We start from the raw sequence: 57,671 nt of genomic DNA on the forward strand, positions 1-57,671 counted from the left end.
TCATTTCTATTATATAGCGCTTACAAGGCGGATATAGATGCCGGGGTTTTTAGTGATGAAAAAGATTATACAATTGACAACAGATCTTTGACGACCGGCGTAGGATTTTCTTATAAAAAAAGTGTAATTGCGCTAAATGGTACTTATCAGTACAGTAATCAAAAAAGAAATTATTTTAATGACAGCCTTTACCGGACAAGTATCATTTTTGAAGATAACAGGTACAATGGTAAAACTGATTTTACAGAATTATACGCAAGCATAAAACTTAATAATGCAGCTACATTACTGGCAGGTGCCGATTACCGGTTTTCATCTTACAATCAATTCTATTCGTCGGTCTCTACTTATGGCCCTTATACTGCACCACCTTTTGACTCATCTTTGCATCAAAAGGCTGTTTATGCTTCATTAAATGTAAGCGCACTAAAAAACAAACTCAACATAGAATTGGGAGGAAGAGTAAACAAACATTCGAGATATGGAACAAACGGTACTTACACTTTTAATCCTTCGTATACCATCACAAAAAATGTAAGAATGTTTGGAAGCATAGCAAGCGGATTTAAAGCTCCCACATTATACCAATTAAGTATTAATGAAGCTTTGCAGCCTGAAAAATCGGTAAACTATGAAGCGGGAATTCAATTTAGCAACAAGATTTTTACTAGTCGTGTAATCTATTTTTACCGGAAAATTGATAACGGTATCGACTATAATTATATCACTTTTCAATATTTTAATTATGTGAAACAAATAGTTAACGGTATTGAGATGGAAGCGACTGTAAAGCCTGTTAAGCAATTAACCATCACAAGTAACTACACGTGGATTGCTTCACAGGAAACGACGCAGAACCGTGCAACCAATAAAGACACTGTTACTTATGCATATTCTTTAAGGCGGCCCAAACACAGCCTTAATTTAAATGTTGGATGGCAACCAACCGGGCATGTATATTTCTCAGTGACAGGAAAATATGTAAGTAGCCGGTTTGATGTTGGAGGTTATCAAATGCCGGATGTTTTATTAAAAGATTATTTTATAGTCGGAGCACACGGAGAACTTACTGCAAATTCTCATGTTAGGTTCTTTGCAGATGCTCAAAATCTTTTCAACCAAAAGTTTTTCGATATAAGAGGCTATAATTCTATTCCGGCATTATTCAACGGGGGAGTAGTGTTGAACTGGTAAAATATTTTAGTTACACAAGTAAGATAGGAGCAGAATGGCAATAGCTTAACATGCTGTTACTATTCTTTCGCAACGGTAGAGATGCTTTTAAATTATTCAGGATAATTTTAAAACTAACACAGTTTGGAGAATTAAATATGCAATAAAAAAGCTCACCGGTAAGATGAGCTTTTAAACAAAAAAATTACTTATTTAATAACTGTAAATCAGTTCATAATATTCATCAGCCATACGGTTACTGTCAAACTTGAACCGTACATCTCTCATACCATTCTTCGTGATTTGTCTCCAGGTATCTCTTTTGTCGTAATATATCGGTAAAATCTGATTTTGTAGAATCTCGTACAATTGGTTTAAATCGTATTCATCCTGCTCCAATACGTGCAGCTTATGGTAATCTGCCTGCGGAACAACAAATCCGTTGTTGCCGTGATTAATAAATTCTGGAATCCATCCATCATCGGTACTAAAGTTAACTGCTCCGTTCATGCAGGCCGTCATGCCACTTGTTCCTGATGCTTCTCTGGGAACCCTGGGGTTGTTGAGCCATACATCTGCCGCCTGTTTAAGGCGTTTACTTAAACCAAGTTCATACCCGATCAGTACTGCTACATTTTTATATCCTTTGCTTAAATGCACGAGGTTATTAAAATCAGAAATTGCAGGATAATCAAGTGGGTAAGGTTTGCCGGCCCATATTATCTGTACCGGGTATTTTGTATTGCTGGTTAACTTTTTAAATCTTTCAAGATCTCTTGTTATAAGATCTGCTCTTTTATAACCTGCAAAACGACGTGCCCAAACAATGGTAAGAACATTAGGGTCAAATAGTTTTCCGGTTTGATCAGCAACAATTTCAAATGCTCTTCTTTTCAGGTGTTTTTTCCTGTCATCAAAAAGCACATCATTGCCCTGCTCCATATAGTTATACAATTGCTTATCGGCCCAATACTTCCAGTTCTGAGCATTTGTAATAGATATAATGGGACAAATATTTTCGTAGTGTTTCCACATAGCGCGGCTCACGTGCCCGTGAAGTTCAGAAACTCCGTTTGCTATTTTTGCCAATCGCAAAGCTACCAGCGAATGGTTAAAAGTCTCATCTGTTATACCTGTTACTCTTCGTACTTCATCAAGGCTTAAACCGCAGAAGTAACTCATATTGTTGCACAGGTAAATATCATGTTTCTCATTACCTGCTTCTTCAGGAGTATGAGTGGTAAAGACCAGGTGTTCTCTAACTTTTTCTACGCTTTTAAACTTATTAAGGAGGTAGAAAGCTGCAGATACTCCATGTGCTTCATTTAAATGGTATTTGCTTGGGTTGAAATTAAGTTCATCTATCAATTTTGCACCGCCAACACCAAGCAAAATAAATTGCGCAAGTTTTGTCGATACATTTCCATCATACAGCCTATGACAAATTGTTTGAGAAATATAGTCGTTTTCAGGAAGGTCGGTAGATAATAGGAATAGGGGAGCACTGTTAAAGACAGTAGGGGGAAGATAATAAGCTTTAACCCATACCGGTGCATCATGAATTAAAATCTGGTATTTTATTCCGGTGTCTTCCAGGTAGCTGTTTATTTTTTCCATCCATGTTACCTGCAGTGTCTGGTCCTGGTTGCGGGCCTGGTCATAGTATCCATATTTCCATAAGATCCCGATTCCAATGAGATTTTGACGTAACTCATAAGCACTGCGTAAATGTGAGCCGGCTAAAAAGCCAAGACCACCACTGTATATTTTTAATGGCTGATGAATCGCAAACTCCATTGAAAAGTAAGCTACACGTTTTGCATAGCGTTCATCAACCTGGTAAGGAACAGAGTAATTTCTAAAGTTCATAATGTTTTTTTTCTTTCAGAAAAGTGTGCAATATTAACGGAAAATATTTAAGTTTATTTTTTCACTATTTTCAACAATATTTATGCAAGATCTAAAGAGGTGTAATAATTGAAATGATTTTGGAGGGAAAATACTTAAAATAATTACGTCGATAAGTAGAATCTCATTGCCTGTTGTTTTATAAACAGACGTAATTATATAAAAAAAGTTGCTTTTAATTATTTCTTTTTTACCGATGTTTTTGGCTCTTTCTTTTTTATATAAGTATCATTAAAAAAACACTTTATTCCTCGATAGTTGCCACAACTACCGTTTTCTTTCACTTTTACTTCATTGCTTTTAAATGTAAAACTAAGAGCACAAGGATCTCCACTTCCGCTGTATGCCGCTTCTTTTTCAGACACCATATGTAAAGAGCCTTTCAATTCGCCTCCACAGGGTTCATCTTTACTTTCACCTTCAAAATGAACAAAAAACAGGTATTCACCTGCCACTTTACCGTCTCTTATAAATAATACATTTTTCTTGCCTTTCGTGTAGTCACCGCTATATTTGTATTTTTTTGGAAAGGTGTCCAAAGGGTTTATAACTCCACCTTTTTCTGTGCGGTCTTCATTTGTTTCGGTAAGAACTGTAGTAAAAACGCCGGCATTGTTATAAGCGTAAATTGTTCTTTTATAAAAAATATCGTTTTTTAATGTCCATTCTTTATTTATAACCACCGATAGTTTTTTGTCTATAGATGCGGTGTTAAGAATATCATCTTTGTTACTGATAACCAGAGGAATGGATGCGGTAAACTTTTTCTTATCGTACACAAATAAGTACACTACAGACTGATTTTTATCTTTCACAAACGTGGCGAAATAAGTTTCCTTTCCTTTCTGCCCTATTTTACCAATAGGGTAAATAGATAGTTTACGGCTTTTGCCGAATGGATTATTAAAAATGGTATCCGGAACAAATTGGGTGAAAAGGGCGTAGCCAATGGTGTCAGTTTTTGCTAAATCAGTCATATTAGTATCCGTAACTGAAAAGGGTAATTTTAGTTCTTTAAAAGCATTAATGAATTGGCTAGAATCAGAACCTGTCTCCACTTTATTAACCTTATCAACGTTACTGCTTTTGTTGTTTTTGCAAGCAGCAACACCTATTAATATGATTACCGTTACCAGGTACTTCCTCATTTAATTTTATTTTAAGAAAAAATAAAATTAATCATTAATAAAATAAATGAACAAACGAAATTAATTGGCGAAAGAATAAATATTCTAAAAATAGTTTTTAGATTTGCCTAAAAATAAATTTAAACGCTGATGAATTTCTCAACAAGTGAGGAAAATTATATTAAAGCAATTTATCACCTTCAACAGGCAAATAATTTAGTTACTACTAATGAATTGGCGACTGAGCTAAACACCAAGGCGGCTTCTGTTACAGATATGTTGAAAAAACTTAAAACAAAAAAAATGCTTCATTATGAGCCCTACCAGGGCTTTACATTAAGTAATGAAGGAAAAAAAGTTGCTTTAGGTATTGTGCGCAAGCACCGCCTGTGGGAATATTTTCTTGTAAACAAACTCGAATTTGGCTGGGACGAGGTACACTCAATAGCAGAAGAACTGGAACATATACATAGCCCTGTGCTCATAGAAAAGCTAGACGCCTATTTAAGTTATCCAAAATTTGACCCGCATGGAGACCCAATACCTGACATAAATGGTAAAATGGAAACAACAAAGCAGATAAATCTTACCGACCTGGAACTTAACGCTAAGGCAGAAGTGAGCGCCGTAGGCAGTCAGTCAAGTGAGCTACTTGAATTGTTAAGGCATAAAAATATAGGTATCGGAACGGTACTGGAAGTAATCAGGAAATTTACTTTCGATAATTCTATTGAGATTGTGATTAAAAAAAATCCTCCGTTTTCTATCAGTCACCAATTGGCACAAACTTTATTTGTAAAACCTTTATATGTATCAGCAACAGACGGAAGCATCACTAAGTGAAGTTCACGAAAGTATAGATGTAACAAAAGAAAAAAAAGGGTGGAAAAGATTATTAGCATATTTGGGTCCGGCTTACCTGGTTAGTGTGGGCTATATGGATCCGGGAAATTGGGCGACAGATTTAGCAGGCGGGGCACAATTTGGCTATACCCTTATATGGGTTTTGCTGATGAGCAATCTTATGGCACTGCTATTACAAGGTCTCAGTGCACGTTTGGGCATCGTAAGACGAATGGATCTTGCACAGGCCAACCGCGAAGTGTATCCGTCGTTTATAAATTTTGCTTTGTACCTTTTGGCTGAACTCGCTATTGCGGCATGTGATCTCGCAGAAGTTCTCGGTATGGCTATAGGCATACAATTACTTACCGGCTTACCTCTGATCTGGGGTGTTTCTATAACTGTTCTCGATACTTTTCTGCTTTTTTATTTACAAAAGCTAGGTATGCGTAAGATGGAGGGATTCATAATTGGCCTTGTAGCAATTATAGCCTTTTCATTTCTAGTTCAAATGGTGTTCGCAAAGCCACAATTGGGTGAACTCATTCACGGTTTTATCCCCTCAATACCTAATAGCGAAGCATTATACATTGCAATTGGAATTATTGGTGCTACCGTTATGCCTCACAATCTGTATCTGCATTCCGCATTGGTGCAAACCAGAAAAATAGCCAATACAAAGGCTGCGATAAAACAGGCACTTAAGTTCAATAGGGTTGATAGCGCGATTGCGCTTAATGCTGCTTTTTTTGTAAACGCTGCCATTCTTATTCTTGCGGCTTCTGTTTTTTTTAAATCCGGTAACACACAGGTTGCAGAACTTAAGGAAGCACACCGGCTTTTATCACCATTGTTAGGAAACAGCCTTGCTCCCGCCTTATTTGCCATAGCGTTGATAGCTGCAGGCCAAAGCTCTACAATTACTGGTACATTGGCAGGCCAAATAGTTATGGAAGGTTACCTTAACCTTCGTATAAATCCTTTAGTAAGAAGATTAATAACACGTGCACTTGCTATTATTCCTGCAGTTTTATGCATTCTTATATTGGGCGAAGACAAGGTTGATAGGTTGTTGGTTTTAAGCCAGGTAGTTTTGAGCTTGCAATTAGGTTTTGCAATTATTCCGCTTATCCATTTTGTGAGTGACAAAAAGACCATGGGTGAATTTGTAATAAAATGGCCAATAAAACTCCTTTCGTGGTTGATAGCCGGCGTTCTTATCTACCTAAATGTCAGAATGGTGGTAAACGAGATCAATAAAGCTTTTTCTTCTGATATTAATATTGGTTGGCTAATGCTGATAATAGTATCAGTAGTGTTTTTTATAGCATTGTTTTTATTAATGACAGCTTTGCCATTAATAAAAACAAGAAGAAAAACAGAAACGGCAAGACTGCATGCAAACGCTGCTGTTTTACAAAAGTTTACTATTCCGCAAGTGAATTGTATCGCAGTGGCTCTTGATTTCAGTAAAAATGACGAAAAGCTTATCGCTCATGCTTTGTCTCAAGGCGATAAAAATACAAAGTATGTGCTACTGCATATTGTTGAAAGCGCTTCCGCAAGAGCGTTGGGAGAGGTTTCTGATGATTTCGAAACGAGAAATGATAAGCAGCATTTGCAGTCGTATGTTCATCAGTTGCAGACAAAAGGTTATACAGTGGAAGGCAAGTTAGGATACCGTAGCAGAACAAAGGAAATTGTAAGAATTGTAAAGGCAGCAAATGCAGATATGCTGGTGATGGGAGCCCACATGCATACAGGAATAATGGATTTTTTATACGGAGAAACAGTTGATAAAGTGCGTCATCAGTTACGGATACCAGTATTAATAGTAAATTAAAGAATGAACATTTTTGAGAAGCTTTTAGAATTTTACTAATCGCACTTTCACTTACAGTAATTCTAATAAGTAATTAAAATCATCAATAATCCCATATTATGTAATAGAAACTATTGATTTCCATTCATAATCACCCTTTTACGTGATTGTAACAGGCTGTTAGCAATAGTAAATTTGCACCACCAAAACAACAGCTATGAAACCCACTCTCGACTTCGCTTATCATTATTTGATTTTTTTCAGTATGTTTTTTTTGCTTACACCTCCAAAATCTATTCGTTTTACTGAAAGGATGAATGAAATTAAAATTGAAAAAAAACAAGATATTTCTATTGCAAGGGAAAATACAGAAGAAATATTACACAGTGAACTATTGTTTAAATTTTAATAATATTTACCAGATATAAACGGGCCGAAACTTCAGCCCGTTTTTTTATTTGCAGCATGTATTAAGGGACTTACATGCAAATGATTTTTGACATAAAAACCTTGTCTATAATTAATAATTGTTTTATAAACACTTTAAAATCAATAACTAACTGAGGTCACTTATTCTTATAAAATGTACATTTCTCTCTAAATAATCACCCGTTTATGCTATTGATACCGCTTGAGAAGGAATGTATTTTTACATTATCAAACTAACTATCATGAAACTGAGCTTTATATCTATATTCCATTACATCATCTTCTTTGGCTTAGTACTTTTGCTTACCGTACCCAAAAGTGTACGCGATCTGCAAAGTAGCAGCATATTTGAGAAAAAGATTTCATTAAATCGCGATCAAATTAGCGAGTCTCCTGTTGCGATAGAGAACACAACAGATATCCTTCATAGCGAATTATTGTTCAGGTATAACTAATTATCCTGACATGATATAAACAAAAACGGCCTGCTGATATCGGGCCGTTTTCATTTTTTACTATTGCTTGTACGTTCTCCCGAGCCTCTTTTTTTGCACTCAAATATTTAATTACGCTATTTTATTGTTTCCTAATAACATAATTTCTTTCTTTACCCGTTTCTTCAAATATAATTTCTGCAAAATGTCTCTCTGCCGGTTGTTGTATTGGTAACCATCCTCTTCCAATTGTGGTTACAATAAATAACCCATGTTCATCTCCCATAACTGAAAAAACTGGTAGCCTTGGCCCTTTTTTAAAATAAGGCACTTCAAATTCTTCATTGATATTTTTGCATGCATCTGTAACATCCTCTACGGGAACGCCTATTTCACAAATACCTATGATGGAGGAAGATGTAAAGGATTGATTTGATGCATTAGGAAGGTCGTGGTGGGCAATACATTCAAGTATATTATTCTGGTTGTCATGAAAATAAAAAGCATGGGCGTTCCAGTTGCTAAAATCTGCAATGGTTGTTTCAGAATTGTAGGGAAGAATATTTGTTCGTTGAGCAATGTACGACTGAGCCTCAGCAATTTTATTGGAAGGAATACTAAAAGCAAAATGATAATTCGGATTCTCATTTTTGACCAATTTAAAGGATAAAATGGTATGTCCGATAGAAAAAGATATGCGGTCTGCTGATTTATGTAAAAGGGGAAATTCAAGTTTTTTCGTGTAAAATTCTTCAGAGGCATCCAGATGGTTTGTACATAATGTTAGTTCTTTAATTATCATCAGTTCCCGTTTTCTTAAAGCTACGAAACATGGACATTATGATTCAAAGAAAATAGTAAAATTAGTTTTACCTGCTTCAATTGTATGTAAAGAAAATTTATAATGATGATTAATAAGAATTTCCCTGGTAAGCATAAGCCCCACGCCCTGACCATCTTTTTTCGTACTAAAAAAAGGAGAAAATATTTGCTCTTTTAACGAGGAATCAATGCCTTTTCCGGTATCTGAAATAATTAGTTGCATTGGATGATCTGTAGTTGTAAATGTTACCGTTCCTTTGTGTTCGATAGCTTCAATTGCATTTTTAACAATGTTTATCAGTGCCTGTTCCATTTGCTGTTCGTCTGCGAATATGGTCAAAGGTTCACCTGATAAATTGTAGTGAAACTTAATTTCTTTTTCTCCTGCCTTTAAAGACATTAAAGTAGAAACATTTGAAATCAATTTGTATATATCGATCTTCTTTTTGTTTGGGGGCGGCAGGCGAACAATATCTGCAAAATTTCTCATAAAAACGTTGAGGTTATGATTTCGTTCTACGGCCACGTGTAGTGCATTTTTTAATGTAGCATTTTGTTCATTTAGTAATTGTCCGTTTTTTAATGTTGATTCAAGAATACTGTTAACAGGGCCTATTGTATTGTTCACTTCATGCGCCATCATTCTTATCACTTTTCCATAAGCTTTCTTTTCCGCCTCAAGAATTTCCGCAGTAAGTTCTTCCATCATTACAAAAACCCTTGGAAATCCCCTGTCTATAAAATGTGATTTTTGTAGCTTATATGTTGTTAATCCGTTTAAAGAAATTGTTTTTGATTCTCCTGATTGCAGTTCACTTATTTGCATCATAACAGGGTGCGGTATTTCTGTAACCTGTTTATTAATGATTGATTTTGCATCTATACCTAAAAATTCGATTGCTTTTGCGTTGAGTTGATGTACTTTATTATCATAATCTAAAATAATAATTCCGGTAGGGGAGGTTTGAATAAGCTTTTCAAGAAAGAAATGTTGTTGCTCCTGTTTTGTTCTTTCGGCTCTCAGAACATCGATCATTTGGTTATAAACTGAGATGAGTTCATCCATTTCGTGTTTGCCTGTTGTAACAAACTTTGTTGTGAAATCTCTCTCTTTAATCGCTTCAACTCCCGTCATTAAAGTTTTTAATGGCTTTATTAACTCCCGGTATAACTGCAACGCAAGCAGAGCGGAGAGAAGAATTAATACTTCTGAGCCAATAAATAAAAGTTTATTATCCTTGAATATAAAATACGAAAGCACCAGCGTTAGAAGGTGCAGTGTAATAACAAACAGAAGATACTTAGTCCGCAGTCTCATCGTAAGGAATGTTGAATTTCTCGAGCCTTCGGTATAATGAGCTGCGTGTAATACCAAGCGCCGAAGCAGCTTTTGATACTTTATTCTTATGAAAATCCATAGCTTTTTTTATCATTTGCATTTCCAGTTCGTCTAGAGTTATTGTTCCTACCTGCGGCAAGTGCATTGAACCTTTTTTACCCGGGGACTGTTCGAGTTGAGATTTGAAGTCTTCCACTTCCAGTACATCCTTTCTGCTGACCAAAACAGACCTTTCCACAATGTTTTTTAATTGGCGAATATTTCCCGGCAGTGGCAATTGTTGCATCCATTTCATCGCATCACGACTAACTTTTAGATTAGGACGATTATAAATCTCTTTGAGGTTATTAATAAAAAATTCAATTAATAATGGAATATCCTTTGGTCTTTCTCTTAAAGCCGGTAATCTTACTGTTATGAGGTTAATACGGTATAACAAATCTTCCCTGAAGGTTCCCATAGATACCATTTCTTCAAGGTTTCTGTTTGTTGCACAAACCACTCTTACGTCTACATTTTTTGTTCGGCTGCTGCCTAAAACTTCGTACGTTCGGTCTTGCAATACACGCAATAGCTTTACCTGGCTTCCAGCATCGAGGTCGCCGATTTCGTCTAAAAATATAGTTCCTTTATTTGCTAATTCAAACCGGCCGACTCTGTCAAAACGAGCATCAGTAAAAGCGCCCCTGACATGGCCAAACATTTCGCTTTCAAATAACGATGTTGAAATGCCGCCAAGATTTACTTTTATAAAAGGCTTGTTTGCCCGTTGGCTGTTGTGGTGTATCGCTTCTGCTATCAACTCTTTCCCGGTACCGCTTTCACCCATTATTAAGACTGGGGCATCAGTCGAAGAAACCCTGCCAATAGTTTCAAGTATATCAAGCATGTTATCATCTTCACCAATTATCTGGTGAAATTTGTACAGGCTATCCAACTGCTTGCGGCTGTTTTTCTGTTTCTTTTTTTCCTGTAAATCCAGTAATGTTTTAACAGATTGCAGCACATAATCATTGCTCCAGGGTTTATTGAGAAAGTCATTTGCTCCAAGCTTCATTCCCTGTACTGCAAGCTCTATTGAACCCCATCCCGTTATTAAAATTATTGGAATTGTTTCGTTAATCTTTTTTATCTGTTGCAATAAATTCATTCCTTCTTTTCCTGAAGTATCGATGGAGAAATTAAGGTCGAGAATAATAAGTTCAGGAGTATTTGTTTTGAGAAAAGCAAGCGCCCGTACCGGGCCGTCAGCAGTAGAAGTCTGGTAGCTTTCGTTTTCGAGAAGCAGCTGAAGTGAAGTTCTTACCGCAATATCGTCATCTATTATTAATATCATTGTTGAAGTGAAATATAGTTCAATTTACAATTTATTTTGCTCCTGCAGATAGTCTCCCAAGGGAAGACAGCCTTTGCCGAATTTGATCTTTTTGCGGACCTTTTTCATTGCTGCAAGATGAACAAAAGTACAGGAGACCGACGCAAAAATCTTGAAAGTCGGTCTTAACCTGCTACCAAAAAAGCTCATTTTTCGACACTTATCACTATTCATCATCACTTCCCTTACTCCTCGTGCAAGGCAACAGCAGGATAAATAGCGGCAGCCTGTTTTCCGGGATAAAAAGCACACAAAGTAACAAGTGCGTAAATAAAAATAATGGATAATGCAATCGCTGCCAGGTAAATGCCTGCCGACAGATCGAACACATTTAAAAGCGGGAACTGAAATGCGAAAAAACAACCAATAACTAAAGAAATTGTTGATAGTACCAGTACTTCGCCGACCAATTGTTTTGAAACCGAATCTCCTGTTGCGCCAACCGCTCTACGCAAACCAATTTCCCCTCTGCGCTTATTGATGTTGTACCAAAGCACGCCAAAAAGACCAAGGGCAACATTTATAATGAGGAAACCTGCAACAACAAATGCAATAATCATTGGAACCAACATTACCTTGTTTTTACTTACCAGCTTTTTATCCAGATGCTCGATTTCTATATTGGTGCCTATAGCATTTGAAAGTGTTTTAAACAGCTTGCTTTCAAATGCTGCGTCTGTGCCCGGTTTTACTTTTAAGATCATGGTGCCTGACCATCGAGCCCATCCGGAGTCCATTTTTATATACATTCCATTTTCAATGGCCTGGTAACTGCCTTTATCTTTTACATTCTCTGTTACTCCCATAACTCTAAACCTGTTCTCTGCTGTTCCTTTTTCAATAATTTGTTCGCCAAGCACCTTGCCTACAGCATTCTCACTACCAAATAATTCTTCTTTAAGCTTTCTGTTTATAACAACAGGAGTATACTTAGATGCGTCGTCGGCTTTTGTAAACCATCTTCCTTCGATCATTTGCATCTTCATTACTTTGTTGAAAGTTTCTTCTGCCTGGTACATATTAGCCATGACATTTTTATGGCTGCCGTAATTGATGCTGCTATTAGAAGTACTCATAGAAAACGGCACATTATTTCCTGTAAAGCTTATTTCCTCTATTTGACGCATAGCTAACATTGTCTTTTTTAATTCATCATGAAACATGGAAACAGAATCATTTCTGGTAATATTTTCAGGAGGAAAAAAATTAATCACCCACACATTGTTATAATCAAAGCCCATTGGTTGCTTATAATTATTATATGAAAAAACAACGAGTGTAAAAACTGCAAACATGACGATGAAAGAAATGAACATTTCTATGATAAGCAGGGCGTTTTGCTTTTTTTTGTTCCAGATTAGTTTAAATAAATGGCTAAACATATAATGAGTTTTGAAAAATGATAATTATTGTGCTTTTAATGCTGTTACAACCTGCAATCTCGACATTCGCCATGCGGGGTAAACACCGGAAAGCAGACCGAAAACAACACAGGCAACAAGACTAAAAAACAATACGGTAAGGTTGACGGTAAGATGCATGTTAGCAATAAGGTTGCTGTTGTTAAGTACCTGTAAAATGAGAAATGAAAGGGCAATACCTATAATGCAGCCAAAAAAAGTAAGGATAATATTTTCAACTATAAACTGCCCAACTAAAGTCATTCCCGAGGCACCAAATGCTTTTCGAACGCCGATTTCTGAAGACCTCTCCATTATTCTGCTGATATTGATATTTATTAAATTAAGCGTTGGCAGTAGCATAAAAAGGAGCACGAAAATGCTACCAATAAAAATGAGTTTGCTAATTCCGCCATTCCGAGAATCGCCTAATGGTGTAGCTCTTAAAAAGCTTCCAAGATATGGGTCAGCACCACTTACAAAGACATCAAAACCGCCATCGGGCTTTATTTTAGAAACAACGCTTGCATATTCGGCTTTTATTTTTGGCAAATCTTCTTTTGAGTTTCCCAGTAAGATAGCAGTATAATTGCCCATTAATGATTTGTGTTTGTAATCAGTTTTTGAAACGGTATAAGGCACATATAAATCAGCATAAGAGACAAACATGGTGGCGGGCACACTTTTTACCACACCGGCTACACGATATTGCACGTTATCAGCTTCAATGTATTTGCCTACCACGTTTGGCACATCTCCAAAATAATTTTTCTTGGTATCTTCAGAAATGACTGCAATCCGTTCTCCATTATTAATTTGTTGCAAAGTGTAAGGTTTGCCTTCAATGAATTTGTATTCCATCACATCCCAATAAGCATCGTTGGTATACTTTAGATTGATCACCAGTTTCTTATTGTTAATATAAGTATTGGTAGGCGAAAAAAGAGATGAAATGGCAACTTTGGCCGGGGTTTTTAAAGTGCGGACATAATGGTCGAGATAATAAAAACTGGCAGGACCATTTTGCTGGCTAAAATATTTTACATTCTTTTGTTGAAGTGTGGTAATGTATAATGAACGTTCCCTGTTAACTTCGGGGTAATTGGCACCTGTAATATTATCGACAAACGCAGTCATAACAATTAAAATGGTAAGCGTAAAGCTTATACCAAACAAACTGATGAAGGTGAAGAACTTTCTTCGCTTCAATACAGCGATTGCTATTTTAAAATAATTTTTAAGCATTGTTTTTAAGTTATAAGTTCTAGTTTTTAAATTGCGAGTGAGTTGATTTTGGATGCTGACATTTGTTCTTTGCTCAGCATCGTTGTGTCACTCACTTGTACAGAAGATTTTGTTGCGACGGTTGCAAGGGAATAGCACATTCCTCTTAATATAGCGATAATATTTGCCGTTCCTTCAAACAATAACAATGGTTCTATTGCACTTGTGTTCCATCGAATAGTCTCACTAACCGGTGTGTTTTACGAGCCATATTTTCATCGTGTGTAACCATTACTATGGTCGTTCCATCTCTTTCGTTTAATTGAAGCAGTATGTCCATGATTTCGCTCCCCATTGCACTGTCCAGGTTGCCTGTCGGCTCGTCTGCAAGTATAATTTCGGGTTGACCCACAATTGCTCTTGCAATAGCTACACGCTGCTTTTGTCCACCTGATAATTGTGTTGGAAAGTGTTTCATACGGTTGCTTAATCCAACTTTTTCCAATGCTTCTATTGACAGTTGTCTTCTTTCTTTAGCTGATGAGTTCCTATACAGTAAGGGTAGCTCAACATTATCCAAAACCTGTAAATCGTTTATCAAATGATAGCTTTGAAAGATGAAACCCAGCTTGCGGTTTCTGAAAGCAGCAAGTTTTTTATCATTAAGTTGTGTTGTATCGTGTTTATCTATTGAAACTTCGCCCCTGGTAGGAGCATCGAGTAATCCCATTATATTAAGTAAAGTACTTTTGCCGCAACCGGAAGGCCCCATGATTGACAGGAATTCACCCTTATTTATATTTAATGAAATATTATTTAAAGCGAGGGTTTCAACTGTATCTGTTCGATATACTTTCTCTATATTTTTTAAGCTGATCATTACATTTTGATGATTGATGATGTGGCTATTTTGTAAAACATTTTCTGAAGTTTCTGCAGGTATCATAAGCGTTGTTTTAATTTTAATTATAAATAATTTTTTGTTTTTTCTCAAAGTCGTAAAGACTTAAGTATCTAAGTTGGTAGTAAGCGCTCCAGAAGTCTCTAAGTCCCAGGACAAAGTCTCTTTTTGCCTGGTCATTCTCTTGAAAAGCAATACTAAGGTCTGTAATGCTTAAGTTCCCAAGCACATATCTTTCTTTTGCAATCTGGTATTTTTCTGACGCAATGCTGTCCGCTTTGGCATTCAGCACTAGCTGTTCTTTCATCATTTGATACAGCGTAACCTGCGTGTATATTTCCTGCGTAAATGTTTGTTTATCCTGCTCAACAGCGTATTCTGTAAATTGCTTGTTTGCTTCTGCTGTTTTTAATCTCGATTTTGAACGTCCCCAGTCTAAAATGGGAATATCAAACTCCAACTGCACCAGTTGCTGACTTCTTGGCGCCTGGTACACTTTACTGATATTAGACGCGCTTTTAGAATAGCCTAATCTTGCCGTTAACGTTGCATTTATACCATTATCTCCCTTTGCTTTAGCCACGTCTCTTTTGGCTTCGGCAATACGGCGCATGAAGGCAATTGCATCTGAACGGTTTTCCAGGGCTTCTGATAAAATTTTCTCAGCATTTATATCCGTTGATCTTGTTTCTTTTGGTAATATCAACGATATTTTCTCAGTATTGGTAAGACCTGTATATGTTTTTAGATTTAGTGCAGATATTTCCATATCACGTTTTGCTATACCCACAGCTTTTTGCGATTTAAGTTGTTCCAGTTCCAGTTGCAAAATTTCATTTCTTGATACTTTACCGAGATCAAATTTTTCTTTTGCAATACGAAGAATATTTTTTGTGTTGTCATAATTTGTTTCAGCAATTTGTAAATTGACCTGTGCAAGCAGTAAATCGAAAAAGTAGCCGGTAGCCTTTATTGCAATTTGTTCCATTGACTCGATATAAGCTTGTTTGCTTTCGTTGAATTTTAGAGGTTCGATCTTTTGATCCCATTTCAGTTGATTGAACCTTGCCAAAGGCTGGCTATAACCAATGCCATATGGAACTCCATTATACAATTTATACTTTCTGTCAAAGTCGTCATACCGTTGCAATTGCGTTGTTCCGAAAATCGTTCCGCCTGTTTGCGCTATGCTTTGACTCAACGCAAGATTTAAAGATGAATTGTTATATTTTACCGGTTGAAACTCTATAGTTCCATCTGGCTGTACAACTTCCTGGAAGGAGTTGATGTAAGCAGGTAACGTGCCGTTTAAAGATAATTGCGGCTGGTAATTGCTTTTGAAGGTGCGCCATTGCCAATATTTATTTTCTTTTAATGTAACAGCTTGCTTTGCTGCTATTGACTTGCCTTTAGCCATTTCAACTACCTGTTGCAGTGTCAGTCTTAAGGTATCATCTGTCGTTTGACATTCAACTTTTAGCCAAAAGAGCAGGAGCGTGGGTATTGTAATCAGCAGTTTTGGTTGCATTGCTCTTTAGTTATTAATAGTTATTTCTTGTGAATTTTTATAATCGCTCATATCCGATGTAATGACTACATCTCCTGGTTTTACCTGGTCTTTTATCTCTACATAATCAAAGTTGCTTAAACCTATATTTGCTGTTCTTCGCTGCGCCTTACCGTTAGATACTACAAAAATGTCCTGGACATTGCTTCCTTTAAATGCAGGTCCATTTGCCACCCGCATTGCATCGTTTTTGCTGCTTGTTACTACAAAAACATCTACTTTCATGTTGGGCCGGTACAGTTTGCTATATCGTTCATCTAACTGCACATCAAATGAAACGATACCGTTTTGAATGGTAGGATGGATGTTGGTAACCTTACCCCTGACAGAAGAATCATTTATACGAATTATTGCGGGAAGACCAGTTCGAAGGTCATTTAGGTAACTATCAGAAATAGTCCCGGAAACTTTATAACTCCCAAGATCAGCAATTCGTGCAAGTATTTCACCTTCCTGTACTGTTGCTCCAATGTTTTTATTTACCCAGGTAACTACGCCTGCACGATTTGCTATTATGTTAGCTTGTTGCAGTTTTCTTTGAAGTTCTGTAAGATCTGTTTGTTGTATTTGTGCAGCGATTTCAGATTCCCTGATATCCACTTTCATTGTCTGCTGCTTGCTCTTTATTTCGTTTTCAAGTTGTTTCTTTTCCAGCATTGCCACTTTTAAATCGAGCTCTGCCTGTTCAATTGCTTCTCTCGTGCCGCCGCCGGCTTTATATAACCGCTTGGCATTGTCAACGGCAGCTTGCAAACTGTTTATCTTCAACTCTTTTATATTGTTGTTAGATTGTATGTCATAAAAGCTTTTGTTCAATTCCAGTTTTAGCTTTTGTATACTGTTCTTTTTGGCTTCCAATTGAAATTTTAGTTTTTCATATTCCATCTCTGTTGTTTGCTTGTCGAGAGATAAAATTGATTGTCCGGTTTTTACTGAACTTCCGGCATCCATTGCTACACTTTTTATGGAAGCATTTATGGGGCTTGTAATTACCTGCTCAAATTCCGGAAGTATTTCACCCGAAGCTGAAATGGTGTTTTCGATATTGCCAATTTCAACGACCGCTGTTGTTATGTTTTGTCTTTTTATCGTTGATGAAAAGGAAGCGCGTAGCATTAGAACCGAAGCAACCAGCACTACAATAATTACAAGAACAATTAAAGAGCTTTTTCTTTTCTTTTTTTTGATAACTTCCTGTGTAATGTTCTTATCCATTTGTTCTTATTTGGTATTATTAATTCCAAGCGAGATGCCAAACGTAAGTAATTGAATGACATCCAATTAGGTGAAATTTGATTTTAAAAAGTGTTCGATTTCGGACAAGAAGTTTGAAAGCGGAAAATTTAATGGAATAGTTTTTAAGCCTGTATTTGGAAAACGATTTTTTATATCAAAAGAGATTGTAAATTAGTATTTACTGTTACTGATTGTTGTACCACTTATAAATAAAATTTTACTTACATAAAATTCAAAACGTACCATGGATAATATTCATATTCGTTGCCCTAAATGCAAATGGGAACCTGACGGACAACCTTATTGGCAATGCAGTTGTGGATGCGTTTGGGATACATTTAGCACCGGGGGACGGTGTCCTGATTGCGGTAAAGTTTGGGAGGAGACGCAATGTATTGCATATGCAGGGGGGTGTGATAAAACAAGTCCTCACCTTGATTGGTACGAGGGCCTGGATGATATTATTAATAAATTGAAGGAAGAAATTAAAGAACGTTGGCAAGTGAAGGAGTATGCCTGAGTAAGATCTAAAAAGAAGAGGTTATCTCAAATCTCTGAGATAACCTCTGTTTATTAGTATCCCTGTTGTTACAGGTACGTTATTTTAAATTCCTTGAAGGCTTTATAAGTTTATTGCTGTAAAAATTAAATCAGTTTTAATTAGTTCATCATGTGCCTTGAAAGAAGGGTAGGAGGCAACGGACTGATGCAGATAAATAATTATCATTGCCGCAACGAAAAGGCAAATAAATATGAGCAGTCTCTTAAAAAGAATTTGTGCTATATTTTCTGGAATTACCTGGTACATAAAGATTAATTTTTTCTACATGTATAATTCCAATCGAAATGCCAAAGTATAATGTACTGACTACTAATAAGTTGTGTCTGTTTTGATGAAGTAAAAGTGTTCGAAAACGAACAGTGTGTTTTAAATTTGATACAGAACGGGGAGGGGGATAAAAGAATGTAAACTGAAATTAAAGAAAATTAAAAATTAAAAAAGTTCTTGCTCAAATTTTAATTCCACGGTTAATGCCCTGCATAATAATCATAACCTCTTTCAGCCCAATAATCAGCAGGTTTATTATTACTGAAAAACATAGTGCCGATACGTTTTAGATGTTTGATACCATATTTGACAGGTATAATCAGGCGAAGAGGAAAACCCTGGTTAACAGGCAAAGGTTTCCCATTCATTTCATAACACAACAGGGTTTGTGGGTGCAGAGCGCTTGGCATGTCTATTCCTACATAATAACCTTTGTCCGGTGTTACTAAACCTAGGTAATTCATTTTTGATTGCTTGTCGAGATGATAATGTTCCATAAAAGTTTTTAAAGGAACGCCACCCCAATGTGTAACCTGGTCCCAACCTTCTATGCATTTAAAATCAAAAACAATATCTTTTTTTGGTAATTGTTTAATATCGTTTAACGTTAGTTGCAAAGTGTCTCCTGCAGCTCTCACAACTTTCAGGCGCCAGCTTGCTTCATTTACGCTATCTCTTAATCCGTCCATTCCGTTTACCCGTACACGTTTTACTGCCTGGCTTACAGGGTATTCTTTTACAAGATGATTGGCATTGAAAATTCCCGAAAAAACTTTTTCATTAAAGTCAAGAGTCTTCCTTAATGGTTTTAAAGCGCCTGCTTCCTGTGGCTGCATATTTATCCATTTAAATGTACTCCAGCCAACTATCATTAGCGCACCAAATACCAAAAAAGCAATAAAAGTTTTTGCTACAAATCCTTTATTAGAAATGGACTCTTCGGGTAAAGAAGATGAAGACCTACTCATGAGACGCTTTTTGTACTGTTGGTTTAATTATTTCAAAACCAGTGATCATTGCCTGAAAATTGTTCCAGCCAGTTTTTATAACCTGCACTATATGAATGAGAAAAAAGAGAACATAGCCGATAGTAAGTATAAAATGCTCTGCCCTTGCTGCTGCATACCCGCCGCAGAGCCATGCTATACGACTGAATTGAACAGGTTTATATATAGCCAATCCGGTAAGTAATGAACCGATTCCCATGATGACAATAGCCGTGTAGGCAATTCGTTGCGCAGCGTTGTATTTCAGTTGTGGAGGAGTATATTTTGAAAGATGCAGATCATGAAGAAGAACCATCCAGGCTTCTCTGAATGATTTTTTATTTGGAAGCAAAAATCTCCATTGACCCGAAAAAATAGTAAATAAAATATAGAGCAACCCGTTAATTGCAAACAGCCACATAAAAGCAAAATGCCAGCTCATACCTTCAGCCAAATGATACGGAATATGCAGGGCTTTATAAAAATCTTCGGGAAAAAATTTAATTAAGGTTTTATTATTCCAACCAATCTTGTACACGTCATTGGCCCAGTAGATTAGTAAACCACTCCAGATCATACAGGTCAAAACGGGGAAGTTGAACCAATGAAACCACCTGATCGCAAGCGGATGTTTATGAACAATTTTCTTCATAACTAAAACGTAAGCAATTGGTTTTGTAATAAATTATTTTCAATTCTTAACAAACTGCAGTGAAGCAGAGTTCATACAATATCTTAAACCCGTTGGTTTTGGCCCATCTTCAAACACATGTCCTAAATGGCTTCCGCACCGGCTGCAATGTACTTCCCGTCTTACCATTCCAAAAGCACGGTCGGTTTTTTCTTCTACAGCTTTATTGTTCGCGGGTTTGTAGAAACTGGGCCACCCAGTACCACTCTCAAATTTTGTATCGCTTGTAAATAATAGTTGGCTGCAGCCAATACATCTATAGACACCTTTTTCATGATTGTTGCAAAATGCATTATTAAAAGGCGGTTCAGTTCCTTCCTTACGCGTAACATAGTATTGCTCGTCAGTAAGTTGTTTTTTCCATTCTGCATCAGTTTTTGTTACAGCAAATTTTTTAGCCTGTTCCTGAGCCTGTGAGCACGAAGCCATTACTATTGCAAGCAGGCAGGAATAAAAAACACTTTTCATTGAAAGATAATTTATTGCATTTACGCCGCATTTGCTTTGACAGATTTTTTAAACTTCGAAAGTTTGTATAATCAACTGTTAAATTACTTAATTTTTTCTAACATAGTAGAAGTCGTTTTGTTAAGCTTATTTAGGAACTTAATTGAGTATTATTAGAACTTTTTTGTATAACTGTGGCAATAGGGGGTGCCGCCACCTTTAGTATAATACTGCTGGTGATAATTTTCCGCTTTGTAAAAGGGCCCTGCCTTTGTAATCTCGGTTACAACCGTATGACCCTTGGCTTTCAATTGTTCAGTTATTTTTTCCGCTATTTCTTTTTGTTCGTCATTTTGGTAAAAAATGGCGGAACGATACTGTGTGCCGATATCAGGACCTTGTCTGTTCATTTGGCCGGGATCGTGTGTTTCATAAAACAACTTCACAAGATTTTCGTAAGATGTCTCTGAAGGATCGTAAGTGATCTCAGTGGCCTCAGCATGACCGGTTTTTCCTGTACAAACTTCTTGATACGTTGGATTTTCTTTAGTTCCACCAATATACCCAACTGTAGTTGAAATTACTCCCGGTGCTTTTTGAAAATAAAACTGTGTTCCCCAAAAACATCCTGAAGCAAATATTGCCGTCTCTGTATTCATCTATACTTATTTATTTGAAGGAATAAATTTCATCGAAATTGAATTGACGCAATGTCTTGTATTTTTCTTTGTAAAACGTTCACCTATAAAAACGTGGCCAAGATGAGCATCGCAGTTAGCACAAACAATTTCTGTGCGCGAACCATCTGCATCGGCCAAGTGTTTTACTGCACCTGGTATTTCATCGTCGAAGCTTGGCCACCCACAGTGAGAATCAAACTTATCTTCTGATCGATATAATGGCGCGTTGCATCGTCTGCAAACATAAGTGCCGCTTTCCTTATTGTTGTTATATTCGCCTGTGTATGGTCTTTCAGTTCCTTTGTAAACAATTACTCTTTCTTCTTCAGGCGTTAATTTATTATATTCCATTTTTATTAATTAAATTTTTAGTATTAAAAACACTAACAGCAATTTTTTTTCTTATAACATAACGCTAAAAACTACTTATTGTTTTTATATTCTTGGACGATGAGGCAAAGTTATCAATAGTAATCTTATTTACTTTAAACGTTGGAAAATGAATTGGCCAAAGAATATTATTTTAAGGAGTATTATTTCTCACCCATATTAAAAGTTATTTTTTCCTATAATTAATATTATGTTAAGTAACCGTAATCGAAGAATAGAGCGTCTTGTGGAATGTTATCCCCTTACTATTTTTGAAGTCATCCTCTTGGTGGCGGTAAAATGATTATGCAAAAAGTCCCAATTAATTAAGCGGGACTTCAGCATCCATTTTAAAAAGCTTTGAATTTATAATTATGATGGAGTAACAGCATTATCAGAAACTTTTGATTTAACTGGAGGGTTGCTCTTCAGCAAGCCAGCGGGCACTTTTAATTCACCTGTTTCTGCGTCAATTAAGCCGTTTCTTTCATCCTCAATATTTGTCGCTTGCGTGTATACATCACCTGCTATGGGACGTTTCCGCAATTCTTCCTTAAAAATTTTTATCTGTTCTGCACGTTCTTCGTCGTCTTTTGGTCCACCATATTCGATGAATCCAAAACCGCCCCACTCACTTACTACCAGTGGCACTTGCCGACGGTAAAAAAATGGATCACCTACAACAAGTGGGAAAGCAGCAACGCCTACCAATTCTCCTGCTACCAGTTGGTCGAGCATGTGTCGCCAACGCTGTATGTCTGGCGTATAAAGATGTGCAGTTAATATATCAGATTTAAGGCGTCCCTCAAACGATATGTGTTGCCACCCGTCATTATCTACAACTAAAAATTGAGGATGCGCCAGTTGCATATAATGATAGGTATCCATGATGTACTTGCGAGTTTCTTCACTCGTAGCTATATCCTGCGCCCCCCAGTCTTCGTTATACAAGCTCCATATAACTACAGATGGGTGTGTTCCGATAAGGGCAAGCATTCGAAGTAACTCATCACGATGGTTTTGGCGGCTTTTATAATTTGAGCGATGAGGACTTGGTACCTCTACCCACAGCAACATGCCTATTTTATCTGCTAGGTTGTAAATACGAGGATCAACTCCTGCAATATGTATTCGCACAAGATTGCACCCAAGTTCTTTCATAGCAAGCATATGAAGTTTAATTTCTTCATACGTAGCTGCGCCGGGTTGATAAAGAACCCCATCGAGATAAACAGATTTATTATTAAGATAAATACAGCAACCACGTGCTTCAATTTTGCGCAGTCCAAACTGCGTTTCAATTTCAGAAACATGTTCGTTAGCATCTATTAGTTGAGCAACAAGTTTATACAAATATGGATCTTCTGGCGACCACAATCTTGCATCTGGCACTTCGATTACCAAACGCTGCTGCTTTTGACCTTCTTTTAAATCTAAAGGAAAATCAGAAACGGCAATAGGTTCATCTCCTTCCTGTTTTTTGTTATAAACCTTCAACCTTATTGTATAAAGACCAGGGTCATGAATACGTGTAGTAAAGTTAAACCGAACCATGTTGTCTTCTACTATAGAAACTACACCTACCCGCGATCTGAGCCTGTTTCTTTCAACCGGTTCTATCCAAATACTGCGAACGGCACCTGTATAGGTCTGATACCAGATTCCACCGCGCTTGTACACATGAGATTCCTGCTTGCCACGTGGAATATCGGCATCCATCGTATCAGCAATACGTACAGTAAGACGATTAACAGGCTTTAAAGCTTCTTCAGGAAATTCATAAGAAAAAGATGTATACTCGCCAACATGCACTTCCTCCCCCTCTATAGTTTTCAAGAGAACTCCATTAACCCATACCATCGTTTCATATCCACAAGCTCCAAAGGTTAGTTGCAAAAGTGAATGTGAAGAACCGTTTCCGTTAACCCTCTCTGGCAGTGGAAACTCCCGCTCGTACCATGCAACTATTTTATCTTGCCAAGCAGCAGGAACTTGTTGGCCTTTGGCCTCAGCCATATGTTCCTCTATAGCCCCGGGCCAGTGCGCCGTGTCATCATATTTGTGACCTAAATACCAATTTTCCTGCACTCCCCTGTCTTCGTTGTCTATTGCAAATTTCCAATCTCCATCTAATAATATCGGAGAATTTGACCTTATAACTGCCCGTGGCAAGGGATTTATAAAATTGTCTTCAGCAAATACCTCTTCTTTACTTTTAGAAGTGCTGTAATTGGGATGTTGTAGTACCATAAATCATTGATCAGTTAATCAAAATGTTTATCAAGGTTAAGCCAAATAGTCTTCCAGTAGTTTTATTATCTTTTCTACCCAGGTAGCAATATCTTGTTATGAAAAATAGAACCAAGCGAAAGACGCTTTTGAAGATGCAATATTGATTCCATCTTTTATATCGATATATTTCCTTTTGTTAAAAATACCATCAGTAAAGGCATCATGCTTTGCTAACATTTATTGAACCCGTAATCCAATCTTTCTTTTTGTAAACGCAATTATCGTATTGTTATTTGAAAAAACGGAATTAATAAAAATATTGTTTTCAACCCCTCCAGCCAATTATAGTGAAAAATTGAAAATTTAAGCACTAAAAGAAAGAATTACCGATACAGATCATATATCTATTCTAACCGCTTAAATATTAAAAACTCTTATATTATTTTTTATAACTACCTTTCATTAGTAGTAATTCAGGCAAATAAATATAGACTTAATTAGAGATAAATATTTGCCAAAACCAAAAAAACAACCTACCTTAATCTTAGAAAAACCTTAAATATGACACACCATACCATCTCACGAATTTCAGTGACAATATTAGGGGTTGTAATGATTATTTTTGGTCTTTATCATTTTATGAAACCACAAAACCTGTTGGTTTATGTACCTGATTTTATTCCTGGCGGTATAATATGGGTATATATAGTTGGTGCAGCATTCATACTGGCCGGCATCGCATTTATTTTACATAAAATGGTAGAACTTGCGGGCTACCTGCTTGCATTATTGCTTATTATTTTTGTATTGTCCATTCATTTTCCCAATTATCTCAATGCAGGAGATGCAGATATGAAACAAATGGCGTTTGTTAACCTGCTTAAAGATACAGCACTAGCAGCTTTCGCAATGTATATCGGAAGTAATGCAAGAAATTTTGAATGAGCAGCTTAAGCATCTGAAAATAATTTGCATATAGAAGTGTTATAAACCATCCCTTAAAAAGTCACAATGAGAATTAACTGCTAAGAGATATAAGTACTAGAATACTAATTATTCCGGCACTTGAAGTAAACTTTTAGCCTTGCTTGTAAAACTTCTTAAGTCTCCCCTATCTAAATAGCGTCTTAATCGTCACGTTCATTCTAATGATACTTTCGTTAACATTGTTATAAATTCTTGCCCAGGGTATATAAAAATTTTTCCCATTTTAAATACTATTAGTAGTTTTGCTAACGGTGTTAGAAATAAGATTTATTTAGATGGGAATTGCAGAACGAAAAATAAGGCAAAAAGAAGAAGTTCGTTCTTCTATTCTTAAATCTGCGATGCAGATTGTAGAAAAAGAAGGATGGCAAGCGCTGTCTATACGAAAAATTGCAGATGCAATTGAGTATAGTGTCCCTGTTATTTATGATCATTTCGAAAATAAGGAAGGAATCCTTTTAGAATTAACACGACAGGGTTTCAGACTTCTTAACCAGCGAATCGAAAAAGCAAAGTCGACTTTTTCTGATCCGGCCAAACAGTTGGAGTCTATGGCTTTTGCTTATTGGCATTTCGCTTTTGATAATGTCGAATATTACAAGGTAATGTATGGATTAGGAATGCCAGGTTGTGAAATGGTGCAACAAATAGCAGAGTTGGCTACGTTTACTGAATTAATATTGTCATGTGTAAAAGATCTTATTAAAAATAGCAAAAACCACGAAGCAGATGCCTTTCTCAAGTTTCATACGTTTTGGTCCATGCTTCATGGCTTGATTTCTATCAACCTTATGGGTAAAGAAAATGCAAGGACAGAACTTAACAATATGGTTTTAAATGACTTTATAAAGGGATTCGTAGCAGGGATAAAAGGTTGATTTTTTTGCACAGATAACTAACAGTGTTAGAAAAAATAGTTAATGTAAGCAATAGCAGTAGAACAAAAGTGATAAAGCTTGCATTATGTTGTTGTAACACAATAAGGAGGCATTGCAAAACCCGGTAAAAGATAAAAAAGAGATAATGATGCAATTAGTTAGCATGGTTATTTGTGCTATTTGTAATAAAAACTTCAATAATTAAACAATATAAATTTATTAAACAACATAAATTATGTCAGCAACAAAATGGTCTTTAGACACAACACACAGTGAATTAGGTTTTAAAATTAAGCACCTGATGATATCGAGCGTTTCAGGTTCTTTTTCAAAATTTGACGTACAAACAGAAACCACTTCAGATGATTTTAGCGATGCCAAAGTGATAGCAAACATAGAAGTTGCCTCTATCAATACTAACAATTCCCAAAGAGATGAGCATCTAAGAAATGCTGATTTTTTTGAAGCGGATAAGCATCCTGAAATGCTGTTTAAATCAACAAAGGTTGAAAAAATAGATAGTGACACATTCACACTTTACGGAGACCTTACAATAAGAGAGATTACCAAACCCGTAAAACTTTCGGTAGAATATAATGGCCTTGCAAAAGACCCTTGGGGAAATGTAAAAGCAGGTTTTACCGTAACAGGAAAAATAAATCGTAAAGACTTTGGCATAAGTTATAACGCAGCCTTGGAAACAGGTGGTGTTATGCTTGGAGAAGATGTGAAGATTAATGCAGAAATACAATTAGTAAAACAAGTAGCAGTACTAGCATAAACAATTCGGATTGCTTTTATGCTTAGAAAATAAAAAAATGGTTGACAACAAATAAAGATGTTGCCAACCATTTTTACAAAAAGTAGTTATTACAAGTTTTATCTCTAAAAAGGTTGCATATGGCAGGGTTTGCCTTTTTGCGGTCCCCCACCGTCTTCTGCTCTTTTACATGCGGGCGGCAGCTTTTTATAACTATCTTCTGTAGCCTTAATACCATCAGCATCGAAACCGGCATTGGCAAAAGCAGTCTGAATATAATTTAAATTAACCCTGTCAGGCCAGTATTGGACACGGGTAGTACCACTTAGCAGGTTTATCTGCATTTTGATTATTCCACTTTCCGTTTGCGCTATCTCCCTCGCCATATAATCTTCTAATCTTTTTTTACATTCCCAGCATCTAAGATTAGGTGTTTTTATGGTTGCCCATTCAGGCTTACGATTTTGTGCAAAACTGCCGGCTAAAAACCCAATTAGAATGATAGCAAGCAAAATAATCTTTTTCATGTTTTTTGATTTACAATTTTATATTATACCCCTTGCCAGTTTGCAGGGTCTTTTCTCCATTGCAATAATAATGGTTCTGCCGCTGATTGTATTTTACCTTTTTCCAAACCAATGTTAATTAATGTTGCATAGTCAGTTAACGACTGGTACTCGACTCCCGCATCTGAAAAATTTTTATTTGCTTCATCAAAACCATAAGAAAATATCGAAACCATACCTAATATTTCAAGGCCGGCTTTTCTTAAAACATCTACAACCTGCAGACTGCTTTTACCTGTAGAAATGAGATCTTCCACAATTACTGTTTTCTGCCCCGGTTCAATAGCCCCTTCTATCTGGTTACCCAATCCGTGTTCTTTAGGTTTTGGCCGCACGTATATAAAAGGCAGCTTCAATTGATCTGCAGCCATTGCTCCCCATGCTATTCCTGCTGTCGCCACACCAGCTATCAGCTCTACATCCGGATATTTCTCAAATATAACGTTACACATCTCGCTTTTGATATATTCCCTAATGTAAGGAAACGATAAAATTTTCCTGTTGTCACAATAAATAGGGCTTTTCCAGCCACTTGCCCATGTATAAGGGTTCTCTGGACGCAGTTGTACAGCCCCACTCTGCAATAGTTTTTCAGCTACTCCTTTTTGTTCAGTCATGTTACGAAGATAAGGGGAAAGGTGATAAAAACTTGTTGCCGCTAAACCTCACGGAATACCATTTTGCATTTTCATTCGTTGTTTTGTTTCTTTGCTTAAAATAGAAAGTATGCCCGTTAAAATTGTAGCAGCCGGAGGAATAGTGGAGAATGAAGAAGGTAAAATATTACTGCAATATCGCAGAGGAAAATGGGATCTGCCAAAAGGAAAACTTGATGAAGGCGAAACAATTGAAGAATGTGCTGTGAGAGAAGTTGAAGAAGAAACCGGTTTAAAAAATATTCAATTAGGTGAGTTGGTTGGGGTCACCAATCATCATTATATAGAGCAAGGCGAGAATATTGATAAGGAAACCCATTGGTTTGCCATGAAAGTTTCCGGAGAACAGCAATTAGTTCCGCAAACAGAAGAAGATATTTTAGAATTGCGATGGGCAGCCGAAAATGAATTGCAACCATATTTATTAAACACTTTTCCCAACATTATTGAAATAATTGAGAAATACTTTGATGATCATAACCAGGTGAACTAAACTGATAGCTTTCAGGTGCTTTGTATGGTCTGTTGTCTGTGATCAATGTTCATTTGTTTAATAGATTTTCTTACAACCGGTGGCAAAAACTGGCTAACGTCTCCCCCATTTCTAATTACATCTCTCACTAGCGTAGACGCGACAGAAGTATATTTGGGAAGGCATGTTAGAAAGATTGTTTCAATGGAAGAGTCGAGACTTCGGTTCATATCTGCGATCGCTTTTTCATATTCAAAATCGTTGACATAACGAATACCTCTTAAAATAAATTTTGCTCCTACCCTTTTGCAACATTCTGCGGTCAGGCCTTCATAAACCAGCGCTTCGACCTTGGGCTCATTTTTATAAATTTCTTTTAACCATTCCAATCTTTTCTCTTCAGAATACATTGGTATTTTACTTGTATTTTTTCCAATGCCAATTATGACTTTATCAAATAAATTTAAGGAACGGTCAATTATATCAACGTGACCTAAGGTTACAGGGTCAAAAGTGCCTGGAAAAAGACAAATTCGGTACATACTTTTAAGTTATAATAGATGAGGCGAAGTAACAGGAAAATTGTTTATTTAATTAATTTATTTATAAGGAAACTATTTCCAATAAATAATACAGAAATAGCTAATAAATATCTTATTCTTTTTAATTCATCCTTTTTGATTGCAAAAGCAAAGGCAAGCTGTCGAAGGGAGTGACACAACGATGTTGAATGAAGGTATTCTGCCGGAAACAAAAATATCTCTTCTTAACAATTATAAGAAAGCGAAATGTAACCTGGAAAAATTAACCCTCGCGGTTTGCCAGAAGGTATAATACGGCCATTCTGACTGCCACACCATTTTCAACCTGTTGAAGTATAATACTTTCATTACCATTCGCAACATCACTGTCAATTTCGACACCTCGGTTAATTGGCCCTGGATGCATAATCACAATTTGCTTTTTGAGACTATCAAGCAACTTTCTGCTGATACCGTAAACAAGATTGTACTCGCGTAAAGAAGAAAATAAAGGCTGATTTTGTCTTTCAAGCTGTATACGTAAAACGTTAGCCACATCGCACCAGTCTAATGCTTCCTTTACATTATAAGTAACATTTACCCCTAATGCTTCTTTTATGTATTTTGGAATTAATGTCGGCGGCCCTGCAACTGTAACTTCTGCTCCCATTTTATTGAGCAAATAAATATTACTTAATGCAACACGGCTGTGCATAATATCACCTATTATAGCAATTTTTTTTCCTTCAAGTCCACCGGTTGCTTCTGTAATAGATAAGGCATCGAGCAAAGCCTGCGTAGGATGTTCGTTTATACCATCACCCGCATTTACAATGGCAGCCGGAATGTGTTTTGCCAAAAAATGAGGAGCACCGCTGGCACTATGTCGCAAGACTACCATGTCTACTTTCATGCTCAAAATATTATTGACTGTGTCAAGCATGGTTTCTCCCTTTGAAACAGAAGATGCACTCGTAGTGAAATTGAGCACATCGGCACTCAAGCGCTTTTCGGCGAGCTCAAATGAAATACGTGTACGGGTAGAATTTTCGAAAAAAAGATTTACAATAGTAACATCACGAAGGGAAGGAACTTTTTTTACGGGCCTTTGTAAAACATCTTTGAACTGCAGGGCAGTATCGAGAATTAAACGAATATCATCTGGCTGAAGGTCCTTTATTCCTAAAAGATTCGAAGTGGAAAGTGTCATTTCAGGAAGCAAAGTTAATAGTCTGAGTTGAAAATAAAACAGTAAGATTTATTCGGTAATTATTACTTCTGTAGCTGCATCCTTTTCTTTCCATAACACTTTTACTTTTTGGGATATCAGCGCATCAATGACTTTGCCTGTATAATCAGGCTGTATGGGTAATTGGCGGCTAAACCGGCGGTCTATAAGTACACACAACTCCACCTTTGCAGGTCGTCCAAAATCGAGTAATGCATCTAGGGCAGCACGAATTGTGCGCCCGGTGTATAAGACATCATCAATCAATACAACTTTTTTATTTTCAATGCTAAAATTAATATCAGTCTTATTGGGAACTTTTATTTCACGTCTCACATCGTCGCGATAAAAAGTGATATCGAGAATACCATAATTGACAATTTTTCCTGGCAAACTTCTTTTAAGTTCTTCTACAATCTTGTCACTTAAATACAGACCACGTGGCTGCAGACCGATAATGACAGTATTGGTAAGGTCTAAATGATTCTCAAGAATTTGGTGCGCAAGTCTCTTGATAGTTAAAGAAATTTGCGTTTCATTTAAAATAGTTTTCAAAAAAAATATTTTCGGTAAAAATAAACAGGGTAACAGACAATTAAAATAATTGTTTGTACACCAAACTGTTTATTTATTGTAATTATGCTTTATATAGTTGATTTCCTAAAATTCTTTTATTCAGCTTTGTGCTCACCTTTCTCACCCATCTTTACGATATCCCCCTCAGTAAATAGGATAGATTTTAAAGTTACACGCCATTTCTCTTTCTTACGCAACAAAAACTCCAGGTCCATGCCGAAATGTTTAAATTCTTCCTGCTGTGCATTCAGCATAATGGCTTTAGCATCTTCATCTTTTTCTACTGAAATGCGTTGTTCGTACCAGCCGATTGCCTCCGCTTCTTCTATAAGCGATGTTATCATTCTTGCAAATGTTCTGGTCTCTTGCGACAGTTCCGATGCCGGCTCGTGATATTGATCAAATCCCATTTTATTGCGTTTAATTTTTTAATTGAAAGTATGCCAGCAAAAATATAGTTGTTTTAACTTCTTTAGTGAAATGGAAAAAGAATCAATTTATTTATCTCAACAATTGATTTTAGTTTATGTTTTCTGCCCTATCCAATCTGGCGTTAAGCAATTTTAGTGTATTAATTAGAGTTTCAAGTTTATTTTTGTAAAAAATTACAATAGGCAGAACATTATTGCGAGCTTAATTAGCAAATAAAAATAGATATTAAGTAGAATACATTAAAAATCTTTAATACACTATAATAGTTATAATAAAGCGATATATTGGATATAGAAAAGGGAATGAAAGAAACTAGTGAATATATACGGTCGGGAATAATAGAAGCTTATGTATTAGGCGTGGCTACGCCTGTGGAAGCAAAGGAGGTGGAAGAAATGGCTGCCGGCAACGCTGAAGTACTTGCAGCAATTGACGAATTTAGCCAAATGATCGAACAAGAAGCATTGTCCAATGCTATTACGCCCGATCCGATTATCAAACCTATGTTTTTGGCTACTATTAATTACATTGATAGAATGGAGAAAGGCGAAACGATGAGTTTTCCACCGATGCTGCAGAAAGAATCAAAAATAGCAGATTATAAAGAGTGGCTATCGAGGCCCGACATGATAATGCCACCTGATACTGAAGACGTGCATGCAAGAATTATATGTTATACTCCTGAGGTGACAACTGCTATTGTTTGGATTAAGGATATGGCTCCATCTGAAGTGCACACAAATGAAATTGAAAAATTTCTTATTGTAGAGGGTACTTGTGAAATTATAATTGAAAAAGACATTCATAGTTTAAAAGCAGGCGATTTTCTTGAAATTCCTCTTTATAAGAGTCATTATGTTAAGGTAACGTCTGGTATTCCGTGCAAGGTGATATTACAAAGGGTTGCAGCGTGAGATAAGCAACAATAAACGAATCCATTTTAAACTCGCAGAAGTGGGATGCAGTTATAATCCTCCCGCCAGTTACAAATCCTCTGAATAATATTACGACTTTATCAGATCTTACTCTTTTTCTTTTCCCTGTTTTTTCCTTTATTTAATGCCTTTTGTTTTGATGGACGGTCTTCATCTTGCCCATCTTCAATGTCAGGCTTTAACACCCATTCAAAATCAAGTTGTCTTTTAGAAAGATTTGCTGCTACAACTTTAATATACACTTTGTCTCCCATCCTAAACTTACGCCCGCTGCGCCGTCCTACAAGGCTGTAATCAGTTTCAATCAAACGAAAATCATCATAATCAGAAAGTGTAGTGATTGAGACAAGACCTTCGCATTTGTGCTCAACAGTCTCTACCCAAAAGCCAAAACCAGCTACGCCGCTTATTACGCCTAAAAATTCCTCTCCCAAATGATCTTTTAGAAATTCTACCTGCTTGTATTTGTTACCTGCTCTTTCACAATCCATCGCACTTCGTTCCATATCGCTGCAGTGTTTACACTTCTCCTCCATCCTCTTATCAAAAATTGGCGCTCCCTCCAGGCAACTTTCTAATACCCGGTGTACAAGCACGTCGGGGTAACGACGAATGGGCGATGTAAAATGGCAATAATACTCAAAAGACAAGCCGTAGTGACCGATATTGTCAGCAGAATAAACAGCCTTTGCCATTGTACGAATACCTAACTGTTCCAACACGTGCTGCTCAGGTTTGCCCCTTGCATCACCTAGCATGGTATTGAAGCTTGAAGCAATTTTTTCGGGTGAAGACGTATCAAACTTATGACCATATTTTGCTGCAAAAGCCATAAATGGAGTAAGCTTTTGTTCATCAGGAACATCGTGAATACGATATGCAAAGGGAACTTCTTTTTTGTTCACCTTTACCTTCGACACATATTCTGCAACGGTTTTGTTGGCAAGAAGCATAAACTCCTCGATAAGTTGATGGGCTTCTTTGCTTTCTTTTACAATAATACCAATGGGTTTCCCTTTTTCATCCAGTTTAAAACGCACTTCTGTTGATGAAAAGTTAATGGCACCTTTTTTAAATCTTTCTGCTCTAAAAGTTTGGGCAAGATTATTTAACAAAATAATTTCTTCATGGTTGATGCCTTCATTTCTTTCTATTATTTCCTGCACTTCTTCATAACTATACCTGTGGTTACTATGAATAACAGTTTTGCCTAACCAAAAATCCTTTACGTGCCCTTTTTGGTTTATTTGAAATACAGCAGAAAAAGTAAGTTTATCTTCATTAGGTCTTAGCGAGCACAATTCGTTGGATATTCTTTCGGGTAGCATTGGGTTTACCCGGTCAGGAAGATATACAGAAGTTGCCCGCTGATAAGCATCATTGTCCAGAACAGAGCCAGGCAAGACATAATGACTTACATCTGCTATATGTACACCAATTTCATATAGGTCTGTCTTTATTTTTTTAATCGATATAGCATCGTCAAAATCGCGTGCATCTACAGGGTCAATAGTAAACGTAAGTACATCTCTCATGTCTTTACGCTTTTTAATGTCGGCAGTCCAAATAACATCAGGGAGTCTCATAGCCTCTTCCATCACTTCATCTTCAAATACTAGCGGAAAACCATTTTCCACCAGTATTTCTTTCATAGCAATATCACTTTCATGTTCTGCAAGTAATACCTGCACTACTTCACCTTCTGGTTTTTTATTTGTGCTATCCCATTTGGTAACCCTTGCCAGAACCCTGTCTTTATCTTTTGCATTATTTATTTTATCTAAAGGAATATACAGGTCAGGCATTGGTTTGCCGGTATCGGGTATAAAAAAGGCATAATTTGAACTTAGCTGCAAATGGCCGATAAATTCGCTTTGCTTACGGCTTACCACTTCTGTTATTTTGCCTTCTTTTTTGCCACTCCTCAAATTTTCTTTTAATACTTTAACGCGTACGGTATCACCGTTAAGCGCCGTATTAAAATCATTGGGTCGTACTAAAACGTCTCCTCCTTCTCCATTAACCACTACATAACCTACACCACTACGGGTTATTTCCAGTATTCCTTTGGCTAAATTTGCTTCGTGTTTTTTTCCTCGTGAAGGCTTTTCTTTTTTGCTCATATTATTTTTTATCTCCGGGAAACATTTTAATAAAAGTATTTACAATGTCATCAAATTGTATGCCCCCATCAAATAAAAATTTATGTTGAACGGGCAATACAAAAACCGGCATATTTATCAATTCTCCATTAAATTTCATTAACCGCACCGCATCTTTTTCGGTGGTTATTATCATTTTTTGATCTACAGCAAGGTCGTTAAATTTCTTCTGTATTTCTTTTATATCATCAATAGTAAAGATATGGTGGTCTGAAAAAGAGAGTTGGTTATAGGTTTTAGCCGTTTGTGAAAGATAATTTTTTAAAGGTGCCGGATTTGCAATGCCACACACCAATAATACTTCATCGTTTAAAGTTATCGCTTTTTCCGATCCTGTTACGATATGATAAGGGAGTCCATAGTGTATAGTTGTAAAAAAAATCTTTTGATGAGGAAAAGGTTTTATTTCCTTTTTTATTTCATCTCGTTCCTCTTGAGATAAATTACCGGGGCATTTTGTAACGATTACTACATCAGCTCTTTTATATGAAGAAGGCTCGTCTCTTAAATCGCCGGTAGGCAAAAAAAAATCACGCGTAAATAAGTCACCGTACTGAGTTAGCAGAATATTGAAACCGGGCCTGATACTACGATGCTGAAAAGCGTCATCTAAAATTATTACTTCGGTTTCCGGGCAATCCTGTAAAAGTTGTGGTATAGCAACTATTCTTTCTTCACCAACAGCTACTGCAACATCTGGGAACTTTCTATGAAATTGCATCGGCTCATCGCCTATTTCGAGAGCTGTCGTTTCTGCATTTGCCAGGGCATAGCCTTTTGTTTTTCGTTTATATCCACGGCTGAGGGTGGCTACTTTATACTTGTTTTTTAACAGTGCCAGCAGGTATTCGACCATCGGTGATTTTCCGGTTCCACCTACTGATAAATTACCAACTGCAATAATTGGCAGGTTAAAAGACGCAGATTTTATTATGTTTTTATCGAAAAGGTAATTTCTGATTTTAATAATAAGACCATATAGTAACGAGAAAGGAAAAAGGAGAATTCTAAGAGATTTAAACAAGTAAAAATTAAAATTCATAAATCTTATGGGGCGTGATACAATAATTTAAAGGTACGTCAAATTGATGGGTATCATCTATTTTGTCGATAGCTTCGAAATACGAAAAACCTACCGTTATCACGTCTTCACGGCACTGTTCTAAAAACCTGTCGTAATAACCTTTGCCGTAACCGACCCTGTAACCTTTTTTATCAAAAGCAAGCAAAGGAACAAAAACTAAATCAATGTCTTGTGGTTCAATTTCTTCTCCTTCCGCTGGTTCGGTAATTCCATATTTATTTTCAACAAATTCTGTTTCATCACTTACTAGAATAGCGTGCATTTTACAAGCTGAGGGGTCAGTAACCGGGAAAGCAATTTTAATTTCAGGTATTGCATGTTCGAGGTAGCGTGTATACAGATGCATGTTCATTTCTCCATGATTTTCCAAAGGCCAGAAGCTCATTACGAGCTGTACACTGTCATCAAACGAAAGTCGTTGCAATTGTATTAACAGCAAATCATCCAGCTTAAGCCTTTCGGTAGCAGATAAATCAACCCTTTTTTGTTTATATATTTTTCGAACGTCCTTCTTAATCATTATTAATACCGACAAATTAGCTTTTCTATTACAAATTCTTTTAAATAATCAATTTTCTCTCAATTCTAAAAAGGGTTACTAGTAAGGGAACTGATTTACTTAAGGTGTAATTAAATAGCCGCAAAAAATGAACCGGAATGTCAATCCCAGAGCTTTCTATAGATATTCTCCATCACGTGAAACTTTGTGATGAAACATCTAAACGGAAATCTGACATAGTTTTAAAGAAATTAGCAGGTGGACTTGACTCGATAAGTTATTAGTGTGCAACAGATAGCTGTATATCCCTCACTTTTAAATTCCTTAAGGCAAAATAGAATACTACAATAAAACAAATAGCAGGTACTATATAAGCAGTTTGTATATTAGTTGCATCTGATAATCTTCCCATAAGTACCGGAAAGAGTGCGCCTCCAGCGATTGCCATTATCACTAAAGAAGAACCCTCTTTAGTTTTAGCTCCTAACCCATGAATGCTCAAAGAAAAAATAGTAGGAAACATAATAGACATAAAAAACTCAACGCCAACGAGGGCGTACACAGAGATTTTTCCATGTGATAAAACTGCAACTGAAAGCAAACACATATTAATTATACTGTAGCCAGCTAATAATTTTGCCGGAGCTATATACCGCATTAAAAATGTACCAATAAACCTGCCTGCCATAAAACCTAGCAAAGCTGCTGATAAAAACATGGCCGCCTGCTTTTCTTCGATACCGGCAACACGCTTTGAAAAACGAATGAAAAAACTGCTCACGCACACCTGGCCTCCCACATAAAAAAACTGCGCTAAAACTCCCCACATCAAATTCTTTTCTTTAAATATTGACTTCTCTACATGAACCTCTTCATCTTCTGCCAGATCAGGTAAACGTGTTTTCCATATAAAAATAGCAACTAACAGTACTACAGATCCTATCACTAAAAAAGGAACCTGAACCGAATTGGCTTCATTTTGCAAGTAACTATTCAACTGAGTAGCAGGCATGGCAGCCTCTTGTTCTTTAGTAAAGCTATGGCCTGATAAAATGAACATGCCTCCCAGTAATGGGGCAAGTGTTGCGGCAAGGCCATTAAAAGATTGTGCAAAATTTATACGATGGGTCGCTGTTTTAGGGTCGCCTAAAACAGTGATATATGGGTTAGCGGCAGTTTCTAAAAAAGCCAGTCCACAGGCAATGATAAACAAAGCAGTGAGGAAAAAAGCATAGGAACGTGTGGCCGCAGCAGGAAAAAAAAGAAATGCGCCGGTTGCAAATAACATTAGCCCTAATATAATTCCTCCCTTATATCCAAACCTTTTCATAAACTGGCCCGCGGGAATAGCCATCAAAAAATAAGCTATGTACGAGGCAGAGTCTATAAATGCAGACTGCACATCGCTCAACTGGCATGCTTTCTTTAAATGAGGAATCAGTATAGGGTTTAAATTGAGAGCGAAACCCCATAAAAAAAACAGTGATGTAAGTAAAATGATAGCAAAACGGTTGTTAGCAGTTGGAGCCATATTTTAAGTTAAGAATCGTTAGTGAATATTGATAGTAATGGTAATAAAACCTGAATTAAATTACGTTCGGCTTTTTCGTCAGGTTAACATTCTAATGAAACACGTCTTTCGTCTGGGCCGTGAATATAAGAAGTATATGGAATGTACTGAAAAGAATATGAATAAAGCTTGAAATTATATTTTTATAGCCTCTTTATTATACTTTGAAATTTGTATCAGAAACAGACATTCCCTTACTGGCGCAAAAATTGTAATTCTTACATAAAACGGATATTTATGAAAAAAAATAGTAAAGGATTAGCTGACACGCAGGAAGGAGAATTTATTTTAAATGAAAGTGGAACAGCTATTTCTACTGACTCTGTCGAAGGTGTAGACATTCCTGCAGAAAACGAAGCAGAATTGAAAGATAAAAAAGATACGGAAAAGAAAAGTACCAACGCCGAACAGCAAAAAACTGATGAATAGTACATCTGGTTCCTTACCCTACACTTTTTATATAAACATTCCCGTAATAGTATGAGCTGTAATAGAAAGCAGGATTTATACGAATGTCAGCAACAATATATAAAGGTTTGATCGTAGAGCTCTGATTTTCATGTAAACACTTACTTTTGCATCCGCTTTAGAATTTTTATTTAATTATTTATATAACTATTATGGGTCGCATATTTGAAGTCAGAAAGTCTACCATGTTCGCCCGTTGGGACAGGATGGCTAAGCAGTTTACACGTATTGGAAAGGAAATAGCCATTGCCGTAAAAGCAGCAGGTCCTGATCCCGCCACAAATCCCGCTCTTCGAAGATGTATAGCAAATGCAAAGGGCGTTAATATGCCGAAAGATCGTGTGGAAGCGGCGATTAAAAGAGCACAGGGTAAAGACATGACCAATTACGAAGAGATGGTGTACGAAGGTTATGCCCCTCATGGTGTTGCCGTATTGGTTGAGACGGCTACAGATAACCCTACCCGAACAGTGGCAAACGTAAGAATGCATTTTAGAAAAGGTGAAGGTAGTCTGGGCAATAGCGGCTCAGTATCATTTTTATTTAATCATTTAGGTGAATTTAAAATAAAAAAAGAAGGACAGGACTTAGAAGAACTGGAACTGGAACTCATAGACTTTGGCCTTGAAGAAATAGGTGAAGACGATGAAGGAAATATAGTTATTCGAACGCCCTACGAAGAATTTGGAACAATGGCCAAAGCGCTGGAAGATAAAGGAATTACACCTCTTAGCTCAGAACTTACCCGCGTACCGACAACGACTGTTGAATTGCCCGAGGAACAGGCAAAAGAGGTTCTCGAACTAGTTGATCGTCTTGAACAAGATGAAGATGTACAAAAAGTGTATCACAATCTTAAATAAAAAAAAGAGCAAAGTCTAAGGCAGATAAATTTATTTTTTAAAGCTTTTTTTTCTATTTTTGCACACTGAATTGAAAAACGGAGATCGTAGCTCAGTTGGTTAGAGCGTCAGTTTGTGGCACTGAAGGCCGTGGGTTCGAAACCCATCGGTCTCCCTCAAAAAAACCTTGTTGCAACAGGAACAAGGTTTTTTTATTTAAAATAAATCCTGTATTTCATATGAGTTGGATCCTAATTATCATTCCTGTTATATCTGCATTTATTGGTTGGTTTACAAACTGGATAGCAATTAAAATGCTTTTTCACCCCAGGGAACCGAAAAAAATTCTAGGAATTACTTTCCATGGCATCTTTCCTAAAAGACAGCAGCAGTTCGCAATGAAACTCGGTAAGCTGGTAAGTAATGAATTACTTTCATTTTCAGAAATTGAAGAGAAAATTTCAAATCCGGCAAATGTGGAGAAAATACTGCCCGTGCTCGAAAAACATATAGATATATTTTTAAAAGAAAAACTTGCTACAGAAATACCGATGATCGGTATGTTAATCGGAGAAAAAACTATATCGCAGGTAAAAGCTGTATTTATGAAAGAGTTGCAGGAATTGTTTCCTGTTTTAATGAAACAGTATATGACTACTTTGGAGCATGAACTAAATCTCGAAAAAATAGTTATTGAAAAGGTAGGGAAATTTTCGTCTGATAAACTGGAGGATATTCTAAACCAGATCATGTCGTCAGAATTCCGATTTGTAGAAATTATTGGCGCAGTTTTGGGTTTTATAATAGGGTTGATACAAGTATTGATAACTGTGGCAACGGTCTAAATGTAGCCTTCTTTTTTTGTTTTTATTAACTCCGCTTATCCGGTTATTTTGCCACTTATCATTTTTAAAAACCAATGTTCCAACTCTATAAGGAACTTTAATTATTAAATGATATTATGAAAAAATTACTACTCACTTTTTCACTACTTATTTCTGTTGCTATAATGGCACAAATGCCGCAGGGACGCGGTTCATTTAAAGGTGGAAAAAACCAAAATTTTAATGTAGGACATTTATATGGAAAAGTGGTGGATAGTAAGACGGGGAAAGGTATAGACGGAGCTTCTCTTCAGTTATTAGGAAACCGCTTCGACTCCACCTCGGGGCAAATGATATCTTCTACTTTAAAAGCAGCAATCACCAATTCAAAAGGTGAGTTTGATCTTGATAATTTGCCAGTAAGGGGAAATTCTATCCTTAAGTTTTCAGCAGTCGGGTATAAACCTATTGAACAAAAAATATCTTTTGGGGTAAAAATGCCGCAAGGTGGAGACCAGGGAGAAAATGCCAGAGAGCAAATGATGAGCATGATGGACAAAGACCTGGGAAACATAAAACTGCAACCAGACGCAGCAGTTCTTGCAAATGTGACAGTCACTTCTACAAAAGAATTGTTTGAAATGGGTGTAGACAGAAAGATTTTCAATGTAGATAAAAATTTAACGAGCCAGGGACAAACAGCCACAGAAATAATGAAAAGCATTCCTTCTTTAAGTGTAGATATAGATGGAAATGTGACAATGAGAAATGCAACTCCTACCTTGTTTGTTGATGGACGGCCTACTACCCTTACCATGGACCAGATACCGGCAGATATAATCGAAAAGGTAGAATTGATTACCAATCCTTCCGCAAAATTTGATGCTTCTGGTGGTAATGCAGGTATTTTAAATATCGTTTTGAAGAAAAACCGGAAAGTTGGGTACAACGGAGGAATACGTGTGGGTGCCGATACACGTGGAAGAGTAAATCTAGGTGGAGATATTAATTTCAGGCAAAATAAAATAAACTTTTTTGCCAGTGGAAATCTCAACCAACGCAAGTCGAAATCGACTGCAACCACAGATCGTACAAACCTGAGCAATGGCGTGCCTGTTAGCAGAGTGTACCAGCGAAGCAATCCTATAAGCACAGGTTATTTCGGATTTATTCGGGGAGGTTTTGATTATCTGATAGACAATCGCAATACCCTTACTTTAAGTGGAAACTATAATAAAGGAAGTTTTAATTCCTCTGACAATCAACATGTTGATTCTTCATTAATTATCAACCCTTCATTCAATACTGTTAATCAGACCAGTGACCGGAATTTTCAAAACCTGGGATCGCAATTAAGCTATAAACACAACTTTGCTAAAAACGGCCACGAACTTACTGCAGACGCTAATTATAATTCAAGTAAAAATGATAACGTTAATTTCATTAATACCCAGACTTATGATCTTGCATCTACTGTAAAAGGTTTACCGGTAATGCAGCAATCAACGGGTGGTGGAAATAGTAAAAATTATACTTTTCAATCAGATTATGAAAACCCTTTTTCTGACAATCAGAAAATAGAAGCAGGTGTAAGGGCAGCAATAAGAGATTTTGAAAATAATAATAATCAATACTTCTTTAATCATGCACTCAGCAAATATGTACTGTCCCAGAGAATAAGCAGCAACTATAAATTTACCGACAAAGTATATGCTGCTTATGGTACTTATAGTTTAAAATTAAAAAAGTGGAGTTACCAGTTTGGCCTTAGAGTTGAAAGTTCATCATACGATGGATCGATCATAGGAAAAGATATATTGGGTCGGGATTCTCTTTCAAGTTTTAAGGTAGATTTTCCTTTATCGCTTTTTCCCAGCGCTTTTATTACTTATAAAATTTCTGATAAAGAAGATTTTCAGATGAATTATTCCAGAAGAATTAACCGCCCCAACTTCTGGCAGTTAATACCATTCACCGATTACTCTGATCCCTATAATTTAAGTGTTGGTAATGCACAATTAAAGCCTGAGTTCACAAATTCTTTTGAGGTATCTTATAACAATAATTACAAAAAAGGAGCAAATTTTTTAGTTAGCGGTTTTTTTAAATATAATACAAACCTTATTACACGTTATCAATACCTTGGAGCAAACCCTGATACTGCTCACCATTATTCAGCCAGTGACAGTGTTCTATTCAATACTTATTTAAATGCAAACAACAGTTTTACTTATGGCCTGGAGTTAACCAACAGAATTCCGGTAACAAGGTGGTGGGACATGACAGCCAACTTTAACCTGTTTAATTCTAGAATAAACTTAAGCGATCCTAAACAAAGCAGCCTTACCAACCAAAGGACCAGTTGGTTTGCAAAATTGAATAACAGTGTTAAGTTCCCTAAAAAAATCTCTCTGCAGTTATCAGGTGAGTATTACGCTAAAACTGTGTTACCACAAGGAGGTGGCGGCGGACGTGGTGGTTTTGGCGGTGGACCGGTTGCTACCGCTCAGGGCTATATTAATCCACGTTATTCGTTTGATATTGCGTTACGAAAAGACTGGACATGGAAAGGCGGCAATAGCGCCTCCCTTACCGTTAGCATGAATGATTTCTTACGAACACAATTATACAGTACCTATTCCGAATCTCCATTTTTGATGCAAACCTCTGAGAGAAGAAGAGACCCTCAGATACTCAGAGTTAACTTTGCTTATCGCTTTGGTAAGTTTGATGTAAACCTGTTTAAAAGGAAAAATAACAAAGAAGAGCAGGGCGGAAACGATATTATACCTGTTCAGTAAAAATTACAACAAAACATAAAAAAGCGAGCGCTATAATAAGTAAAGCACTCGTTTTTTTTTATATTCAGACCTTAGTATTTAAGTTTTTAATTGCCGCTTTTGCCCTCAAGCATTGGCACAAAGGAGAAGTTTTCAAATCTTTCTTCACTATAAGTTCCATCGGCTAATTTTGTAAGCCTGAGCATTTGTTGAAATGGACCTAAATCAATAGGAATAACCATATAGCCTCCTGTTTTCAATTGTTGAATAAGCTTGGGAGGAACATATGGAGCAGCAGCAGTTATGATTACTTTATCAAAAGGGGCAAAGGTTGGCAAGCCTTCAAAACCATCACCGTAAAAAAATTTGATATTCGGATATTTACTTTTAAAAATAAAAAGCTTGTTTTGTTCGAAAAGTTTTTTTTGCCTTTCTATTGTAAAAACCTTTGCACCCATTTCCGCCAAAACCGATGCCTGGTAAACACTCCCGGTACCAATTTCAAGTACTTTGTCGTAAGGCTTAATCTCTAAAAGCTGGGTCTGGTAAGCAACCGTATAAGGCTGAGAAATTGTTTGTCCTTCCGCAATCGGAAACGCCCGGTCTTCATATGCAATTTTGCTGAAAGCTGAATCAAGAAAAAAATGCCTTGGAATGTTATTTATTGCAGTTAAAACATTTTCGTCTGTAATTCCTTTTTTTCTCAATTGGTCAACCAACTGTTTGCGTAAACCTTTGTATTGATATGTGTCAGTGTAGTTTTTCATACCGGGCTGCAATTTACTTAATGACGCTGACTGCAACTACTTTTACCTAAAATTACGCTTATTTGTGAAAAACATAAATAGCATGAATAAATAATGAACAATCTATAAAAAGTAAAGCTTATTTATTAATATTTAGCTCTGAAGCAGATGCTGGTGTCATCTCATGCTTAAGCAACTCATAAAGCCGTTCAAACTTATTGAAGCAGTTGATGTATAATTGATGATTACTGGCAATGGGATTATATGTAACCGAAGCGTGGTTTTGAAAGGCAGTATTAATTCCTACCGCTTCTGCTCCCAGCATTACCGCACCTAATGCCGAACTTTCCACTGCTTCAGACACCAGTACCTTTATGTTGAAAACATCAGCAAGAATCTGAAGCCATAAAGTGCTTTTAGCAAAGCCACCCGAAGCATGAAGTTCTGTTATCTCTTTATTTTCAGCTAAAATTTTTCCTATACTGTATAAACTGAAAATTACTCCTTCCATTGAAGCCCGAATTAAGTGCGCTTTAGTATGTGCGATATGCAAACCGAAAAATACTCCTTTAGCATTTGAATTCCATAACGGTGCTCTTTCTCCTAAAATATACGGGAGAAATATTAAATCTTCGCTGCCTGCTTCAACTGCTTGTGCCTGTTCATACAGTTTTTCATAACTCTCGCCCGTTTCCAGGAGTGCTTCTTTTAACCATTGCAAGACAACCGCTCCATTGTTATTTGCTCCGCCTGCTATATAAAGATTGTCTTTTAAATGGTAGCAAAAAGTTCTCATTTTAGAATCAGTTTCAGGGGCAGAAACAACCATGCGAGCTGCGCCGCTTGTACCAATGGTTATCGCCATAGCATTTTTGCCGGTAGCGCCAGTGCCAAGGTTAGACAATGCACCATCACTGGCACCAATTACAAACGGAACATTTTTGAGGATTGAGAGTGTAGGATTTTGACCTTTATAATAAATTAAATGCTTTGTCGTAACAACCTGCGATAAAAGTGAAGAAGTAATTCCTATGAAGTCTAATATTTCTTCATCCCACTGCAGCGTTTTGGTGTTTAATAAACCGGTGGCTGAAGCTATTGAGGTATCGACAACAAAGTCTCCGAAAAGCTTATAAAAAACATATTCCTTGATGCCAATAAATTTATAAGCAATATTAAAAATATCAGGCTGATTTTCCTTAAACCACAGCAGCTTGCATAGCGGAGACATAGAATGAACAGGCACTCCGCTTGCTGAATAAAACTTGTGTCCTTTTTCACTGCTTCTTAGTTTTTCCGCAATTATATCTGCCCGGTTATCTGCCCAAATTATACATTGTGACAGCAGATTTCCTTTTTCATCTACAGCTATAACGCTGTGCATGGCTGCGCTAAATGAGATAAATACAGGTAGTTCGGGAGACATTTCCTTTACAACCTTTTCAATTCCCTTTAAAACCGCCTCAAATATTTCGTCGGGGTTCTGCTCACTTCGGTTAGGTTGAGGATGGTTCATTTCGTAATCGAAGGAACAGCTTGCAATAACTTCTCCTTTAACAGAAAAAGCAATTGCTTTCGAAGAGGTTGTGCCTATGTCAATGCCAAGGTAATAGTCCATTTTTATATAGAGTCGCTTATTTTTATCGCTGAGATCCAAATTTATTTAATCCTGAACCGAAATCCCCCATAAAACATTCTTCCCGTAATTGGCCCCCACGTCATAGAAGCATCAAAATAAGGACTGAAAGTTTGTTCGGGGGCTATAATTGCATTTTTTTGAAAATAGTTCGTCAGGTTTTCACCGCCTATATAAATATCTATAAGATCTTTCTTTCCTATAGTTTTACTTACCTGTGCATTCATTACAACAAATGAGGGCGAATAATCGGGGCGTTGATACCTTTCTGGGTTACTTTTCGTTGATGGCAATCTTTTCCTTCCGCTACAGCTTACAGTATAGTCAAACTTCCATCCATTTGTTTCATAAGCTAAGTTGGCAAACGCCCTGTTTTGTGCAGTTAATGGTTTTTGCAATAATTGATCGCTATACATTGTTTTTACATCAAACAAGCGATACGCCAGCCTTACATCAAATCGTTTGACCGGTATAAAAGACAATTCTGCCTGTAGACTGTTTGAATATGATTTACCGTTTAGATTGTAAAACTTTATAACACGTGGGTCTTCTACGTCTGCTACCACCTGGTTAGTAAAATCGTTCCTGAAAAAATCTACTCCGACTGTTGCCGTACGATGAAATAGTGTAAACTTTTGGTCTACAGTTATTCCTTTGTTCCATGCTACTTCAGGCTGCAAGCCGTAAGCTCCGCCTGCGCCTGGTGCAATTATATTTACTTGTCTCGAACTGATGAGAACACCGTTATTTTCTGCAAAAATGTTTGCCGTTCTCTGCCCTCTTCCTGCACTTACCCTTATTACTGTTCCTTTAATTGGCTCATACCTGGCATTTAATCGGGGAGTTGTAAACCATCCATATAAGTTATTATAGTCTTCACGCAGACCTGCAACAACATCAAATTTATCAGAAGGTGTATAGGTGTACTCAAAAAAAGCTCCGGGCACTATTTCAGTTCTTTTGTAATTATTTGCTTTAAAATCTTCGTTGTATTTGTCGTAAACATAACTAAAACCTGTCCTGAATTTATGAGTTGTTGTATGTATAATAGACTGATAAATAAGGTTTGAATAAAAGTTTTGTTGCTGTGCGTTGTATTTTGTTAGGCCAAAATACGAGTTTTGTTTATGCTCAAATGCAGATAGTTGCAACCCTATGCTTTGATATTTCTTTTGAGGAAACACGTAACCAAGTTTTCCAAATCCCTCTACCCTTCTTGTATTGATTTCTAAACCATAATTATTAGTAGTAAATTTATCTGTTGAGGGATTATAGTTTATCTGTCCCCCGGTTTTTTTGTCATCTAAGAACTTAATACCAAACTGAGACATTAACCCCTTATTGTTATCATAACTCCACCTGTTAATTGCACTGAATAAATTGCCTGTGGGCAAATCCCTGAAGCCATCTTTATTGAAATCTAACCGGTTGTTCTTTAAAAAATCATGGTGTAGCAACAAAGCAGTTAACCATTTTTTACTGATCTTTTGAGAAAGATTTAGGTTAAGGTCTGTTTTACCAAAATCATTTATGTACATATTGGCATATAGTCTTTCACTATTCTGAGGCTTCTTTAATTCCACGTTTATCTGGCCTGCAATGCTTTCATAGCCATTTGCTACCGAACCTGTTCCTTTACTTAATTGAATACTTTCTACCCAGGTTCCTGGAATTGAATTTAATCCCAAAAAGGTGGCCAAACCTCGGGGACCAGGTAAGTTCTCAACAGTAAGTTGACTATAAATACCGGCTAAACCTAAAAGCTGAATCTGTTTAGAGCCGGTAACAGCGTCGTTATAAGAAACGTCGACTGAAGGATTTGTTTCAAAACTTTCGCTAAGGTTACAACAGGCAGCTTTAAACAATTCTTTCTCACTCATCGTTTCGGTGCGAAATGCAGTAGAAGTATTTATATATCTTGAAAGTTTGGATGCTGTAACTTTTACCTCGTTTAGCCTGTTGTTTGTTGCCAGTATCATTTTAAGATCCTGTGCGTCATTCACCAAAATTGTATCTGCCTTGTAACCGGAATAACTGATAATAAGACGGTTCCCTGAATGCTTGATTGCAAAAGAACCGGTATTATCTGTTACAGTACCCTGGTTCGTTCCGAGCCACATTATACTTGCGCCAGCCAAGGGTATAAAAGAACCTTTTTTATCTTCTTCCAAAACAACCCCTTTTATTATTTGTCCGGGTGTTGCAATGGATGAGGTTGTAACGGAGTCAGTAGCATGTGTTGCACTTTTTTGTTCACCTGCTCCGTGATTCATTGCTGGGTCATCCATATTTTCCGTTTCCCGGTAATGGCAGCATGAAGGCAATTGGTTGTAGGCTACATCAGTCGCCTTTTTTTCATAAGTATCGTGACCTGCGGCTGTTATTTTGTTTTGAATCTTTTCTAAGGAAATGCGGGAAGGGTCAAAGGATAATGAAAGAATTTTGGTATCAATATTCCAATCGGCTAATGTTATTCCTTTTACTTTTAATGCATTTTCTATTCGATGCTTGCACTGTTCGCATACGCCATACACTTTAAACGCAACTGTAGTGTCATGTAAAGGATTGTTACTGGCTTGAGCAAAAGATTCTAAGTTAACAAACACTAAAGCCGCGATGGCTAGTAGTAGTTTTTTCATTTTCAGAAAATAAAATAATTGATGATTTAATTGTTTTGGTACTAATACGAGAAAAATCGATTAGTATTAAAAAATATCAAACAATTAATCAAATTCTGAAAACGCAGTTTTGAATACAAAGGGAAACAGAAGATGTTATTAAAGGCGGACCAGTAGGTAATTCATTTACTGGCTTTTCACTAACAGGTAAAATGTTAACGTAGTAACGGGGAGATACAAAAGCAGGTTGAATACAATTAAGGGTCAACTGTTTTACAGTTTTTTCCTGGTCGGCTTTCAGTTTGAACTCAAGCTTTTTATTATCGCAACACTTTTGCTTTGAAACTTGCTTACCAGGTAAACAATCTTTCTTTTCATTTTGAGAAAACGAGATATTGTCAAACTTGCCACAGCAATAATGAAAGGTTACCGACATGCCTGATGAAGACAAGCTATAAACAAGTATTAATACTATTACAAGAAACCTTTTCATTAGTGCAAAAATAAAAAATATAATTCAAAGAAGTTCAAAGGTTTTAAGGCCTGTATTGGAAGAAGTTGTTGATGCTAAAAAGTAACATTCCAGGTGACTGCAGGAATTATTGGAAATAGAGAAACTTGTCTTGCGTCCACTTTCAGGTTTCCATCCGCCGCACTTCCTGTCTGATCAAAATAAATAAAATAAGGATTTTGCCTGCTATAAGCATTGTAAATACTAAAGACCCAACTATCAGTGTACTTCCTTTTCTTTTTAAGTTTGGGGGTCAACGTAGCTGAAAAATCAATACGGTGATAAGGAGCCAGCCGATATGCATTCATCCGGCTGTTCTCCTGTGTCAAAACTCCGTTAATAAAATAGAACCTTTCAGGAACAGTTACTGCATTACCCGTACCATATACAAATACTGACGAAAGCTTCCATTTCTTATTCAACGCGTAGGTAGCTACAACAGAAAGATCATGCCGCCGGTCATATTTTGTTGGATATTTTTTGCCATCATTTAACTCCGGAAATTTCCTCCAGGTCCAGCTAAGGGTGTAACCAATCCAACCTGATAATCTTCCTTTCACTTTGTTTATAAAAAATTCTGCCCCGTAACTCCAGCCTTTTCCAAACACAAATTCTTCTTCGGGATCTTTTAGAGAAGGCGTATACCCTTCTCTGTATTCGATCTGGTTTTGCATTTGTTTGTAATATAACTCTATGGATGTTTCATAGGTGTTGTTATTGAAGTTTTGAAAATAACCGGCGGAATACTGCCAGCTTATCTGTGGCTTTACTATATAAGTGCTGGGTACCCAAAGATCTGTAGGTAAAGTAGTGCCGGCATTGCTTACCAGGTGAATATATTGGAGATTGCGGGTAACGGCAGCCTTTACAGACGCATCTTCATTTAAAGAATAACGAACAGTAAATCTTGGCTCTAAACCGCCATAATATTTGATATTCTGGCCCGTTTTATATAAGGTGCTATCGAGCTTGTTGCCATTTACATCAGTTTTATATTTTTTGAAAGGCCCTATTTGCTGAAATGCTCCATATCGCATTCCTATATTCACTTTGAAAGTATTGCTTATATCCCAGTCATCCTGTACGTACACTCCATATTCATTCGCAAATTTCTTATTCGCATTATTAGGCGCAAAAACGGTGGTATCCTGCTGGGCAGTTACAATGTTGGGCAAAAATCGGTGATAGGTATATAAAGCTCCGAATTTTACTTTATGGTTAGGTAAAGGATAATAATCGAAATCTGTTTTAGCATTCAGATCTTTTATACCTGAAGAAAGTTTAATAGAAAAATCATTCTGCGAAGCGGCAAAAGAAAACTTATAATCATTATATACTAATGAAGTATTACTAAAAAGCTTTTGGTTAAAAATGTGGTTCCAACGGGCAGTAGCAGTTGAATTTCCCCAGGGAACAGTAACTTTAAATGAACGCTCGGCGTTATTGAAGTTAAAAACATCGCGTCCAAGATAACCACTAAGATAAATGCGATCTTTTCCTGATATATAATAATTTACTTTAGCATTTAAATCATAGAAATAATAGCCCGAACCATAGAAAGAACTGGATTTGCTGATAGCAGGTTTAATAAGCTGGTCTATATATGTGCGGCGGCCGGAAACAATATAAGATGCCTTATTCTTTTTGATTGGCCCCTGAATGGAAAAACGCGAAGCAATTAATCCGATACCTGCATCGACCTGCGTTTTATTCATATTCCCATCTTTCATACTTATATCAACTACCGATGATAGTCTTCCTCCATACTGAGCTGGCATACCACCTTTTATAAGCGATACATTTTTTATAGCATCTGAATTGAAGATGGAAAAAAAACCAAACAAATGACCAGTATTGTACACTACTGCGTCATCCAGTATAATAAGGTTTTGATCGGGTCCTCCTCCCCTTACGTAAAAACCTGAGTTTCCTTCGCCCGCGTTTCGAACTCCGGGCAATAATTGCAATGTCTTTAGTATATCAACTTCTCCAAACAACGCTGGCATCGATTTGACTTTTTCCATGCTTAAATCAATTTTGCCCATTTGCGCTGTCTTAACGTTGTTATCTCTGCGATGCCCTGTAACCGTGACATTTTCGATTATGATATTGGAAGGTACCAGGTAAATATCGCGTTGATGATTACTGTCGAGATGTACAGATATTATTTTAGTATTGTAACCAACAAAAGAAATTGATACAAGATAAGTTCCTTTTGAAAGTGTTATCGAATAATAACCATATGGATTAGTGGTTACACCTTTTCCAGCCGAAGGAATATTGAGGTTTGCACCAATCAGCGTTTCACCTGTAAGAGAATCTTTAATATAACCATTAATGGTGAATTTGTGTTGGGCGACAGCAGAAACATTGAACAAAAAAAAGCAAAAAGCGACCGGGCAAAACTTTGTCACTAACGAAAAATGTTTTGAAATTGACGTGAAGTTCATTCGCATATCACTAACCCTCTTTAAGCCTTTATTAATATATATCGTGTATTAATAATATTGCTTCTAACAAAATAGGAAATATTTTTATAAATATCATATTAATAAAAGATGCGACATTATAGTGTAAACTGGAAGAAATATAACTGGCTGCAAAAAAATTCGCAGTTAGTAACAGCCGTTTACCTCTCCTGCCCTTATGGTTATTGTAATGACAACAGTTTATTGCTTTTGTTCATTTACCGATACTAAAAAACCTTCAGCTTGTAGCAATCGCTGAAGGTTTTTTAAATAATTTTATTAAGACCTATTGTTTTTTTCTGAAGTCAATCGAGTCTTTTACTTCACCGCAGGTAAGCATCTTTTTACCAAAATAAGGGTTTTTTATATCTGTCGTCTGGCTTAGCCAGTAAGCGCCGGCATCGTTAAAAGCCATAGGGCAAAATTGGTGATAAACAACATCTTTATCAAAATGCACGGTTCTCACAAGATCGTACATATTGTCGCTGATCATCTGAAAAGATTTCCGTTTTGCTTCAAGATTTGGTTCTGCAACCAACGCTTTTGCTTCAGACGAAATAGAGCCCAGATACTGCTTAGCCATTTCAATAATACTGCTGTCGGCCTTTACTTCCTGCAGGTTTAAACTATCTGCACTTGTCATAAGTGCTTTTGCCTGCGAAGCCGCCATTGTATCGTTTGATGCTACAAAAGCATCTTTTAAACGATAATAGTTGTTAAGTAAAGCAGTAAATTTATTGTTGAAACTAGTCGAATTTTCACTTTGGGCAAGAGGTTCACTTTTTTTAGTTTCTTCTGCCTTTTTATCTTCACCGCCACATGCCGCAAAAAAAATCAGTAATGCTATTGCTAAATATTTCATGTTAAAAGTATTTGTACAAAAGTAAATGAAATTGTTATCCAAACACATTGGCTTACTTTTGTGCCCCTTAAACCCATCCAGATGAATGCGTTTGGACTAAAGGGTACTTAATAATTAATTTATTAATAATTACTGATTTTTGTTTTTCTAATAAGAAAGTTTTTTATGCTGATAGGTCTTCAGAATGTTACGTTTGAATTTGGTGCACGGGTAATTGTAAGTGATGCAACATGGCATATACAACCGGGTGACAGAATTGGATTAATTGGGTATAATGGTACCGGGAAATCCACACTATTAAAAGTATTAGTGGGAGAATATGCTCCCTCTGCCGGAACAGTAGAAAAAGGCCGTGATACCACAATCGGCTACCTGCACCAGGACCTTTTGAGTTTCGATACCAATGAAAGTATTACCGAGGTAGCACTAGGTGCTTTTGAAAAAGTGCGCAAGCTTGAAAAAGAGATTGAAGAATTAGGAAAGCAATTGGAAAAAGATCATGAAAATGAAGAATTACTTATAAAGTATACCGATGCCCTGCATGAAATGGATGTACTGGATGGCTATAATATTCACTACAAAGCCGAGGAAGTGTTGCATGGGCTCGGCTTTAGCAACGAGGTCTTAAACAAGCCGTACAAACAATTTAGCGGTGGCTGGCGAATGCGCGTTCTCTTAGCGAAAATGATACTGCAGGCACCTGATGTCTTGTTGCTCGATGAGCCGACAAACCACCTGGATTTACCGTCGATTGAGTGGTTGGAGAAATACCTGATTAATTATAAAGGAAGCGTGGTAATTGTGAGCCACGACAAGTTCTTCCTCAACCGGATGGTGAATAAAATTGTAGAACTGTATCAGCGTCAATTACATATCTACTCTGGTAATTATGATTATTACCAAAAGGAGAAAGATATAAGAATTGAAATGCAGCAGCGGGCTTTTGAAAACCAACAGGATTATATACGCCAGCAGGAAAGATTTATAGAGCGTTTTAAAGCCAAAGCAAGTAAAGCCGCGCAGGCACAGAGCGTACAAAAGCGACTTGACAAGCTGGATGTAATAGAAGATGTACAAATAGAAAGGCCGGATATACGAATAAACTTTTTGGTAGATAAAACGCCGGGAAGAGTATTGGTTTCTTTAAAAGATATAAGCAAAAAATTTGGCGATCTTACTATTGTCGATGACACCTCTGCAGAAATTGACCGGGGAGATAAAATCGCTTTGATAGGCGCTAATGGTAAGGGAAAATCTACTGTTTTGAGAATAGTAGGCGGCACAGAACCTTTTGAAGGCAAAAGAGTGTGGGGACATAATGTCGATGAAAGCTTTTATGCGCAACATCAGTTAGAAGCGTTGAATTTGAACAATACGATCTTAGACGAAATGAAAGGTGCAGGCAGCCAGAAAACAGAAATGGAGCTACGTTCTTTGTTGGGCGGTTTTTTGTTTGGCGGAGATGATGTGGAAAAGAAAATCAAAGTTTTAAGCGGTGGTGAAAAAGCGAGGGTGGCTTTGGCAAAAACAATTGTAAGCAAGGCAAACTTTTTATTGCTCGATGAGCCTACCAACCACTTGGATATGCACAGCGTTGAACTACTAGCTGATGCATTGAATAAATATCAGGGAAGCTACATCTTGGTAAGTCATGACAGGTTTTTTATCTCTAAGACTGCTAATAAAATCTGGGAAATTGTCGACCACAAGATAAAAGAATTTAAAGGAACTTATGATGAATGGGTACAATGGAATGAAAGAATGGCAAGATTAGAAGCTGAGAAAAAAAGTGAGAATGGCAAGCAAAAAACGGAAAATGTCAAAAAAGAAGAAGTTAAACCCGTTCAAACAGTGCAAGTAAAGCCGGTAAATAATTCACCTGTAAACCGGGAGTTGCAAAGAGAGTTACAAAAACAACAGCGAAGGTTAATACAACTTGAGGAAGAGATAAGTAAAGCTTCTTCAGAAAGAGACAGGCTTGAACGAGCTCTCGCTGCCCCTGAAAACTATGCTGATAAAAATAAGTTTGTAGTGGTTGAAAATGATTATAAGAAAGCCCACCAAAAATTGCAGAGTTTGAATAAAGAATATGAAACGCTTTTTGAAAAAGTGATGGAACTTGAAATGCAGGTAGCGGGATAACGGTTAGTCCTTAGCCTAAAAATAATAAAAACAGGCCAGGCATAACTTGAAGTATTCGCAAGGAGCGTATAAACTAAAACATTGCAAAGCTTTATAATCTCACAATGTCAAATATCATCACCGGGGGAGTGAAAGCCTGGTCATCCTCCGGCCTGTCGTAGATCGTTCTAACAATATCCATTCCTTTTACTACTTTCCCAAAAGCTGCGTAACCTTGGTTATCGGGGTTGTTTTCGCCACCATAATCAAATCCGGGCTGGTCGCCAAGACAAATAAAAAATTCCGTAGTTGCAGTACCTGGTTCCTGCCTCGCTAACGATATTGTACCATCTTTATGCAAAATTCCGGTTTGTTTTGTTGTTTCATGCTCAATACCCTTCAAAGAAGTAAAGAGCTTATGATTGGTTCTCCAAATTCCTCCCTGTATTAGTGCTGCTTTAAATGCATCCATTGGTTGATTGTCCTGGTTTAGAACGCGATAAAATGCAGCATTTTTATAAAATCCGGAATCTATATACGACAAAAAGGCGGCAGTGCTTTTAGGCGCTTTATCAGTATATAATTCAACTTCTATATTGCCTATTTTTGTTTCAATCGCAATATGTGGATTTTTATACTTCTTTCCCTCACATGCAGTTAAAACCGTGCAGACGGCTATAATAAAATACGTTATCCTCATTTCTATTTTGTTCAAATATTTCGATTACGACATTTGTTATTGATCATTTTAAACCACTTTTTTAAATGACCTGTTTAATGTTTATTTTTATCACACTATTACTCGCAATTCAGCCGGGTAACCCTAAAAGCGTATAAATTTTCATTCCAAAGGTGAGGTGGATCAATTATAAAACTTATATCCAGAGAATCCAATTTAAGACAGGAGCTGAAAACATTTAAATTTATATTCAGTTCTTGATTCACTAGTTTGCATTAAATTTAAATTTGTATTCAAATCATTTATATGAAATCATTACTTACTGCAATTTTCGTTTTAGGCTTATCTGCTTTATTTGCCCAATCTATTCCTGTTCATCAACCGGTGGAAGATCGCTATCATATTAGCTATTGGTGGTGGGCATTGGGAGTTATATTAGCGATTGGTGTAGGCGTGATTATTTACATGCTGATAAAAAAAGACCCTAAACGAGATGCTGTACGATAACTATTTTGGTCTTGCACCGAAAAGAAGACTACCAATCCTAACCATATTACTGCCCTCTTCTATCGCTATTTTATAATCACCACTCATACCCATAGAAAGAGTCGAAAATTGACAGTTGGCTGTTGTCTGAGATGTAAACTTTTCAAATAAAGTTGTCAAAGCTTTCATTTCGTTTCTTACTTTATTTGAATCATCACTAAAGCTAGCCATTCCCATTAATCCATCAATATGAACATTTGCTAACTTTTCAGGATCGCTTTTTACTATATCCATTATTTCTTTCAATTCATTTTCGTCGAGGCCAAACTTTGTATCTTCCTGGGCTATATGCACTTGCAAAAGACACTTAATTATTTTGTTTATTTTTTTTGCTTGTTTGTTAATTTCCTGAAGTAATTTAAGGCTATCAACCCCTTGTATTAAATGTACAAAAGGTGCTATATATTTTACTTTATTGCTTTGCAAATGACCTATAAAGTGCCAATGTGTATCGGCGGGTAGCCGAGGCTGTTTTTCGAGGAGTTCCTGTACGTAATTTTCTCCGAAATCGCGTTGTCCCAATGCGTACAACCTTTTTATATCGTCAATTGATTGCAGTTTGCTTACAGCCACCAGTTGAACATTTTTGGGTCGTAACTCATTTATTATCTCATTATATTTTTCTTCGTTTACCGCCATTCTTATCGCTTTAAGATTACGAAATATATACAAAAATCCCTTGAACCTTTGTAATATTCCTTTTTAAGGAAATTGGAATTGTTTTGTAATTAAGGTGAAATCAGATAGAATTTATATGAGGTGAAAATACACCTGTAATTTCTATGCCTTCGGAAAAAGAGTAAAACCATATTTGTAATTATGGAGTTCTAAACATCTGCTCATAAAGCTACTGTAGTAAAGTCCGACTAATGACAATTCGTTGCACTTCACTTGTGCCTTCGTATATCTGGGTAATTTTTGCGTCACGCATCAACCGTTCTACGTGATATTCTTTTACAAAACCGTAGCCACCATGTATTTGTACCGCCTCTATTGCTGTCCACATAGCTGTTTCACTGCTGTAAACCTTTGCCATAGATGAAGCGTAAGTATAATCTTGTTTCTGGTCTTTTTCCCATGCTGCTTTTAAACAAAGCAATCTTGCTGCTTCTATTTTTGTTGCCATGTCTGCAAGCTTAAACTGTATAGCCTGGTGATGCATTATTTCTGTACCAAAAGCTTTTCGCTCTTTAGCGTATTTCAATGCAAGTTCAAAGGCTCCAATTGCAATACCAAGCGCCTGGGATGCGATGCCAATGCGCCCACCGGCAAGTGTTTTCATAGCAAATCTAAATCCAAATCCGTCCTCTCCTACCCGGTTTTCCTTAGGCACTTTCACATCGGTAAACATTATGGAAGTAGTATCGCTGCCACGAATTCCCATTTTGTTTTCTTTTGTTCCGATGGTTACTCCAGGCCAACCTTTTTCAACTATTAACGTATTTATTCCGTGGCTTTTTTGCTCGGGATGAGTTTGCGCCATAACGAGATAAACAGATGCAGTTGAGCCATTGGTAATCCAATTCTTTGTACCGTTTAAAAGATAGTAATCACCCATATCCTGCGCGGTAGTTTGTTGTGAAGTCGCATCGCTTCCGGCACCAGGTTCACTTAATAGAAATGCCCCTATATACAGTTCGTCATTTTTTAGCCCCCTCGATAAATGCGTAAGGTATTTTTGCTTTTGTTCTTCAGTTCCAAATGCCTCTATCCCCCAACAAATAAGACTGTTGTTTACGCTCATGCAAACACTTACACTCGCATCTATTTTGCTAATCTCCTCCATAGCAAGTACATAACTGATAGTGTCCATACCTCCGCCTCCGTACGCAGGACTTACCATCATGCCCATAAAACCCAATTCGGCCAGCTTCCTAATTTGTTCTTTGGGGAACTTTTGTTGTTCATCACGTTCGATCACCCCTGGCAAACATTCATTTTGTGCAAAATCCCTTGCTGCTTTTTGTATCATCTGATGCTCTTCTGTCAATTCAAAATTCATACAGCAACATTTATTGGAAAGATAAATTGAAATAAATTAAAAAACGTGTGCGATTTTGTCTTTTAATTCTTTTTCTTTCCATAATTCAGCTACAATTTCATAAGAATTCATTCTAGCCTTGTGGTCATAAATATGTGAAGTAATCATAATTTCATCGGCCTGGGTTTCATCAAGAAATCTTTGTAATTTTCCTTTTACAGTTTCCGGCTTCCCTATAAAAGTATATTGCATCATTTGTAGTATGGCCGCTTTCTCATGATCACTCCATATCTCATCCATATTTTTCACAGGAGGCTGTAAAGGCCTGGAAGTACCGTGAATAATACCCATAGCAAGCTGGTACAATGATGTTGCAAGATATTCAGCTTCCTCATCTGTGTTTGCAGCAATAACGTTTACGCATGTCAACGCATATGGTTCTTTTATATCTTCAGATGGTTTAAATGTTTCTCTGTAAATATTCAATGCAGCATGTAAATAGGTAGGGGCGAAATGACTTGCAAAGGCAAAAGGTAAGCCGAGTATAGCAGCCAATTGGGCACTGTAGGTACTTGAGCCTAATAACCATATTGGAATTTTAAGTCCTTCACCCGGTATTGCCCTAACCTTCGCCGAGCTGTTTTCGGCTGAGAAATATTGCCTTAACTCCATTAGGCTCTCCGGAAAATCATTCGGACCCTCCTGCAGGTTTCGTCTTAGAGCTCTTGCTGTTACCTGGTCTGAGCCCGGAGCGCGCCCAATGCCCAAATCTATTCTGCCGGGATATAAAGACTCTAAGGTTCCGAACTGTTCGGCAATTACTAAAGGCGAGTGGTTTGGTAACATAATACCTCCTGAACCGACCCTTATTGTCGAAGTCTTTCCTGCTATAAAGCCAATAAGAACTGAGGTAGCGGAACTTGCAATACTTTCCATGCTATGATGCTCTGCAAGCCAATAGCGCTTATAACCCAATTGCTCTACCTGTTGAGCCAACTCGGCACTGTTTCTAAAAGTATCTGCCGGTGTTTTACCCGCAAGTATCGCCGCGAGGTCTAATACTGATAATGATATATCTGAAAGGTTTTTTTTATCCTGATTATTATTCATTTTGTCTTTTAAATCTTTAATTATTGCTCATTTTAAAAAAGTTGAAATCCTGATTTCAGTAAAAAAACTTAAGAAGTATGCTAATCATTTAAATTTCATTGGCCTGGCTAGGGCATCTTTTTTAATAAAATCCAAATTTTATGACTTACTGTTATCATATTCAATCGCAAAGTTAATGGGATGGCTAATAACAGATATGAACATAGTTTTAAAAGGAGATTTTATAACTTTTAAAAAAAATCTTATAACAATTCAAAATCTTTGGGAAAAAGTATAAATTTGTATTGGCAGAAATAATAATTTGTACTATGAAAGAAAA

At 36.8% G+C, this 57,671-nt stretch carries 54 protein-coding genes, 1 tRNA gene and 1 pseudogene (2 of these 56 running past the window's edge); 19 read left to right on the forward strand and 37 right to left on the reverse strand.

Going from position 1 to position 57,671, the window contains the following annotated elements:
* Positions 1-1,194 carry the 3' portion of a TonB-dependent receptor plug domain-containing protein gene (locus B154_RS0108705; RefSeq protein WP_018613480.1) on the forward strand. Its footprint begins 732 nt before the window's first position, so the window shows 1,194 of its 1,926 coding nt (coding positions 733-1,926); its start codon lies beyond the left edge, outside the window; it ends in the stop codon at positions 1,192-1,194.
* A 192-nt stretch (positions 1,195-1,386) separates the two neighbouring features.
* On the opposite strand, the gene glgP is transcribed toward B154_RS0108705, so the two are convergent.
* Positions 1,387-3,042 (reverse strand): alpha-glucan family phosphorylase, encoded by a 1,656-nt coding sequence (gene glgP, locus B154_RS0108710; RefSeq protein WP_018613482.1) that lies wholly within the window; start codon positions 3,040-3,042, stop codon positions 1,387-1,389.
* A 218-nt stretch (positions 3,043-3,260) separates the two neighbouring features.
* On the reverse strand, positions 3,261-4,229 hold the full coding sequence (locus B154_RS0108715) for a hypothetical protein (protein WP_018613484.1): 969 nt from the start codon (positions 4,227-4,229) through the stop codon (positions 3,261-3,263).
* A 129-nt stretch (positions 4,230-4,358) separates the two neighbouring features.
* On the opposite strand from B154_RS0108715, the gene B154_RS28075 reads away from it, so the two are divergent.
* From B154_RS28075 to B154_RS32255, 3 genes are all read left to right on the forward strand, one after another.
* Complete coding sequence (locus B154_RS28075) at positions 4,359-5,051, forward strand: metal-dependent transcriptional regulator (RefSeq protein ID WP_018613486.1); 693 nt, start codon at positions 4,359-4,361, stop codon at positions 5,049-5,051.
* Complete coding sequence (locus B154_RS0108725) at positions 5,017-6,894, forward strand: Nramp family divalent metal transporter (protein ID WP_018613487.1); 1,878 nt, start codon at positions 5,017-5,019, stop codon at positions 6,892-6,894. The genes B154_RS28075 and B154_RS0108725 overlap by 35 nt, the downstream gene beginning before the upstream one ends.
* A 650-nt stretch (positions 6,895-7,544) precedes the next feature.
* Complete coding sequence (locus tag B154_RS32255; protein WP_157580598.1) at positions 7,545-7,757, forward strand: hypothetical protein; 213 nt, start codon at positions 7,545-7,547, stop codon at positions 7,755-7,757.
* Between the two features lie 121 nt (positions 7,758-7,878).
* Here B154_RS32255 and B154_RS0108735 read toward each other — a convergent pair whose 3' ends face one another.
* The 9 genes and pseudogenes from B154_RS0108735 to B154_RS0108770 all read right to left on the reverse strand — a co-directional run bounded on the left by B154_RS0108735 (position 7,879) and on the right by B154_RS0108770 (position 17,579).
* Positions 7,879-8,538 carry a VOC family protein gene (locus B154_RS0108735; RefSeq protein ID WP_018613492.1) on the reverse strand — a complete coding sequence of 220 codons (660 nt, stop codon included), beginning with the start codon at positions 8,536-8,538 and terminating at the stop codon, positions 7,879-7,881.
* A 36-nt stretch (positions 8,539-8,574) separates the two neighbouring features.
* A complete protein-coding gene (locus B154_RS0108740) occupies positions 8,575-9,876 on the reverse strand; it encodes a sensor histidine kinase (RefSeq protein ID WP_018613494.1) in 1,302 nt (433 codons plus the stop codon).
* Positions 9,860-9,976: a helix-turn-helix domain-containing protein gene (locus tag B154_RS33810; RefSeq protein ID WP_425423105.1), complete on the reverse strand. Its 117-nt coding sequence runs from the start codon at positions 9,974-9,976 to the stop codon at positions 9,860-9,862. The genes B154_RS0108740 and B154_RS33810 overlap by 17 nt, the downstream gene beginning before the upstream one ends.
* Positions 9,977-10,060: 84 nt before the next feature.
* A pseudogene (locus tag B154_RS0108745) lies at positions 10,061-11,233 on the reverse strand (sigma-54-dependent transcriptional regulator); the annotation flags it as partial.
* A gap of 224 nt (positions 11,234-11,457) precedes the next feature.
* Positions 11,458-12,654 (reverse strand): ABC transporter permease, encoded by a 1,197-nt coding sequence (locus B154_RS0108750; protein WP_018613498.1) that lies wholly within the window; start codon positions 12,652-12,654, stop codon positions 11,458-11,460.
* Positions 12,655-12,678: 24 nt separating this feature from the next.
* Entirely contained in the window at positions 12,679-13,917 is a 1,239-nt protein-coding gene (locus B154_RS0108755) for an ABC transporter permease (protein WP_018613500.1), read from the reverse strand.
* 193 nt (positions 13,918-14,110) lie between these two features.
* Positions 14,111-14,842, reverse strand: coding sequence for an ABC transporter ATP-binding protein (locus tag B154_RS0108760; RefSeq protein ID WP_342664107.1), 732 nt, complete (start codon positions 14,840-14,842; stop codon positions 14,111-14,113).
* Between the two features lie 16 nt (positions 14,843-14,858).
* Positions 14,859-16,325 (reverse strand): TolC family protein, encoded by a 1,467-nt coding sequence (locus tag B154_RS0108765; protein WP_018613503.1) that lies wholly within the window; start codon positions 16,323-16,325, stop codon positions 14,859-14,861.
* A 6-nt stretch (positions 16,326-16,331) separates the two neighbouring features.
* A complete protein-coding gene (locus B154_RS0108770) occupies positions 16,332-17,579 on the reverse strand; it encodes an efflux RND transporter periplasmic adaptor subunit (RefSeq protein ID WP_018613505.1) in 1,248 nt (415 codons plus the stop codon).
* Positions 17,580-17,844: 265 nt separating this feature from the next.
* On the opposite strand from B154_RS0108770, the gene B154_RS0108775 reads away from it, so the two are divergent.
* Entirely contained in the window at positions 17,845-18,120 is a 276-nt protein-coding gene (locus B154_RS0108775) for a hypothetical protein (RefSeq protein ID WP_018613508.1), read from the forward strand.
* Positions 18,121-18,270: 150 nt separating this feature from the next.
* Positions 18,271-18,417 (forward strand): hypothetical protein, encoded by a 147-nt coding sequence (locus B154_RS32260; RefSeq protein WP_157580601.1) that lies wholly within the window; start codon positions 18,271-18,273, stop codon positions 18,415-18,417.
* A 212-nt stretch (positions 18,418-18,629) separates the two neighbouring features.
* Here the strand turns inward: B154_RS32260 and B154_RS0108785 are convergent, their stop codons facing one another.
* From B154_RS0108785 to B154_RS0108810, 6 genes are all read right to left on the reverse strand, one after another.
* A complete protein-coding gene (locus B154_RS0108785; protein WP_018613513.1) occupies positions 18,630-19,397 on the reverse strand; it encodes a molybdopterin-dependent oxidoreductase in 768 nt (255 codons plus the stop codon).
* Complete coding sequence (locus tag B154_RS28080) at positions 19,390-20,067, reverse strand: cytochrome b/b6 domain-containing protein (protein ID WP_083934942.1); 678 nt, start codon at positions 20,065-20,067, stop codon at positions 19,390-19,392. The genes B154_RS0108785 and B154_RS28080 overlap by 8 nt, the downstream gene beginning before the upstream one ends.
* Positions 20,068-20,106: 39 nt before the next feature.
* A complete protein-coding gene (msrB, locus tag B154_RS0108795) occupies positions 20,107-20,574 on the reverse strand; it encodes a peptide-methionine (R)-S-oxide reductase MsrB (protein ID WP_018613516.1) in 468 nt (155 codons plus the stop codon).
* A gap of 152 nt (positions 20,575-20,726) precedes the next feature.
* A complete protein-coding gene (msrA, locus tag B154_RS32985; protein ID WP_018613517.1) occupies positions 20,727-21,212 on the reverse strand; it encodes a peptide-methionine (S)-S-oxide reductase MsrA in 486 nt (161 codons plus the stop codon).
* A gap of 6 nt (positions 21,213-21,218) precedes the next feature.
* Complete coding sequence (locus B154_RS32990; RefSeq protein WP_018613518.1) at positions 21,219-21,584, reverse strand: methionine-R-sulfoxide reductase; 366 nt, start codon at positions 21,582-21,584, stop codon at positions 21,219-21,221.
* Between the two features lie 390 nt (positions 21,585-21,974).
* Complete coding sequence (locus B154_RS0108810) at positions 21,975-23,852, reverse strand: glycoside hydrolase family 2 protein (protein ID WP_018613520.1); 1,878 nt, start codon at positions 23,850-23,852, stop codon at positions 21,975-21,977.
* A gap of 543 nt (positions 23,853-24,395) precedes the next feature.
* Here B154_RS0108810 and B154_RS0108820 point away from each other — a divergent pair.
* The 3 genes from B154_RS0108820 to B154_RS0108830 all read left to right on the forward strand — a co-directional run bounded on the left by B154_RS0108820 (position 24,396) and on the right by B154_RS0108830 (position 26,480).
* Entirely contained in the window at positions 24,396-24,779 is a 384-nt protein-coding gene (locus B154_RS0108820) for a DoxX family protein (protein ID WP_018613525.1), read from the forward strand.
* A gap of 317 nt (positions 24,780-25,096) precedes the next feature.
* Positions 25,097-25,699, forward strand: coding sequence for a TetR/AcrR family transcriptional regulator (locus B154_RS0108825; protein ID WP_018613527.1), 603 nt, complete (start codon positions 25,097-25,099; stop codon positions 25,697-25,699).
* A gap of 235 nt (positions 25,700-25,934) precedes the next feature.
* Positions 25,935-26,480 carry a YceI family protein gene (locus B154_RS0108830; protein WP_018613528.1) on the forward strand — a complete coding sequence of 182 codons (546 nt, stop codon included), beginning with the start codon at positions 25,935-25,937 and terminating at the stop codon, positions 26,478-26,480.
* 104 nt (positions 26,481-26,584) lie between these two features.
* Here the strand turns inward: B154_RS0108830 and B154_RS28085 are convergent, their stop codons facing one another.
* Positions 26,585-26,986 carry a hypothetical protein gene (locus B154_RS28085; RefSeq protein WP_018613529.1) on the reverse strand — a complete coding sequence of 134 codons (402 nt, stop codon included), beginning with the start codon at positions 26,984-26,986 and terminating at the stop codon, positions 26,585-26,587.
* Positions 26,987-27,009: 23 nt separating this feature from the next.
* Entirely contained in the window at positions 27,010-27,642 is a 633-nt protein-coding gene (gene pyrE, locus B154_RS0108840) for an orotate phosphoribosyltransferase (protein WP_018613530.1), read from the reverse strand.
* Positions 27,643-27,751: 109 nt separating this feature from the next.
* Between pyrE and B154_RS28090 the strand changes: the two genes are divergently transcribed.
* Entirely contained in the window at positions 27,752-28,174 is a 423-nt protein-coding gene (locus tag B154_RS28090; RefSeq protein ID WP_018613531.1) for an NUDIX hydrolase, read from the forward strand.
* An 11-nt stretch (positions 28,175-28,185) separates the two neighbouring features.
* Here the strand turns inward: B154_RS28090 and coaD are convergent, their stop codons facing one another.
* The 4 genes from coaD to B154_RS0108865 all read right to left on the reverse strand — a co-directional run bounded on the left by coaD (position 28,186) and on the right by B154_RS0108865 (position 30,888).
* Positions 28,186-28,695, reverse strand: a complete 510-nt coding sequence (gene coaD / locus B154_RS0108850) for a pantetheine-phosphate adenylyltransferase (protein ID WP_018613532.1) — start codon at positions 28,693-28,695, stop codon at positions 28,186-28,188.
* Positions 28,696-28,957: 262 nt separating this feature from the next.
* Positions 28,958-29,884 carry an aspartate carbamoyltransferase catalytic subunit gene (locus B154_RS0108855; protein WP_018613533.1) on the reverse strand — a complete coding sequence of 309 codons (927 nt, stop codon included), beginning with the start codon at positions 29,882-29,884 and terminating at the stop codon, positions 28,958-28,960.
* Between the two features lie 48 nt (positions 29,885-29,932).
* Positions 29,933-30,457 carry a bifunctional pyr operon transcriptional regulator/uracil phosphoribosyltransferase PyrR gene (gene pyrR / locus B154_RS0108860; RefSeq protein ID WP_018613534.1) on the reverse strand — a complete coding sequence of 175 codons (525 nt, stop codon included), beginning with the start codon at positions 30,455-30,457 and terminating at the stop codon, positions 29,933-29,935.
* Between the two features lie 116 nt (positions 30,458-30,573).
* Complete coding sequence (locus B154_RS0108865) at positions 30,574-30,888, reverse strand: ferritin family protein (RefSeq protein ID WP_018613535.1); 315 nt, start codon at positions 30,886-30,888, stop codon at positions 30,574-30,576.
* Positions 30,889-31,212: 324 nt separating this feature from the next.
* Between B154_RS0108865 and B154_RS0108870 the strand changes: the two genes are divergently transcribed.
* On the forward strand, positions 31,213-31,824 hold the full coding sequence (locus B154_RS0108870) for a cupin domain-containing protein (protein ID WP_026260064.1): 612 nt from the start codon (positions 31,213-31,215) through the stop codon (positions 31,822-31,824).
* Between the two features lie 101 nt (positions 31,825-31,925).
* Here B154_RS0108870 and rnr read toward each other — a convergent pair whose 3' ends face one another.
* The 4 genes from rnr to fucP all read right to left on the reverse strand — a co-directional run bounded on the left by rnr (position 31,926) and on the right by fucP (position 37,121).
* On the reverse strand, positions 31,926-33,968 hold the full coding sequence (gene rnr / locus B154_RS0108875; RefSeq protein WP_018613537.1) for a ribonuclease R: 2,043 nt from the start codon (positions 33,966-33,968) through the stop codon (positions 31,926-31,928).
* Between the two features lies 1 nt (position 33,969).
* Positions 33,970-35,049 carry a tetraacyldisaccharide 4'-kinase gene (gene lpxK, locus B154_RS0108880; RefSeq protein WP_018613538.1) on the reverse strand — a complete coding sequence of 360 codons (1,080 nt, stop codon included), beginning with the start codon at positions 35,047-35,049 and terminating at the stop codon, positions 33,970-33,972.
* Complete coding sequence (locus B154_RS0108885) at positions 35,039-35,611, reverse strand: 5-formyltetrahydrofolate cyclo-ligase (RefSeq protein ID WP_018613539.1); 573 nt, start codon at positions 35,609-35,611, stop codon at positions 35,039-35,041. Before B154_RS0108885 ends, lpxK begins: the two co-directional genes overlap by 11 nt.
* A gap of 259 nt (positions 35,612-35,870) precedes the next feature.
* Positions 35,871-37,121: an L-fucose:H+ symporter permease gene (fucP, locus tag B154_RS0108890; protein ID WP_018613541.1), complete on the reverse strand. Its 1,251-nt coding sequence runs from the start codon at positions 37,119-37,121 to the stop codon at positions 35,871-35,873.
* Between the two features lie 276 nt (positions 37,122-37,397).
* On the opposite strand from fucP, the gene B154_RS0108895 reads away from it, so the two are divergent.
* From B154_RS0108895 to B154_RS0108915, 5 genes are all read left to right on the forward strand, one after another.
* Positions 37,398-37,589, forward strand: a complete 192-nt coding sequence (locus tag B154_RS0108895) for a hypothetical protein (RefSeq protein WP_018613542.1) — start codon at positions 37,398-37,400, stop codon at positions 37,587-37,589.
* Positions 37,590-37,780: 191 nt separating this feature from the next.
* Complete coding sequence (locus B154_RS0108900; protein ID WP_026260065.1) at positions 37,781-38,491, forward strand: YebC/PmpR family DNA-binding transcriptional regulator; 711 nt, start codon at positions 37,781-37,783, stop codon at positions 38,489-38,491.
* 80 nt (positions 38,492-38,571) lie between these two features.
* Positions 38,572-38,645: transfer RNA gene (locus tag B154_RS0108905), tRNA-His, on the forward strand.
* Positions 38,646-38,709: 64 nt separating this feature from the next.
* Positions 38,710-39,315 (forward strand): DUF445 domain-containing protein, encoded by a 606-nt coding sequence (locus B154_RS0108910; RefSeq protein WP_018613544.1) that lies wholly within the window; start codon positions 38,710-38,712, stop codon positions 39,313-39,315.
* 116 nt (positions 39,316-39,431) lie between these two features.
* A complete protein-coding gene (locus tag B154_RS0108915) occupies positions 39,432-42,095 on the forward strand; it encodes a TonB-dependent receptor (RefSeq protein WP_018613545.1) in 2,664 nt (887 codons plus the stop codon).
* Positions 42,096-42,181: 86 nt separating this feature from the next.
* On the opposite strand, the gene B154_RS0108920 is transcribed toward B154_RS0108915, so the two are convergent.
* From B154_RS0108920 to B154_RS0108945, 6 genes are all read right to left on the reverse strand, one after another.
* Complete coding sequence (locus B154_RS0108920) at positions 42,182-42,841, reverse strand: protein-L-isoaspartate(D-aspartate) O-methyltransferase (RefSeq protein ID WP_018613546.1); 660 nt, start codon at positions 42,839-42,841, stop codon at positions 42,182-42,184.
* A 118-nt stretch (positions 42,842-42,959) separates the two neighbouring features.
* On the reverse strand, positions 42,960-44,438 hold the full coding sequence (locus tag B154_RS0108925) for a gluconokinase (RefSeq protein ID WP_018613547.1): 1,479 nt from the start codon (positions 44,436-44,438) through the stop codon (positions 42,960-42,962).
* Between the two features lie 41 nt (positions 44,439-44,479).
* Positions 44,480-47,095 (reverse strand): TonB-dependent receptor domain-containing protein, encoded by a 2,616-nt coding sequence (locus B154_RS0108930; protein WP_018613548.1) that lies wholly within the window; start codon positions 47,093-47,095, stop codon positions 44,480-44,482.
* 88 nt (positions 47,096-47,183) lie between these two features.
* Positions 47,184-47,567 carry an HYC_CC_PP family protein gene (locus B154_RS0108935; RefSeq protein ID WP_033411416.1) on the reverse strand — a complete coding sequence of 128 codons (384 nt, stop codon included), beginning with the start codon at positions 47,565-47,567 and terminating at the stop codon, positions 47,184-47,186.
* A gap of 74 nt (positions 47,568-47,641) precedes the next feature.
* A complete protein-coding gene (locus B154_RS0108940; RefSeq protein WP_018613550.1) occupies positions 47,642-49,999 on the reverse strand; it encodes a TonB-dependent receptor in 2,358 nt (785 codons plus the stop codon).
* 340 nt (positions 50,000-50,339) lie between these two features.
* Complete coding sequence (locus tag B154_RS0108945) at positions 50,340-50,915, reverse strand: DUF3347 domain-containing protein (RefSeq protein WP_026260067.1); 576 nt, start codon at positions 50,913-50,915, stop codon at positions 50,340-50,342.
* A gap of 165 nt (positions 50,916-51,080) precedes the next feature.
* Between B154_RS0108945 and B154_RS0108950 the strand changes: the two genes are divergently transcribed.
* On the forward strand, positions 51,081-53,057 hold the full coding sequence (locus B154_RS0108950) for an ABC-F family ATP-binding cassette domain-containing protein (RefSeq protein ID WP_018613552.1): 1,977 nt from the start codon (positions 51,081-51,083) through the stop codon (positions 53,055-53,057).
* Between the two features lie 91 nt (positions 53,058-53,148).
* On the opposite strand, the gene B154_RS0108955 is transcribed toward B154_RS0108950, so the two are convergent.
* A complete protein-coding gene (locus B154_RS0108955) occupies positions 53,149-53,736 on the reverse strand; it encodes a peptidylprolyl isomerase (protein ID WP_018613553.1) in 588 nt (195 codons plus the stop codon).
* A 285-nt stretch (positions 53,737-54,021) separates the two neighbouring features.
* Here B154_RS0108955 and B154_RS0108960 point away from each other — a divergent pair, with 285 nt between their 5' ends.
* A complete protein-coding gene (locus tag B154_RS0108960) occupies positions 54,022-54,222 on the forward strand; it encodes a cytochrome c oxidase subunit II (RefSeq protein WP_018613555.1) in 201 nt (66 codons plus the stop codon).
* Here B154_RS0108960 and B154_RS0108965 read toward each other — a convergent pair whose 3' ends face one another.
* From B154_RS0108965 to B154_RS0108975, 3 genes are all read right to left on the reverse strand, one after another.
* Positions 54,223-54,900 carry a YggS family pyridoxal phosphate-dependent enzyme gene (locus B154_RS0108965; protein ID WP_018613557.1) on the reverse strand — a complete coding sequence of 226 codons (678 nt, stop codon included), beginning with the start codon at positions 54,898-54,900 and terminating at the stop codon, positions 54,223-54,225.
* Positions 54,901-55,108: 208 nt separating this feature from the next.
* On the reverse strand, positions 55,109-56,263 hold the full coding sequence (locus tag B154_RS0108970; protein WP_018613559.1) for an acyl-CoA dehydrogenase family protein: 1,155 nt from the start codon (positions 56,261-56,263) through the stop codon (positions 55,109-55,111).
* 36 nt (positions 56,264-56,299) lie between these two features.
* Positions 56,300-57,352, reverse strand: a complete 1,053-nt coding sequence (locus B154_RS0108975) for an LLM class flavin-dependent oxidoreductase (protein WP_018613560.1) — start codon at positions 57,350-57,352, stop codon at positions 56,300-56,302.
* A gap of 308 nt (positions 57,353-57,660) precedes the next feature.
* Here B154_RS0108975 and parS point away from each other — a divergent pair, with 308 nt between their 5' ends.
* A protein-coding gene (gene parS / locus B154_RS28095; RefSeq protein ID WP_018613562.1) for a type II RES/Xre toxin-antitoxin system antitoxin crosses the window boundary here: on the forward strand, positions 57,661-57,671 show its start. Its footprint extends 595 nt past the window's final position; only the first 11 of its 606 coding nucleotides appear in the window; its start codon is at positions 57,661-57,663; its stop codon lies beyond the right edge, outside the window.

This window comes from Segetibacter koreensis DSM 18137 (genome assembly GCF_000374045.1).
GTDB classification, from domain to species: domain Bacteria; phylum Bacteroidota; class Bacteroidia; order Chitinophagales; family Chitinophagaceae; genus Segetibacter; species Segetibacter koreensis.

What these genes read in the sequence shown, in the direction of transcription:
- B154_RS0108960 (WP_018613555.1), top strand. Translation starts at nt 54,022, where the DNA reads ATGAAATCATTACTTACTGCAATTTTCGTTTTAGGCTTATCTGCTTTA.
- B154_RS0108810 (WP_018613520.1), bottom strand. Translation starts at nt 23,852, where the DNA reads ATGGTACTACAACATCCCAATTACAGCACTTCTAAAAGTAAAGAAGAG.
- B154_RS0108945 (WP_026260067.1), bottom strand. Translation starts at nt 50,915, where the DNA reads ATGAAATATTTAGCAATAGCATTACTGATTTTTTTTGCGGCATGTGGC.
- B154_RS32990 (WP_018613518.1), bottom strand. Translation starts at nt 21,584, where the DNA reads ATGGAATATAATAAATTAACGCCTGAAGAAGAAAGAGTAATTGTTTAC.
- B154_RS0108920 (WP_018613546.1), bottom strand. Translation starts at nt 42,841, where the DNA reads ATGAAAAACTACACTGACACATATCAATACAAAGGTTTACGCAAACAG.
- B154_RS0108925 (WP_018613547.1), bottom strand. Translation starts at nt 44,438, where the DNA reads ATGGACTATTACCTTGGCATTGACATAGGCACAACCTCTTCGAAAGCA.
- B154_RS0108900 (WP_026260065.1), top strand. Translation starts at nt 37,781, where the DNA reads ATGGGTCGCATATTTGAAGTCAGAAAGTCTACCATGTTCGCCCGTTGG.
- fucP (WP_018613541.1), bottom strand. Translation starts at nt 37,121, where the DNA reads ATGGCTCCAACTGCTAACAACCGTTTTGCTATCATTTTACTTACATCA.
- B154_RS32260 (WP_157580601.1), top strand. Translation starts at nt 18,271, where the DNA reads ATGTGCCTTGAAAGAAGGGTAGGAGGCAACGGACTGATGCAGATAAAT.
- B154_RS33810 (WP_425423105.1), bottom strand. Translation starts at nt 9,976, where the DNA reads ATGGATTTTCATAAGAATAAAGTATCAAAAGCTGCTTCGGCGCTTGGT.
- B154_RS0108755 (WP_018613500.1), bottom strand. Translation starts at nt 13,917, where the DNA reads ATGCTTAAAAATTATTTTAAAATAGCAATCGCTGTATTGAAGCGAAGA.
- B154_RS0108825 (WP_018613527.1), top strand. Translation starts at nt 25,097, where the DNA reads ATGGGAATTGCAGAACGAAAAATAAGGCAAAAAGAAGAAGTTCGTTCT.
- B154_RS0108750 (WP_018613498.1), bottom strand. Translation starts at nt 12,654, where the DNA reads ATGTTTAGCCATTTATTTAAACTAATCTGGAACAAAAAAAAGCAAAAC.
- B154_RS0108770 (WP_018613505.1), bottom strand. Translation starts at nt 17,579, where the DNA reads ATGGATAAGAACATTACACAGGAAGTTATCAAAAAAAAGAAAAGAAAA.
- B154_RS0108970 (WP_018613559.1), bottom strand. Translation starts at nt 56,263, where the DNA reads ATGAATTTTGAATTGACAGAAGAGCATCAGATGATACAAAAAGCAGCA.
- B154_RS0108975 (WP_018613560.1), bottom strand. Translation starts at nt 57,352, where the DNA reads ATGAATAATAATCAGGATAAAAAAAACCTTTCAGATATATCATTATCA.
- B154_RS0108740 (WP_018613494.1), bottom strand. Translation starts at nt 9,876, where the DNA reads ATGAGACTGCGGACTAAGTATCTTCTGTTTGTTATTACACTGCACCTT.
- B154_RS0108855 (WP_018613533.1), bottom strand. Translation starts at nt 29,884, where the DNA reads ATGACACTTTCCACTTCGAATCTTTTAGGAATAAAGGACCTTCAGCCA.
- B154_RS28085 (WP_018613529.1), bottom strand. Translation starts at nt 26,986, where the DNA reads ATGAAAAAGATTATTTTGCTTGCTATCATTCTAATTGGGTTTTTAGCC.
- B154_RS28090 (WP_018613531.1), top strand. Translation starts at nt 27,752, where the DNA reads ATGCCCGTTAAAATTGTAGCAGCCGGAGGAATAGTGGAGAATGAAGAA.
- B154_RS0108775 (WP_018613508.1), top strand. Translation starts at nt 17,845, where the DNA reads ATGGATAATATTCATATTCGTTGCCCTAAATGCAAATGGGAACCTGAC.
- B154_RS0108820 (WP_018613525.1), top strand. Translation starts at nt 24,396, where the DNA reads ATGACACACCATACCATCTCACGAATTTCAGTGACAATATTAGGGGTT.
- B154_RS0108935 (WP_033411416.1), bottom strand. Translation starts at nt 47,567, where the DNA reads ATGAAAAGGTTTCTTGTAATAGTATTAATACTTGTTTATAGCTTGTCT.
- B154_RS0108830 (WP_018613528.1), top strand. Translation starts at nt 25,935, where the DNA reads ATGTCAGCAACAAAATGGTCTTTAGACACAACACACAGTGAATTAGGT.
- glgP (WP_018613482.1), bottom strand. Translation starts at nt 3,042, where the DNA reads ATGAACTTTAGAAATTACTCTGTTCCTTACCAGGTTGATGAACGCTAT.
- B154_RS0108735 (WP_018613492.1), bottom strand. Translation starts at nt 8,538, where the DNA reads ATGATAATTAAAGAACTAACATTATGTACAAACCATCTGGATGCCTCT.
- B154_RS0108930 (WP_018613548.1), bottom strand. Translation starts at nt 47,095, where the DNA reads ATGAAAAAACTACTACTAGCCATCGCGGCTTTAGTGTTTGTTAACTTA.
- B154_RS0108950 (WP_018613552.1), top strand. Translation starts at nt 51,081, where the DNA reads ATGCTGATAGGTCTTCAGAATGTTACGTTTGAATTTGGTGCACGGGTA.
- B154_RS0108885 (WP_018613539.1), bottom strand. Translation starts at nt 35,611, where the DNA reads ATGATTAAGAAGGACGTTCGAAAAATATATAAACAAAAAAGGGTTGAT.
- B154_RS28080 (WP_083934942.1), bottom strand. Translation starts at nt 20,067, where the DNA reads ATGAAGAAAATTGTTCATAAACATCCGCTTGCGATCAGGTGGTTTCAT.
- B154_RS0108910 (WP_018613544.1), top strand. Translation starts at nt 38,710, where the DNA reads ATGAGTTGGATCCTAATTATCATTCCTGTTATATCTGCATTTATTGGT.
- B154_RS0108760 (WP_342664107.1), bottom strand. Translation starts at nt 14,842, where the DNA reads ATGATACCTGCAGAAACTTCAGAAAATGTTTTACAAAATAGCCACATC.
- B154_RS0108865 (WP_018613535.1), bottom strand. Translation starts at nt 30,888, where the DNA reads ATGGGATTTGATCAATATCACGAGCCGGCATCGGAACTGTCGCAAGAG.
- rnr (WP_018613537.1), bottom strand. Translation starts at nt 33,968, where the DNA reads ATGAGCAAAAAAGAAAAGCCTTCACGAGGAAAAAAACACGAAGCAAAT.
- B154_RS0108915 (WP_018613545.1), top strand. Translation starts at nt 39,432, where the DNA reads ATGAAAAAATTACTACTCACTTTTTCACTACTTATTTCTGTTGCTATA.
- B154_RS0108965 (WP_018613557.1), bottom strand. Translation starts at nt 54,900, where the DNA reads ATGGCGGTAAACGAAGAAAAATATAATGAGATAATAAATGAGTTACGA.
- msrA (WP_018613517.1), bottom strand. Translation starts at nt 21,212, where the DNA reads ATGAATACAGAGACGGCAATATTTGCTTCAGGATGTTTTTGGGGAACA.
- pyrE (WP_018613530.1), bottom strand. Translation starts at nt 27,642, where the DNA reads ATGACTGAACAAAAAGGAGTAGCTGAAAAACTATTGCAGAGTGGGGCT.
- B154_RS0108785 (WP_018613513.1), bottom strand. Translation starts at nt 19,397, where the DNA reads ATGAGTAGGTCTTCATCTTCTTTACCCGAAGAGTCCATTTCTAATAAA.
- B154_RS0108870 (WP_026260064.1), top strand. Translation starts at nt 31,213, where the DNA reads ATGAAAGAAACTAGTGAATATATACGGTCGGGAATAATAGAAGCTTAT.
- B154_RS0108715 (WP_018613484.1), bottom strand. Translation starts at nt 4,229, where the DNA reads ATGAGGAAGTACCTGGTAACGGTAATCATATTAATAGGTGTTGCTGCT.
- msrB (WP_018613516.1), bottom strand. Translation starts at nt 20,574, where the DNA reads ATGAAAAGTGTTTTTTATTCCTGCCTGCTTGCAATAGTAATGGCTTCG.
- B154_RS28075 (WP_018613486.1), top strand. Translation starts at nt 4,359, where the DNA reads ATGAATTTCTCAACAAGTGAGGAAAATTATATTAAAGCAATTTATCAC.
- B154_RS0108725 (WP_018613487.1), top strand. Translation starts at nt 5,017, where the DNA reads ATGTATCAGCAACAGACGGAAGCATCACTAAGTGAAGTTCACGAAAGT.
- B154_RS0108765 (WP_018613503.1), bottom strand. Translation starts at nt 16,325, where the DNA reads ATGCAACCAAAACTGCTGATTACAATACCCACGCTCCTGCTCTTTTGG.
- lpxK (WP_018613538.1), bottom strand. Translation starts at nt 35,049, where the DNA reads ATGAATTTTAATTTTTACTTGTTTAAATCTCTTAGAATTCTCCTTTTT.
- coaD (WP_018613532.1), bottom strand. Translation starts at nt 28,695, where the DNA reads ATGTACCGAATTTGTCTTTTTCCAGGCACTTTTGACCCTGTAACCTTA.
- B154_RS0108955 (WP_018613553.1), bottom strand. Translation starts at nt 53,736, where the DNA reads ATGAGGATAACGTATTTTATTATAGCCGTCTGCACGGTTTTAACTGCA.
- B154_RS32255 (WP_157580598.1), top strand. Translation starts at nt 7,545, where the DNA reads ATGAAACTGAGCTTTATATCTATATTCCATTACATCATCTTCTTTGGC.
- B154_RS0108895 (WP_018613542.1), top strand. Translation starts at nt 37,398, where the DNA reads ATGAAAAAAAATAGTAAAGGATTAGCTGACACGCAGGAAGGAGAATTT.